Raw genomic sequence first — 56,822 nt, forward strand, 5'->3', positions numbered from 1 at the left:
CGGCCGCGAGGCCATCGTCGATCCGGAAATTACCAGGCGCGAGGTCATTTCCCGGGTCGCATCGGGTGAGTACAGGAATATCAGCTTCATTCATGAAATCGCTGATTGCTCGGTCGAGGATATCACTGCCGAGATTCTCAGCGAGGCGTCCCTGCCCGACATCGCTACGACCGGCGCCGATCTTCAAGCCAGCCATTTCGATCATCTCCGCGACTTGCGCAAGCATGAGCGCGCGTGAGCTTCGCTATTCCGTCAAAACATTGTGATCGATTGAGCCGCTTCAATCACCGACGGTTTGCTTAAATATTCTTCACGCAAAGTCTATTCCGACGGTGCGGACAGTCGCGCTATTGTCGTGATTCGATTCCTCCGACTTGCAAAGTTCTTGATTCACAATGTCTCCGTCAATGAAGACTGAGCTCGCTGCGCGCGACGGCGATCTCCGACTCTGTCTGCTGCTTGGTATCGCGGCCTGGTTTCTCTTTCTGGATCACGTTCCCCATAATGCGGTCAGCCTGCTGACCATGCGCAATTTCGGCTTCAGCGGCGCGACCGATCTATTCGTGTTCGTCGGCGGCTATACTGCCGCAGTTCTCTATGGAAGGATGATGCTGGAGCGCAGCTTCGTCGTGACGGCTACCCGCATCTTCAAGCGGCTGTGGCAGCTCTATGCCGCCTATATCGTCCTGTTCGTGATCTATATCGATCTGATCGGATATGTCGCGCGCAAGTCCCGGGCATCCGAGCTCATTGGCGATTTCAACGTCACGGGAATCGTCGACCATACGATCCGGACGCTGATTCACGGCCTGCTGCTTCAGGCCAAACCGCTCAACCTCGATGTGCTGCAACTGTTCATCGTGCTGATGGCGATCTTCCCGCTCGTTCTGTTCGGCATGGTCCGCCGGCCACACGTTACGATGGCGGGGTCGATCGGCCTCTACGTCGCAGCCCGCCAGTTCGACTGGAATCTGTCTTCGTTTCCGGATGGCAAGTGGTATCTTAACCCGTTCTGCTGGCAACTCCTGTTTGTGCTCGGCGCCTGGTTTGCCCTGAGCGGCGCGAATCAAATGCGCACCCTGCGTACGCTTCAGGAGCTTGCGATCCTGCGAACCGCTGCGTGGCTGTACCTGCTCTTTGCGTTAGTGGTAACGGTGACGGCCAAATTTCCCCAGGCCGGCATTGTCCCGGACCTGCTGCGCGAGGTCCTTTTATCGAAGGATAAGGAAACTCTCGCCCTGCACAGGGTGCTCCACTTCCTCGCGCTGGCTTTTCTCTTTGCCTACATCGTGCCGCGGGACTGGTCCGGATTCCGATATCCGGCGTTGCAGCCGATCATCACATGCGGCCAGGAATGGCTAGCGGTGTTTTGCGCCGGTGTGTTTCTTTCGTTTGCCGGGCACCTCGTCCTGATCACGGGCCCGGACTCGCTCGTCATGCACGTCCTGGTGAGCTTCGCCGGGATTTCGATCATGACGGGCGTGGCCTACTATGTGTCGTGGTCCAGACGACAGGACCAAAAGCCGGCATTTCGAGCTCAGGCAATGACGCGACTATCGGAGGAAGGCCGGTTCGCGAAGTAACTCGCGCCGGCTTGCTTCTGCCCTCCCGGCCCTCAATCCACCGGGAATGCCGCCTTCAACCGCGTCTCACTATCGCGCAGCATGGCTGCATCGAGCCTTCCCTCGGCCGACGCCGCCATGGCGCAGGTGAAGATACGATAGAACTGCGTCCCGTCGAATGCGACCAGCAAGAGATCGACACCCGCGTTAAGCGCCTCGACCACCGCCATGCAGACATTGCTTTGATAGATCGCTCCCATCACGAGGTCGTCGGTTATGACGACGCCTTGATGGTTCCATTTCTTGCGAATAATGCCGTCGACGACCCGCTTGGAATGCGACGCCGCACGGTCCGGATCGACTGAGGTCAGCCTGACATGCCCGATCATCAGTTGCGCTTTCGAGGTGGCCAGCACCCTCCTGAACGGGATCCAGTCCGAAGCCTCGAGTTCGTCGAGAGGCGTATCTAGGTCGGCGCTGAAATGATGGGTATCGGCTCGTACGCGGCCAAGCCCCGGAAAATGCTTGACCGTCGCTCCAACCCCGGACGCCTCGAGACCGCTCACATAGGCTTGCGCGATATTGGCGACGATCGCCGGATCGTCGGAAATCGCGCGTCGGCCGATCAGCGTGTTGAAGTCTAATCGGTTGCGCTTCGGTTCGGGCCGCAAATCCAGCACCGGTGCGAAGTTGAGGTTGACGCCGAGCGCCGCCAGCTCCTGCCCGTGAATACGCCCGAACGCCTCCGCCTTCTCCGCGCGAACTTCCGGCGTCAGGTCCGCAAGCGTCGATAGCGCCGGCAACCTGGTCAGGGGCGGCGCCAGATGCGATACGATGCCGCCTTCCTGGTCGGCCGCGACGATCAGGGGCGGCAGGCTGGCAGCACGCCGCTTCTCTTGCAGCGCCGAGATCTCTTCTTTCAGCCGCGCCGCCGTAGATCCCATGACGTTGCGCCTGCTGACGTAGACGCCGGCGATCAGCCCCTTCTCGGCAAGTAACGCCACCTCGGGAAATGACGAGTATCCAACGATAAAATGCCGCCCAAGGCTTCTCGTCTGCCCGGCATCGGATTGCAGAACGCGCTGCTTGCTCCATTCAAACGAAGCATGCGCGCCGAGCATCGACGGCGATGGAAGGCACCACAGCAGAATGAGCGCCTTCCCCGCGACGCCCCTCCTCCAGTAACCGCTGCGGATAAGGATGAGAGCAACCACGACACTCGCCGTGGCCAGAACGATATTTCCGGGTCCCCGCAGCGAAACCAGATAGGGATCGTTCTTGTTGGCTGCAGCGAAAACGACGACGGCTCCGGCGAACCAGAGCAGGATGAGGCCGATACGTTTGAGAATTTTCTTGAGAATGGATGGCAGCTTGCGCGAGAAGGTCGAAGGAGACCATTGCCCGTATCAAACTTGTCTCGCCGACGCGAGCGCATAACCGTGCCTGCACGGAAACTGCAAAAAAATCCTGAACTCTTGCAGAAGGCGCTCCAAGCAATTGCACAACAGCGCCGGATAGTTCGTCCTGCAAACGGGGGCGATCATCGAATGCCTGTTCCGACAAGACTAGCGAACGACGGCTGGTGGTTATGCGAGCGTCCCGCGCCCGCACCGGTTTGCAATTTTCCCATCCAGGCAGGTAGCGCAATAATGACTGATTTCACCACGCCGGCATCCAATGCTAGCTCGGTTCAGGAAGGCACCCTTCCCATCAAAGCAGCAATTGTTCTCGCGCTGGCTGCGCTGGCCGACTGGCTGTTCTACGGGCACGGCATTGGAATATCGGCCGCTATCTTTGCGGTCGCCGTAGCCTGCGGCTCGCTGCTCGCCAACCTCGCAACTCTGAACCGAAAGCAGGTGCTGCTGGCCGGCGCCCTCCTGCTGGCCGCCCTTGTCCCCGCCATCGAGGAATTCAATGTTGCGTCTCTGACGTTCATGGTACTGGCCCTCGGCATAGGCCTGCTGCTGACGACAAATCGCGACCGATCTCGTCTCGGCGAGCGAACAGCAGCGTTATGCGAGCTTTATCTGGTCGGCCCGTTCAGATTTTTCCGCGATGCCATCGCTGCGTTCAATCTGCCGGCACTGAAAACCGGCTTTGCCGTGTGGTTCATTCCCATAGTTTTCAGTGGCATCTTCGTGTTTCTGCTGGTGTCGGCCAATCCACTGCTCGAGAAGTGGATTAGCCTACTGAACCCCGGTAACACAGCTTCGTATCTGAGCCTCGGGCGCATACTGTTCTGGACTGCGGCGCTGTCGATCGTATGGCCCTTTATCCACGTCCGGTGGAGCGGCAAGCGGGAGATGCCGGCAGCTTTAGCTGAAGCGGCAGCCCTGGCGCAGGGGATACCATCGGGTCAAAGCGGCTTCTTCGGTATTGCGACGATCCTGCGCTCGCTGATCCTGTTCAACTTGCTGTTCGCCGTTCAGACTATCCTCGACGCGATCTATCTTTGGGGTCACGTGGCCCTACCTTCCGATATCAGCTACGCTTCATATGCGCATCGAGGCGCTTATCCGCTCATTGTCACGGCGCTTTTGGCGGCCGGCTTCGTCCTGGTCGCCATGAGGCCCGGTGGGCCGGCCGAGCAATCGAAAGTGATCCGGCCGCTGGTCTACCTTTGGGTGGCGCAAAACGTGCTGCTGGTGATGTCGTCGATCCTGCGCCTCGACCTCTACGTTCAAATCTATCTGCTGACCTGGTGGCGTGTCGCCGCTTTCATCTGGATGATCCTCGTCGCCATGGGCCTCGTCCTCATCGTCGCCCGCATCGTTTTGAACCGTTCGAATGATTGGCTGATCCGCGCCAATCTCATCACCTTGACGGCAACGCTCTACATCTGCTCCCTGATGAACTTTGCCGCTGTCATCGCTGACTACAATGTCAGCCATAGCCGCGAAGCCGGTGGCAAGGGAGTTTGGATCGATATGAACTATCTGTTGTCCCTCGGGCCGCAGGCGCTGCCGGCCGTCGACCGGGCCATTGCCCTTCGTGGCTTCGATCCGACCCTTGTTTCCCGTCGTGGTTGCCTTGTAGAACAGCACAAGAACGAAACGGCTTCCTGGCGTTCCTGGGGTCTTCGGAACTGGCGCCTCCAGCGCGCCCTGGATGCCCAACCAAAGAGTTTGACCACAGGCTAGTTCGACTGCAGGCCGATTGCGCCGGGAGAGACGTTTGACGCACCGCATTCTCATCGTTGACGACGACCTTCACATCCGCGAGGTCATCCGTGTCGCACTGAAGAAGGCAGGAATGGTCATCTTCGAGGCGCGCGACGGCAAGGAAGCGTTGACCCGCTTTGCCGCCGACAAGCCGGATCTGATCATTCTGGATATCGGCATGCCGGAATTCGACGGCCTGGACGTCTGCCGGGAAATTCGAAGATCCTCTGATGTGCCGATCCTGTTCCTCTCCGCACGCGACGACGAGATCGACCGCGTACTGGGCCTCGAGATCGGCGGCGACGATTATGTCACCAAGCCCTTCAGCCCGCGCGAGCTCGTCGCCCGCGTAAACGTCATCCTGCGCCGCATCGCTTCGCGCGGGCAGGATGCGAAAGCGTCTCAAGCCGCATTGTCGCAAGGCAGGCTGTCGGTCGATCCCGAACAGCATGTCGCCGAGTTTGCAGGCACCCCGCTTCGGCTGACTGCCATCGAATTCGGAATCTTGAGGGCATTCCTGACGCGGCCGACGCTCGTCTTCAGCCGCGAGCAGATCATGAGCGCGGCCTATCAGCTCAACATCCAGGTGTCGGATCGCACCATCGACAGCCACATCCGCAATATCCGCGCCAAGCTGTCGGCCGTGAATTGCGACAATGTCATCGAAACCATTCACGGCGTCGGCTTCAAGCTCGGACGATGCGAGCCGCAGGCATGACATCCCGCGCACGCGAGAAATGGCGACCGTCATTGGGACTGGTCATTTTCGCCATGCTCGCCTCCGTGGCGATGCTGCCGTTGGTCGGACTATTTTTCTTCCGCCTCTACGACAACCAGCTCATCCATCAAACCCAGGCCGAGCTGATCGCCCAAAGCCGCGTGCTGGCCGCCGTCTATGCGCGCGAGGTGGAAGCAAGGCTCGCGGCCGGAGCAACGCTCGGCGCTGAAATTCCGCCCGAGGCGCGCCCTGATCGGGAGGATCAGCTAACGCCGATCCGCCCCGCGCTCGACCTCGCCGCTGGCCGCGATCTGCTCCGGCGGCGGCCGAATGCCCTTCCGGCAAACGCACCCGCGTCGCCTGCCTATGTCGAGATCGGCACGCGGCTGATGCCGATCATCCTGGAAACGCAGAAGGTCACGCTGGCCGGCTTCCGCATCCTCGATCCCCGCGGTGTCGTGATAGCCGGCCGCGACGAGGTCGGCCAATCCCTCGCCCATATCGAGGAAGTAGCGACGGCGCTACGGGGACAATACCGGGCAGCCTTGCGAATTCGCAAACCCGACAAGCCTCCGCCTCCGATCTACTCGATCAGCCGCGGCGTCGGCGTGCATGTGTTTTCGGCGATGCCCGTCATCGTCAACAACCGCGTGGCAGGTGTCGTCTATACGTCGAGAACGCCGAGCAACATCTTCGACCACTTCTATCAGGAGCGCCGCAAGTTCATTCTGGCAGGCCTTACGGTCGTGCTGGCGACCATCGTCATCGGCCTGATTTTCTCCCGAACCATCACCCGCCCGATGCGCGAGCTCGTCGATCGCGCCAAGCGGATCGGCCGCGGCGATCGCGATGCATTCCAGCCGCTCGCCCATTACGGCACACGCGAGTTCGCCCAATTGTCCGACAGCTTTCTGGACATGGCCGAGCAATTGTCGCGGCGGTCGGACTACATCGCAACGTTTTCGTCGCACCTTACCCACGAGTTGAAGTCACCGCTGACGTCGATCAAGGGCGCCGCCGAACTCCTGCTCGATTCTCTGCAAAGCAAATCTGACACCCTGACACGGATGGAGCAGAAGAACTTCATATCGAACATTCTGGGTGACACCGGGCGTCTGGAAGCGATGACCCAACGCTTACGCGAACTGGCGCGCGCTGAGGCCGCGCCGCAGAACGAGCAAACCGAATTGTCGACGGTGGTCAGCGGGTTGAAGAGCCGGTTCCCGACGCGGGCGATCGAGGCAGCGGGCGACCTTGAGCGTTCGATCGGCATGTCCAGCGAAAAAGCTCTGATCGTGTTGTCGCACCTGACCGACAACGCGATCCGTCACAACGCGAAGAGCGTGCGGCTCGAAGCCGCTGCGGAAGAAGCCTCCATCAAGGTGACCGTCAGCAATGACGGCGACCCAATATCCGAGGCGAACCGGGAGAAGATCTTCGACGCCTTCTTCACCACGCGCCGCGACACCGGCGGCACGGGAATGGGGCTCTCGATCGTCCAGGCCATCATGACCAGCCACGGCGGATCGATCCGGCTTTTACCGTCCAACCACGGCGTTACGTTCGAGCTGCAGTTTCCGGCTGTCTAGCGCGCTGCTCAAACCCGCTCGATAATGATCGCCGGCGCCATGCCGCCGGCGGCGCACATCGTCACCAGCCCGCGCTTGAGATCGCGCCGCTCCAGTTCGTCGAGCACGGTACCGATCAGGATCGAGCCCGTCGCACCGATGGGATGGCCGAGCGCGATCGAGCCGCCATTGACGTTGACCTTCTCGCGGTCGAGCTTGAGGTGCCGAATGAACTTTTCGGCGACGACGGCAAAGGCTTCGTTGATCTCGAACAGGTCGATATCGTCGAGCGTGAGGCCTGCCTTGGCCAATACCTTGCGGGCGGCGGGCACCGGCGCGTTCAGCATCAGGGTCGGGGAATCTCCCATATTCGCCATCGCGACGACGCGGGCACGCGGCTTCAGGCCGTGAGCCTTTGCGTAGCTCGGCGACGCCAACAGGATGGCCGCCGAGCCGTCAACGACGCCGGAGGAATTGCCGGCATGATGCACAAAGTTGATGTCGAGATCGGGATATTTATCCAGGATAAGCTTGCGGTAGGTCGTGCCCTTGTCGTCGAGCGGATAGTCCGCCACCGCCGGAAAGGCAGGCTTCAACCCGGCCAGCCCCTCGAGCGTGGTTTGCGGCCGCGGATATTCTTCACGATCGAGCGCCAGGCTGCCGTCTTCGCGGTAGACCGGCACGAGGCTCTTGTCGAAATGACCGCCCTTGATCGCAGCAGCCGCCCGCTTCTGGCTTTCGAGACCTAGCTCATCGACGTCCTGTCGCGTGATACCCTCCAGCGTCGCCACCGCGTCTGCGCAGACGCCCTGATGCGACTGCGGATGCCGGGCGCGCAGACGAAGATTGCCGTTATCCATCATGAACGGGCCCTCGCCGCGGCGGCCTTCCATTGACATCATTTCGGTGCCGCCGGCGATCACGAGATCCTCCGAGCCCGACATGATCGAGTTCGCCGCCATGTTGACGCTGGTGATGCCGGAGCCGCAGAACCGGTCCAGGGTCACCGCGCTGGCGCGGACGTCATAGCCGGCATCAAGCGCCGACATCCGGCCGAGATCGCCGCTCTGCTGGCCGCGCTGCGAGCTGGTACCCCAGACGATGTCGTCGACATCGGCGGTATTGATCCCGGTGCGATCGGCTAGCGCGCGCAACACTGTGGCGCCAAGCTGCTGCGGATGAATGCCCGAGAGGGCGCCCTTGCCGGCTTTGCCAATGCCTCGCGGCGTCCTGCATGCGTCAATGATCAGCGCGTCAACCATGGTGTTTTCCTTTTTGTTGCTTTGCTGCATTTGCCGCCGATCAAACTGCAAAGTCAATGTGGTCAGCGAATTCGTAGCCGGGATGAGCGAAGCGATATCCGGGACCTATCTAACGTCCTCCCGGATGTCGCTGCACTCATCCGGGCTACATCCATCATTTCCGTTCTCGCAGCGCCAGAATTTTCTCCGCGGCACGCAGATGCGGCTTGTCGATCATCTTGCCGTCGATCTTCACAACGCCCGAGGTCGGGTTGTCGTTGAACGCTTTGACGACCTTCTCCGACCAGGCGATTTCCTCGTCCGTCGGCATGAAGGCGGCATTGACGACGTCGACATGCCTGGGATGGATCACCGCCTTGGCAAGGAACCCGTCCTGCCGCGCAGCGATCGACTCTTCCCGCAGCGCGTCGAGGTCGTTGATATCGGTCGCGATGGTGTCGATGGCAACAACGCCGGCCGCGGCCGCACTGATCAGGCAGAGGTCGCGCGCTAGCAGGAATGGTCCGTGAAAGCGGCCGGCGGTCCGGTTTCGCGACGCGCCGAGCGAGGCCGCAAGATCCTCGGCGCCCCACATCATGCCCCACAGCCGCGGGCTCATGTTTTCGAAATCGAGCAGCTTGAGGACTGCCCTCGCCGTTTCCGTCGCTACGGTGACGATTCGCGTCGTGCCATGTTCGATCCCGGCCGTCGCCTCGAAAGCGTCTAGATAGAGCGAAAGCCGATTGACGTCGGCAGCTCCAGCGCATTTCGGCAGCACGATGCCGTCAGGCCGGCCCGGCATGACGGCCGCGAGATCGCCAAGCGTCATCCCGGTATCGAGCGCGTTGACGCGGACGTACATCTTCTGGTCCGGCTTCCGCGCGTCGAGCATTTCGCGCACCGTCCGCCGCGCACCGACCTTCTCTTCCGGCGCAATCGAATCCTCGAGATCGAGGATCAGCCCGTCGGCTGCGGTCTTCTTCGCGCTTTCAAACTTGCGCTGACTGTCGCCGGGAACGAAAAGAAAAGAGCGCATGCGCTTATGCCTTTGGCTTGCAATGCATCAGACCGGTCCGGCGGCAGCTTGCCACCACCTCGCCGCGCTGATTGGTCATGGTGTGCTCGAACTCCACTATGCCCTGGTTCGGGCGCGACTTGCTCTCGCGTTTGGAAATGATCTTGGTGTGCGCCTTCAGCGTATCGCCGTGGAACACCGGCTTGGGAAACTTGACGTCGGTCATCCCGAGATTGCCGATCGTGGTGCCGAGCGTCGTGTCGTAGACGCTCATGCCGATCATGATGCCGAGCGTATAGATGCTGTTGAACAGTCGCTGGCCGAATTCGGTATTTTCGGCGAAATGCGCGTCGATATGCAGCGGCTGCGGGTTCATGGTCAACAGGCTGAACATCGTGTTGTCCATTTCGGTGACGGTGCGGCTGAACTCATGATGGAATTCACGGCCGACCTCGAACTCCTCAAAATACAAACCGGCCATCACCGCCCCCTGTAATTTGGCGTTCGCTTTTCGACGAACGCATTCAGCCCTTCCTGACAGTCCTCGGTCGTCGCGACAAGCGCAAAGCTCTCGGCAGCATTCTCGACCGAGCGGCGGAAATCGGCGTCGACCGCCCGCATGAAGGCATCACGCCCGATCTTCATCACGATCGGTGATTTGGCGGCGAGCTTTCGCGCGATTTCCCGCGCACGCTCAAGCGCCGTCCCCTTTGGCACGATTTCGCTCAAGAGACCCATGCGAAACGCCGTCGCAGCATCGAAAGGCTCGCCCAGAAACAGCGGACCGAACGCCTGATGCTTGCCGACCAGCCGCGGCAATTGGACGAAGTGAATGGCCGGGATCAGACCTACATCAATCTCGGGATAGCCAAAGGTACAGGCGCCGCCAGCAATGATCATGTCGCAGGAAATCGCAATCGTCATGCCCCCGGCGCGCACCGCGCCATCGACGGCGGCGATGGTCGGCTTGCCCATGCGATACTGCGTATCGTTGAGCGCGAAATACAGCCGCTCGAGGAACTTCTTGGTTTCGATCCCGGGTTTGCCACGGACGATATCCAGATCGAGCCCGGCGCAAAATACCTTGTGCGCGCTGCCGATGACGACGGCGCGCACCGCTTCGTCTTCTCTCGCTTTCGAAAGCGCCGCCAGCAGCGCATCGATCAGGTCCATGCTGAGCGCATTGACTGGCGGGCGGTCCAGCATGATCTCGGCAATATTGCTCGTGACGGAATAACGAACGAGATCGCTCATGCTTTGCCTCCCTTGGCCTGACGCACCGCGCCAGCCTTGACCAGATCGTCGATGGCGCCGCGCTCGAAACCGGCTTCGAGCAGCACCTCAACACTGTCATGGCCTATATCAGGTGCGGGGCACAAGTCATCCTCCGAGAAGCTTGCAATGCCCGGCGTCCGCGGTGAGTACACCGGCCCCACGCCCGGCGTATCCTGGCATACCGCAGCCCGCGTCGCCTCGACATGAACGTTGCGCAGCCATTCCCCGGGATCGAGAATCCGTTCAGCAATGAGATCGGCCGCATGCAGCCGCGATAGCCAGACATCCGTCGGCTGCGTCGCAAACACCTCCCGCAACTGCGGGATCAGCGCATCCACAGCATCCGCGCGCCGCGCAAAATCGGCAAACCGCGGATCGCTGGCGAGATCCTCGCGACCGATTGCCGAGCATAGCCGCTTGTATTGCGGCTCATTCACCAGCGTGACCATCATCCAGCCATCGGCCGTCTGATAGGCGCCCGCCGGAACGTTCAGCGCACGCGGCGCACCACCCTCCAGAATATGTTCGGCGACCTTGTGGCCGAGCAGTGCAGAGGTCGATTGGCAAAGATTGACGTCGATCCAGCGCCCGGTGCCGACGGTTGCGCGCGCGAACAACGTGGTCGCGATGGCCTGGAAGCCGTAGACGCCGGTGACGACGTCGGAGATCGTGGTGCCGGCCCGGTGTGGGGTGCCGTCGTTGCCGACATTGATCGATACAAAGCCGGAGAAGGCCTGTGCCACGGAATCAGAGCCGGGCCGTTTCGAATAAGGGCCACTCTGCCCAAACGCACTGACCGAGAGATAGATCAGCCCCGGATTGTCGCGCGACAATTCCTCGTAGCCAATGCCGAGCCGCGCGGCGACGCCCGGCCGAAAGCCTTCGATCAGCACGTCGCACTCGCTCGCTAGCCTTCGGGCGATGGCGACCCCGTCCTTGTGTTTCATGTCGAGGCAAAGGCTGCGTTTGCCGCGGTTATAGACCGCCGACAGCGTCGTATGGCTTCCATAGGTCGTGCCAAGAAACCGCGACCAGTCGCCCTCCGGCGGTTCGACCTTGATGACGTCGGCCCCGTACACGCCAAGCAGCATCGCGCAATAGGGCGAGGCGATGCCCTGCCCGAAATCCAGCACGCGCAGGCCGCGATACGGCGCCTCATGCGTCGGCGATAGCTTGCGTTCGATGGTCATCTCGTCCCCCCGGAGTCGGCCCGAAAGCTACAGCGCGAGATAGCGCTGACGAATGTTTTCGTTGGCTTTCAGCTCGTCGATCCCGGAGGTGTAGACGATCTGCCCCTTGTCGATAACCGTCGCGTGGCTCGCAAGGCCAAGGCAAAAATGCATGTTCTGTTCGGCGATCAGCACGGTAGCGCCGGTGCCGCGGAGTTGTCGCAGCAATTCGCCGATCCGCTGCACGATGATCGGCGCCAAGCCCTCGCTCGGCTCGTCCAGGAGCAGTAGAGCCGGATTGCCCATCAGCGTGCGCGCAATCGCCAGCATCTGCTGTTCGCCGCCGGACAGCCTTCCCGCGATCCGCTGACGCAGCGGCTCCAGCAGCGGAAATACGTCATAGATGCGCCGGATCGGCCATTCGTCCTCGCCGTTCGGTCCCTTCTTCGCTCCGATGACCAGATTGTCCTCAACGGTATGCTCCGGAAAGATCTGACGATCCTCGGGCACAAAACCGAGACCGGCTCGCGCGATGTGATGCGGCTTCAGCCCGGAAACAACTCGGCCTTGCAGGGTGACCGTACCGCGGCGGGCGGGAGCCAGACCCATGATCGCTTTCATCGTGGTCGACTTGCCCGCACCGTTGCGGCCGAGCAGCGCCATCGTCTCGCCCTGCCGCACAGACAGCCCGACGCCGAACAGGATCTGGCTGGTGCCGTAATAGACGTCGAGGTTCTCGACCTGCACCACCGGCTGCGCGCTCATACGGCGGTTCCGGCGTGATGTTCGGTGCCGAGATAGGCCTCGATCACGGCTTCGTTCCGCCGGATCGCATCCGGCGCGCCGGTTGCGAGAATGCGCCCGTAGCACAACACCACGATTTCGGGTGCGATCTTGAACACGATGTCCATGTCGTGCTCGATGAACACCACCGTGATCTTTTGCTTCTCCCAGAGCTCCCTCACCTTGTCGATCATCCGCCAGCGCTCTTCGGTGCCCATCCCGGCAGTGGGCTCGTCGAGCAGCAGCACCTTGGGATCGAGCACCAGCGCCAGCGCGATATCGAGGAGTTTTTGGTCGCCATGCGACAGCGTCGCCGCAGTTCGGTTTCGCTTGCTGGCCAGTCCCAACAGTTCCATCGCATGCTCTGCGCGGTCACGCGTCTCGGCCAAAGGAAAGCGACGGTGCAGGACGCCGGCTTTGCGCTGATCGGCGCCCACCGCTGCCAGCATCGTCTCCTGAACCGTCAGCGACGGAAAGATGCTCGCGACCTGGAACGCGCGGCCGATGCCGTGGCGCACGATCTCCGGCGGCGGACGCCCGGCCAGGTCGACGCCGTTGAGCAGGATCTGGCCAGCGTCAGGCGTCAGCGCGCCGGTGATCAGGTTGAAGAACGTGCTCTTGCCGGCGCCGTTGGGGCCGATCACGGCGGTGAGCGAACCGTCGGCAAAGTCGAGCGTGACATTGTCCGTCGCCTTGACGCCGCCAAACGATTTGGAAAGGGAGCGTATCTCCAGCATGGCTACTTCCCGCGACCATCGCGGCGTTGCGCGTACCATTCAACGACGAAATCCATCAGGCCCTTCCGCAAGCCAATCGCGAAGAACAGGATCACAATCCCCAGCACGAGCCCATGATATTCAGTCAGTCGGGTGACGGTGTCGTTGAGGATCAGGAGCAGCACGGTGCCGACCATCGGCCCAAGGAACGTGGTCACGCCGCCGAGCATGTTGATGAAGATGCCCTCGCCCGAAATGGTCCAATAGGCGAATTCCGGATAGGCCCCTGAGACGAACAGCGCCATGATGACCCCGCCGGTTGAGGCGAACAGCGCCGCGAGCACAAAGATCGTCAACTTGGCACGCCAGACATCGATGCCGATGAAGCTCGCACGCGTGGCGTTGTCGCGGATCATGCGCAACGTGTAGCCGAAGGGCGACTGCGCGATCTGATGCATCAGGAACAGTCCGATCACCAGCAACGCGCAGCTCGTGACGTAGAGATGCAGATGGTTCGATAGATCAATACCCCAAAACGGCGGCCGCGGGATGCCGCCGCGCAATCCCTGATCGCCGCCAGTCAGCGATACCCAGGACAGGATGGTCGAGTGGATCAGCATCTGGAACGCCAGCGTCACGAAGGCGAAATAGATTTCCTTCAGCCGCACACAGATGGCGCCAATGATGAGGGCTGTGACAAACGTGATCGCGAGCGTGGCAACGAAAGCCACCGGGACGGAAACGCCGGTCTTCTGCATCATCAAACCGAAGCCGTAGGCACCAAGGCCGAAGAACATGCCATGGCCAAACGAAGTCAGGCCGGTGTAACCGACCAGAAGATTGAGTGACGTCGCGAACAGCCCGTAGGCCGCGCAGCGGATCACGAAGTCGAGCAGAAATTTGCTGCTGAAGAGCATCGGCAACAGTGCAAGGATGACAAAGACCGCCAACGCAATCAGGACATCCCGATTGCGCCGCGTCTTTGCCTGGACGTGAGCGACTTCGAGTGCCTGCGCGCCCTGATCGGCCTGCAGCTCGGTCATGCGACCTCCTTGCCGAACAGCCCGGTCGGCCGCGATACAAGGACGATCACCATGAACAGGTACATCAGCCCTTCGGTAAACAGCGGGAAGCCGAGCGATCCGAAGGAACGGATCATGCCGATCAGCAGTGCCCCGATCAGCGCGCCCAGGATCGAGCCCATGCCGCCGATCACGGTAACGATGAAGGATTCGATCAGGACCGAAAATCCCATGCCCGGCGTCAGCGAACGCACTGGCGCGGCCAGCGCCCCGGCCAGGCCCGCCAGCATCCCGCCGAGCGCGAACACCCCGCCATAGATCAGGCCGGTGTTGATGCCGAGCGCGGACACCATGCCCGGATTATGCGCCGCCGCCCGGATCACCTTGCCAATTCTTGTGCGCGCCAATCCGAGCCCGAGCACCGCCGCAGCCGCCAGCGCGACACTGATCAGCAGCAGATAGTATGGCGGCACCACCCCGCCGGCGATGAATAGCGGTGCCACCTGGAACGCCACCGGCATGCCCATCGATTTGAATTCGGGGCCCCAGATCATCCGCACGACATCATCGAAGATCAGCACGAAGGCGTAGCAGACGAGAACCTGCATCAACACGTCGGCGCCATAGACGCGACTCATGAAACCGCGTTCGAATATCAGGCCAAGGATGGCCGTGCCGGCCGCGCCGCACAGCATCGCCAGCGCAAAGCTGCCGGTGAGCTGATAGGCCGTCATCGCGAAATAGGCGCCGAACATATAGAAGGCGCCGTGGCTAAAGTTGACGACCTTGAGCACACCGAAGATCAGCGTCAGCCCGACGGCGACGAGGAACAGCAACATGCCGATGATGAAGCCACTGGTGGTTTGCGTCACCAGACAGGCGGAACTGGCGAGACAGCCGGTAAGCGCATCGATATCCAAGGGAAGCATCCATTACGGCACGCCACAATGAACGGCGCGCGAGAAAAACTCCGCAACGAACGAAGGCGGCTCACGCCGCCTCCGTGATCGCCGATCGATCAGGTGTAACCCTTGCTCTTCTTCCACTCGGCTTCGAGTTCGAAGATCGTCTTCCAGTCGCCTGCCTGAACCTGCGGCACGTAGGGCTCCTGCGGGATCGTGGTCCCCCAGCCGATCGCATAGCCGACCAGCGTCTGGTCCTCGGCGCGCATGGTGACCGTGCCGTCGGCGCCGAAAGGAGACTTGATCTTCAGGCCGCGCAGTGCCTCTGCAATCTTCTTGCCGTCGGCCGAATTCGCCTTCTTCGAAGCTTCCGCTAACAGCATGATTGCAGTTGCGTTTTCCCACGACCAGTTGGTGGGATATTCGTTGTACTTCGCCTTGTAAGCGTCACCCCACGCGGCGTTCTCCGCGGTCGCGGGATAGGTCTTGATGTAGCGGTTACCGGAGTGAATGCCCTTCGGCAGGTTCTTCACCACGGTCAGCGCGGTGTAGTCGGCCATGTTGACGGCGAAAACTTCCATCTGGCTGAACAGCGCGTAGATGTTTGCCTGATCGATATAGGACGTCAGGTCGCCGCCCCAGAGGCAGGAGTACAGCGCCTGCGGCTTGGCCTGCAGGATTTTCGTCACCACCTCGGTGTAATCTGGCTGGAACAGCTTTGGCCAGGACTCGCTGATGATCTCGACATCAGGCGCAAAGCGCTTCAGATACGTCACGTATTCGCCGGTGGTGTCGCGGCCATAGGCATAATCGGGCGAGCAAGTGGCCCATTTCTTCAGGCCCTTGGCTTTCGCGATTGTCGCTGCGTAGCTGCCTCCGACGATCGAGTCGTGCACGCCCTGCCGCGCAGTGCGGAATGCGTTGGGGATGTGCTGTTTCGGATCGGCGGTGAGCGACGACGTTTCTGAATTGGTGTGAATGCAGAGCACGCCGAGATCGCGCGCCACTTCATGCACGGCGAACGCGCCCGACGACGCCTCCGCGTCGATCAGAATTTCGCATCCGTCGGTATTCACCAGTTCTCGCGCGACGCGGGCGGCTTCCTGCGGCTGCCCCTTGGAATCGCGGATCACCATTTCGATCTGTCGGCCGGCCAGACCGCCGGCAGCATTGACCTTCTCGACTTCCAGCGTCACGCCGTTGCGCGACGAGGTGCCAAGCTGCGCGACACGTCCGGAGAGAATGGTCGGCATGCCGACCTTGATGGTCTTGGATTGCGCGCGCGCCACCCAGGGCGCCGCGAATGTCACGGCACCGGCGCCCATCATCGCCAACGTCGCACGTCGGCTCACGCCCGGTTTGCGGGTTCTCGTCATTGCTTCCTCCCTTGTGGGTTTGCGTTCCCAAATCCCGGCCGGAGATCGTGTCGTCTCCGTATGACCCGAGAATTTCAGAGCAAAGGGGGTGACGTCAAGCCAAATATGAATTACGAGTCAGAATTCATATTTGGAGAAGCGCCCCCGGCAACCGGCCGTTCGAGCTGATAATGATCAATCTTTCGAGCTTCATCGCATTTCACGCCCGGCGGACGCCGGACCGCTGTGCGCTGAAATATCGCGGCGAGGATGTCTCCTATGCCGAATTCGACGACCGTATCCGCCGCGTCGGCGGATGGCTCGCGGCGCGCGGGATCAAGCCCGGCGACGTCGTTGCGGTGCTGATGAAGAACAGCACGGCGTTTCTCGAGCTGGTGTTCGCGACCAGCCATATCGGCGCGGTGTTTCTGCCGATCAATTATCGCCTGTCCGCCGACGAGGTCGGTTACATCGTGGGCAATTCCGGCGCGCGCATCCTGATTGCGGATGCGGAGCTTGCGGGCATCGCGGCCGGCGGCGTGCCGGTGATGCTGCTCGATGAAGCTGCGCAATCCAACGCAACGCATCTTGCGCCCGATATCGCCCCTGCCCCGATGCATGTGAAGCAGCCGCGCGACCTGATGCGGCTGATGTACACGTCAGGCACGACCGACCGCCCCAAGGGTGTGATGCTCACTTACGAAAATATGTACTGGAAGTCGGCCGACCAGACGCTCGTGCTGGGACTGAACGCGGACACGCGACTGCTGGTGGTCGGTCCGCTCTACCACGTCGGCGCGCTCGACCTGCCCGGCATTGCAGTGCTTTGGCATGGCGGCATGCTTTCCATCCACCGCAACTTCGAGCCCGAGCAGGCGCTCGCCGCCATCGACGCGGAGAAACTCAACGCCGCATGGTTTGCCCCGGTGATGACGACCGCGATCCTCACCTGCCCGACCCGCGACCGTTATAACGTCTCCAGCCTACGCTGGGCGATCGGCGGCGGCGAGAAGACACCAGAAGTTCGCATCCGCGCCTTCTCCGATTATTTCAAAAACGCCCGCTACATCGACGCCTATGGCCTGACGGAGACCTGCGGCGGCGACACCTTCATGGAAGCCGGCCGCGAGATCGAAAAGATCGGCTCGACCGGTCGCGCCATCGCCCATGTTGAGATCGAAATCCGCGACGATGCCGGCAACAGGCTGCCATCAGGCGCAAACGGCGAAATCTGCCTGCGCGGGCCGAAGGTCACGCAAGGCTACTGGAAAGATCCGGAGAAAACCGCCGCCGCCTTCTTCGGCGACTGGTTTCGTTCTGGCGACATTGGTTATCTCGACGAAGACGGCTTTCTTTATCTGACCGACCGCAAGAAGGACATGATCATCTCCGGCGGCGAGAACATCGCTTCGTCCGAAGTCGAGCGCGTCATCTATGAATTGCCGCAGGTGCGCGAAGTCGCCGTTGTCGGCATGCCGGACGATCGTTGGGGAGAAAAGCCGGTCGCAGTCGTCGTGCTCGGGGATGGCGCCATGCTGGAATTATCCGATCTCACAGATCATTGCCGGGCACGCCTCGCCGGCTTCAAGGTGCCGAAGCAACTCATCATCCGCGACAGCCTGCCGCGCAATCCTTCCGGCAAGGTTCTCAAGCGCGTACTGCGCGCCGAACTGGAATCCCACGCATGACGCAATCATCGCAAGCCACATCGGGCAAAGTGACAAAACTCAACCGTGTCGAGCGCAACGCCTGGACCAAGCGCAAGATATTCGACGCCGCCACCAAGATCGTCGGCAAGTATGGTTACGCCGAAGCTTCGGTCGCCCGCATCACAGAGGAAGCCGGCGTCGCGCAGGGCACGTTCTACAATCATTTCGAAAACCGTCAGGAACTGCTCGATCAATTGCTGCCGAAGATCGGCATCGACATGGTTCATTTCATTCGCGAGCGCACCGGCACTGCGCACGCCGCACGGCAGGAGATCGAGCGCTTCAGCGCCTTCTTCGACTTCATCCGCGAGGTGCCGGAGTTCTTGCGTATCCTCAACGAGGCCGAATATTTCGCACCGATCGGCTACCAGAAGCATCTCGACAATATCGCGACCGCCTATGTCCGCATTCTCCGGCGCGCCCGCCACGCCGGCGCGATCATCGACTACAGCGACGAGGAATTTGAAGCCATCGTTCACATGCTGATGGGTGCGCGCGGCTACTTGAGCCGCCGCTACTCCTATGTTGGCGGCAACGTCACGGCAGCGCCCGAGCACGTCCTCTCCGCCTATCAGAAACTGGTCACGCGCGGTCTGTTCGTACCAGAGAGGAAGAACGGCCATGACCGCTGAAGGCGTCGTCCTCGTTACCGGCGGCAGCCGTGGCATTGGCGCGGCAACCGCCACGCTCCTCGCCAAACAAGTCCAAAAGGTCGTTATTGTCGATATCGCGCCGGAGCCGTTGGCGGATACGCAAACGATCCTGTGGCCCGCGCCTTTCGATGTCGCAAGCGAAAGCGCCGTCGTCAGCGGCATCGCCGATATCGAGGCCGCGCACGGCCCGATCACCGGCCTCGTCAATGCCGCCGGCGTGTTCGGCAAGATGCACCGGATCGAACACGTGCGGATGGAGCAATGGGACCGCGAGGTCAATATCGACCTGCGCGGCACCTTTCTGGTCGCCCGCAGCGTCGGCGTGAAGATGGCCGAGCGCCGGCATGGCGCGATTGTCAATGTTGCCTCCGTTGCAGGCATGACGTCAGGCCCCATCCATGCCTATACCGCGGCGAAGGCCGGCGTCATCCAGATCACGCAGACGCTGGCCGCCGAATGGGGCCGCAGCGGCGTCCGCGTCAATGCGGTCTCGCCCGGCTTCACCCGCACCGTCGCGCTGGAAGCCGGCATCGCCTCGGGCGCGCTGAACAGGAAGTTACTCGAAAGCCCGACCGCGATGAACCGGCTGCTCGAGCCGATCGAGGTGGCACAGGCGATCGCGTGGCTGCTTTCGCCGATGAGCAGCGGCGTCACCGGAATCAACCTTCCCGTCGATGCCGGCTATATCGCCGGTACCACCTGGGCCGCCTATGGCGGCTTGCCGGAACCATCAGGCGCGTAAACGAGGACATCAGCATGAATATCGAGCTGCCGCGCAAGAAACTCGATCTGTCATCGGCCATCGCCGAGGGCGATATTCGTGTCCTGCTGATGGTCCTGGTGCACATGACCGGCGATGAACGGTGGCTTGAGCCGCCCTACAAGCCCAAGCGCGACGTCCGCCTGATTCCGGATCCGCATGCCGGCGTACCGGAGGAGATCCAGGCCGAGATTCGCGCGGCCGTGTTGAAGCTGTTCGCAAACGGCGAACCGAAGCCGGCCATCACCGACCCCGGCAATGAACTGATGCTGAAGATGATGCGCGCGACGCTGGGCGAGAACGTAACCCCGGAATACGCGCCATTGATGCGCGAGGAAATGGGATTCATTCCTCGGGAAGCGCGCTGGACCAAGCCGCCATCAAACGAGAAACTGGCCCAGCAGCATGTACTGATCGTCGGCGCCGGTGTCTGCGCGATTGCGCTCGGTGTCTCCCTGGGCCGACTCGGCATTCCCTACACCATCGTCGAGAAGAACGACGAACTCGGCGGCACCTGGTATGTCAATCGCTACCCCGGTTGCGGCGTCGATACGCCGAACCATTCCTATTCCTTTTCGTTCGGAAAAAGGAACCCATGGACGCGATATTTCGCCCAGCGCCAGGAATTGCTCGACTATCTCAAGAAAGTCGCACTCGAACACGATATCCGGAGCCATCTACGCCTCAACACCGAACTGACATCGTCGCGCTGGGACGAGAGCAAGCGACGCTGGATATCGACGCTGAAGAGCGCCAATGGCGAAGAGATATTTGAATCGGCCACGCTTGTCAGTGCCATCGGTCAGCTCAACGACCCCCACCCTGCCCACTTCAAGGGTGAGGAAGCTTTCAAGGGAGTGACGCTGCACTCCGCGCTGTGGTCCGACGACATCAATCTCGACGGCAAGCGCGTTGCCGTGATCGGCACCGGCGCCACCGCCATGCAATTGGTCCCGTCGATCGCGGACCGCGTCACCTCGGTCACCGTTTACCAGCGCACCGCGCAATGGGCGCGGCCGGTGGCGGGCTATTCCGATCCCATCACCGAGGGAGCGCGGTGGTTGCTCGCGCACCTGCCGTTTTATGTGCAGTGGTATCGCTTCAACATGTTCTGGCGCTATGGCGACGGCCTGTTGCCGTTCCTGCGCAAGGACCCGGAATGGCCGCATCCGGACCGCGCCGTCAACAAGGGCAACGACCGGCATCGCGAGGAACTGACCAATTTCATCCTCTCTGAATTGAAAGATCGTCCGGATCTGATCGAAAAATGCGTGCCGACCTATCCGCCCTACGGCAAGCGCATCCTGCTCGACAACAACTGGTTCAAGACGCTGACGAAGCCCAATGTCGAGCTGGTCACCGACACGATCGACCATTTCGCGACCGACGGCATTGTCGCTGCGGACGGCAAGCTGCGGCCCGCGGATATCATCGTCATCTCCACCGGCTTCAAGGTCACGGAGATGGCTGCTCGCCTCAACATCACAGGGCGCGATGGAAAAAATCTGAAGACGGCCTGGGCCAACGACAACCCGACCGCCTATCTCGGGCTCACCGTGCCGGACTTTCCAAATCTCTTCGTGATGCTCGGCCCCAATTCAGGTCCCGCACATGGCGGCAGCGTGATCTTCCAGTCGGAATGCCAGAGCCGCTACATCTCGGCCTGTCTCGTCGAAATGATCGAGCAAGACATCGCCGCAATCGACGTTCGGCAGGAAGCACACGATCGATACATCAGACAAGTAGATGCTGAGCATGAGCAATTGATTTGGACGCATCCCGGCATGACGACCTATTACCGCAACAAGCAGGGCCGGGTATTTTCGGCAATGCCATGGCGGTTCGTGGATTACTGGGCGATGACCCACGATCCCGATTTACGTGATTACCGCCACACAAAGGCCTGACATACCACGGGCGTGGGAACCCGGTGGACAGACAAACCTTGGTTTACTTGACACGTGCCTCTATCTGCCGCAGCATTTCCGCCACTGCACCTGCAGGAGTCACGGAGCGTGAGCTCCCCGCTTCGCAGGCATTGGCGCCCCGGTTACATGATCGAGACGACACGCAGAGAAAGCGGACACAGTCCGTTGGCCAACTCTTGGAGAGGAGCATGACGCCACCGGGTCAGCCGGTGACCTTGCTCAGCGCAAGGTCCAGGCGCGGTTGAGGTCATAAGCAGCTGCCAGCCTCATTGCGCCTTTCGACAAATCGAACATATCCGCAGGACTGGAGCGCCAAGGCCACGCGCTGCCGGATCCTGAGACAAATACTGGTGTCTACCAGAAATCCTTCGCCTATAACGAAGATGTAGGGCCCCGCGATGCTTGAATGCACCGGGGCCCATTCGTTTTTGCAGTCTCAACACCGCGTCGTGTAGTTCCATCCTCGACCCGGATCGGGAATACTGATTCGATCGAAGAGGGACACATCATGGGCAGGCCGCGCGTACGAATCTACACCGATTACAAAAGCCCCTACGCGTTCGTCGCCAACAAGCGGCTGTTCGAGCTCGAGGAAGCTTACGGCGTCGAATTGGAATGGCTGCCCTACACGCTGCGCATTCCTGAATTCATGGGAACAGTGGAAGAGCGCACGCCGCATTTCTGGCGCAAGGTACGCTACGCCTATATGGACGCGCGCCGTTACGCCAATGCGCAGGGCCTCGTCATGAAGGGGCCGCGGCGCATCTATGACGCCTTCTATTCCAGCGCCGGCATGTTGTTCGCGCAGCGCCACGGCCTGTTCCGGCCGTATCACGACACGGTATTCCGGCGGTTCTGGAGTCATGATCTCGAAATCGACGAGTTGTCGGCAATCTCGGGCGTGATCGCATCGATCGGCGGTTCGTCGGAACAATTCGAAGCTTACGTCCACGGCCCTGCGCGGGCCGAACACGACCGTATCATCGAAGAGGCAGAAGCGCTCGGCGTGTTCGGCGTGCCGACCATGGTCTTCAACAGTGAATTGTTCTGGGGCGGCGATCGCATCGACATGCTGATCGAGCGCATCCAAAATCCGGAATCGATCACAACGGCGCTGGGCAGTCGCCACCGGACGTGAAGCCACAAGCCTCGCATTCTTTTTGGCTAGTTTAGCCACCCACCAAATGCTGCCAGCACCCGGTGCGCTCCAGCACCGTCCGCAACGCGGTCCTGCTGTCCGCATCCAGCGCTGCAAACTTGTCGCGAAGCTGCTGCAGGCACTTCACCTGATATTTGAACGGCGCCAGCGCATAAGGCAGGCCCCAAACATTCATCTCCAGTCGCTCAACGCCTTTCGCGAAAGCCTCGGCGTTGGCGACCAGGAACGGCAGATAAAGTTCGCCAGCGATCTTCAGTAACGCCTCGGCCATGCCGGCAAGCGCCTGTTCACGCCGATACCACTCGCCCTCAACGCCCGAGGCATCGTCCAGGCGCCGCACCCAATGATCGGTGAACGGCGCCTTCGCGCGCATGATCCGCATCGGGGTCGGATCGGTCGCCATTTCGCTGAGCTGGCCGAACCAGGCGAAGTCGGCGAGCGAGGGCCTGCTGCCGAACAGATAATTAGTCATCCCGACATGGGGCTCGAACGCTGCCAGCATTCGCACGTAGCTCTCCTCAAGCAGCGGCTTGTTTTCCGCAGTCGCACCGAGAATGACCATGCGTGAAATCTGCCGCTGCCGGAACTGCTCGATTTCCTCCGCACTGCCGGTTTCGGCCTCCGAGACCGACCACTCCTCGCCCGCCCAGCGCGAGACATAGGCCTGGTCTTCCGGATCCCACCAGCGATAGAGAAACAGCGGCTTGACCGCCCATTCGTCGGCAAGGTCTTCCAGCAGATCGCATACAAAAGCGACCGCCTTGTCGTCGGGAATGATGGAGCGGTCCTTGTGACGGCTCTCGAGGTCATACGCCAGCGTCGTCGTCTCGCCGCGGTAGGTACCGTCTGGATATTGCAGCACCGGAATCAGATTGGGCCGCAAATGCTCGGTCGCCTTGCGCAGCGCCTTGGTCATGATGACCCAGTCGAAGGGAATTCGCCGGTAGCGCAGCAGCGCGCGCAGCTTGATGGCGTAGGGCGACGCGGTCGAGCCGATCAGCCGGTAGCGTCCCTTGGTCATGGCATTCCCTCATCTGCTGCCATAGCGCATTCGATTTTCACCCGCCAGACCCGCAATAACGCCTGCGATGCTCGCCTTGCCGAGCGGCAAAATGCAGCTATCCTGCCGAACAATGATCGGCCGCAGCGGGCCGGATAATTCCTCTCCGCGGAGAAACGCCATGAATCCTCCTGTCAGCTCACCCGCCGTCAAGGTCGTCAAATCGGTTCGCGAACAGGTGAGCGCGGAAGAATGGCAGGCGCGGGTCGACCTCGCGGCCTGCTACCGCCTCACCGCGATATACGGCATGACCGAGATGGTCGCCAACCACATCTCCTGCCGCGTGCCGGGGACGACCGACCAGTTCCTGATCAATCCCTACGGTATGCTCTACGAGGAAATCGACGCGTCCAGCCTGATCAAGGTCGACGTCGAGGGCAACACGCTGTTCAACGCCTCCGACTATGACGTCAACGTCGCGGGCTTCGTCATTCACAGCGCGATCCACATGGCCAAGCACGACATGGATTGCGTGGCGCATACGCACACGCCGGCCGGCATGGCGGTCTCGGCCATGGAATGCGGGCTATTACCGCTGGCGCAGACCTCGATGCGGTTTCTCCACATCGCCTATCACGACTTCGAAGGCATCGCCGATGATGTCGATGAGCGCGCGCGGCTGGTCAGGGATCTCGGTGACCACGAAGCCATGATCCTGCGCAACCACGGCCTGCTCGTCGTCGGCCGCACCGTGCCTGCGGCATTCAACGTGCTGTTCCGCCTCGAGCGCGCCTGCCAGGTGCAGGTCATGGCGTTGTCCTGCAACACCAAGCTGATCTACCCGCCGCAGAACGTGCTGGAAGAAACCTACGACAAGATGCGGCCTCGAACCGACCGGCCCGCGCGCAATGGCGAACTCGCCTGGCCGGCGCTGCTGCGCAAGCTCGACCGCACCGATCCGTCGTATCGGAACTGAGCCGCTGGGCACCCCGAAACGCCGCACGAACTTTGGGCGACGCCTGCCTGTAATTTGATCGCACCTGTCGCCGCTAAATCGCCGATGCTGTTATCAGGCGTGGCGACAGGTGCGTCCAGATGAAGACATTCATTCGCGTGGTTGAATTGTGGGTGCCCGACCGAACCCGCACCCGCCTGGAGTTCGGCGGCTGTCTTTGCAGCGACGAGTATTCGGAGTTCAAGGCCGTCAGCGAGAACGCGCTGTTCGCCTATGACGAAGGGCTGCCCGGCAAGGCATGGGCCGCCGGCCATCCGGTCATCCTCACGAAATTCGCAAACTCCTACTTCAAGCGCACGGACGAGGCGATCGAGGCCGGATTGACTTGTGGCGTTGCATTGCCGGTCTTTGCCGGTGAATTCCTGATGGCGGTGATGGTGCTGTTCTGTGGCGACGACCAAAAGCACGTCGGCGCCATCGAGCTCTGGCACAACGACCCCGAGAAGTCCCACGAGATGGGCCTGGTCGACGGCTACTACGGCACCGCCGACATGTTCGAGTTCAATTCGCGGCACACGAAATTCCCGCGCGGCTTCGGCCTTCCCGGCCGTGCCTGGAAGGCCGGCATGCCGCTGATCATCAAGGATCTACACAACGCCAAGAGCTTCCTGCGCTGGGAGGAAGCCAGCGAAATCGGAATCAATTGCGGCGTCGGCATTCCCTACGCCACGCCTCCGGACCAGACCTGGGTCATGACCTTCCTGTCCGCACAGGCAACGCCGATCGCCAGGCGTTTTGAGATCTGGGTGCCGGACCCGTCGCGAACGGTGCTGGTGTTTCAGTCCGGCGATTGCAGCAAGAATGCCGATCTCGCCTCGCTTTATGCGTCAAAGACGATACGCAAGGGCGAAGGCAGCATCGGCGGCGCCTGGGCGACGGGCATGCCCGCCATCAACGAGCATCTGAACGTCGACGAATCCGTTGCGGCGCAGCTAGCGCGCGCAGCCGGCATGAACCAGATCGTCGTTCTTCCCGTAATCGAAAACGCGCTGCTCAAGGCGGTGCTCGCCTGGTATCTCTAGACAGCGGGCGCGCGGGGCCCACTGATCAGGAAACAGGCGGCTTGCGCAGCGTTCTGAAGTAGTTTCGCACCTCCTGCACGAAAAGGTCCGGCTGCTCGAAAGCCGCGAAGTGACCGCCCTTCGGCATTTCGCTCCAGTGCCGGATGTTCGTGTAGCTCGCTTCCATCCACTTTCGCACCGGTGTGACGATTTCCTTGGGGAAGACGGCAACACCGGTCGGCACCGTCACCTTGTGAGCCGTCCGGCGCTTCGGCCCAAAACTTTCCCAGTACAGGCGCGCCGATGAAGCGGCCGTCGCCGTCACCCAATAAAGCATGACATTGTCGAGCAATTCATCCCGGCCGAGGATGTTTTCGGGATGTCCGTCGCAGTCGGTCCAGGCCCAGAACTTTTCCAGGATCCACGCCGCCTGCCCGCTCGGGGAATCCGTCAAGCCGTACCCAAGCGTTTGCGGCCGGGTGGACTGCTGTTTGGAATAACCGGAATCCCAATCGGCGTAATACTGGATGCCCTTCAAGGCCCGCGCCTCTTCCGGCGTCGGCTGTCCCTCCGCATTGGGACGCGCCGACATCGCTAAGGTGATGTGGATGCCGGCGCAATGTTCCGGGTCCTGCGCGCCGAGCGCGGTGGTGATTGCCGATCCCCAATCACCGCCCTGCGCGCCGTATCGCACATATTCGAGGCGATCCATCAGCACCGCCCAACTCGATGCAATGCGATCGATGCCCCAGCCGGTTGTCTTCGGCTTCTCTGAAAAGCCGAAGCCGGGCAGCGACGGGCAAACGACATGAAACGCGTCGGCAGCGTTGCCGCCGTGCGCGGTCGGATCGGTCAAGGGTTCGATCACCTTGTGAAACTCGACCACCGAGCCCGGCCAGCCATGCGTGATGACCAGCGGCATCGCGTCCGGATGCGGCGAACGAGCGTGCAGGAAGTGAATGTCGAGCCCGTCGATTTCGGTGGTGAACTGCGCAAAACGATTAAGCCGCGCCTCGCGCTGGCGCCAATGGTACTCCTCGGCCCAGTAGCGGCAAATATCCTTGATCCATTTCAGCGGCGCGCCCTGACTCCAGTCGTCGACCAGTTCGGCCTCCGGCCAGCGCGTCTTGCGCAGCCGCGATTTGAGATCTTCGAGAACATCGTCCCCGATCGAAATGCGATAGGGTTTGATTTCAGCGCTCATGAAAGGCCCCCCTTTCGTATCCAGGCGAAGCTGCCGGGACGGACTTTCCCAGCAGAAATCATCGTCGCACACGAGGCCGATATCAAGGGAGGCGCCGGGGCGCGCTGATTTTCGCTCCAGACTTCACACGAACGTCGAAGCCGTCAGATGCAGCAGGCGATCAATCCGCTCAGCGCCCTATTGCTTGCGCGATGCAGCCGTCCTCGCATCCTTAAAATTGAGGAAAAGCTTGAAGCCGCAAAAAACGCTTATCAGCGCCGGCGGAAACATGATCGCGACAAGCAGCAAAGGCGACATGTTCGATGAAGGGTCAATCCATCTTTCAAACAACCAAACCAAAGCAAGGTCGATGGAAACGACGAGCAGAGCGAGAGCCAGCAACGGCAGAAATAGCCCGGCGATTATTGAAAGCCAACCAGGAGCAGCAGCCGACCAATCGACGCCATCGAATGCCGGTTCGTGCCGTATGGGCTTGGAGATATCAGCCACGTCGGGCTTGTCGCTTAACCCGACGCTTCGAGGACGCTGGGTCCACGCAACCGCATCATTCATTTTAACAGCCATGACAATTAAACAGCGTGATTATCTTAAAACTGGGATCGCAAGGTTTGATTGGCCGCCAATATCGGCGGCATTGCGCAATCCTATAGCAGCGATTTGATACGGTTTATAGGGCGAAACCGGCTTTATTTGGGTTCCACGGCAATCCACATGTGGAGATATAATTGCAACGCGCGCAAAGATTCGCTCGCGACGGCCGCGACCATGGATGGCAGCCCACTTCATGCGAAAACAACTCCAGGGTGCGCTTCGCCTCGCTCAAGGGCCAAGCAAAGCGAGCCTTCACGCTCCGCGATGATGAACAAATTCGAATGTGGAGCGTTATGCCCGACCGATTAGCGATCTGCAGCCGGTCGAGAGCGCGGGGATGATTCGTATCCTGTTCGTTTCATGGGCGGTTCTCATGCTGGCGTCACAGCTCATTTGCGGCTGCGCCACATTCCTGCATTGGCTTTCGGCAGGCTGACGGCCGCCGCAGCTACGAAGTCTGGCCGATCCTCGTTTGGCAGATATTCGGCCCGCGATCAGTACCAGGGCCACCAGTTATAGCGATGGCGCGGATTGCCGTAGTAACCAGGTCCAGCGTACGGTCCATAGAAATTCTTGTCGCCATAAACCCACCGGGCGACCGGGCGGCGCCGATCCGGTCGGTAGCAATTGCCCGCCTCGTCGCAGATCACCTTCGCGGCCGTGATGAGCGAACCCGGAGCAGGCTGCATATGGCTCAGAAGCGGCGCGGCACTGGCATTGGAAGCAATCAAGAAACTGGCCGCCAGCACCGACGCACAGATCGTTCGCATATCTCGTCTCCCCCTCGCGAATTAACTAGCTGCTGCTCCGAAAATACGAAGCCCCACACCGACAAACAAAAACTAGTTCCGTCCGAGCCTATCCGCTTGACCGAAAGCTGACTAGGCCTCCTGCCCTGATTTTCCAGGGTAAAACCGGGATCGGCCTCGACGGGTTCAGTGGTTATGTCACCACAACCCGCATTCACATCAGGCGATCAAGTGCCCGATAAGCCGAGCCCCGTTCAGGACTGTGGGCGCATCGGACCCGTTGGCCGCCTGCGCTACACCGGATGCCGAATGCCCGCCTGAATTGACGTGTCGCGCAGCGACTGAAGCGTTCCTCTTGGAGAGCCGCACCGGCCGCATTTCAGAATGGAGCATGGATCCGGCAGGGCTTCGACCGGCAACGCAACCGTCAGGCTCCCGCATTGCTCGCAAACCAGCTTGAATGTTTGCCGGTTCATCGAGGCCGCGTTCGTCTCAATATCCATATTAAGATCCATCAACCCGGACTTTGACAAACTGAAACAATGAACGATTGAAAACACCTCAAATTGAGCGCCGGCCTGGACCGCCACCCTGAACCCACAAATTCAGATTCTTGCTGACCTCTGCAACGGGCGAACGCATTTAACCCTAATGGTCCCGAGCCTGGTGTGACGGGCGTTTACTATTCGGCGACGTCAAGAGACCGTACGGGGGTGCAGATCAACGCCCGCGATCTGCCGCTCGCTCACTACGACACAGCCAGCCGATACCGAGCGGTACGCATCGACGCGTCGATCAGGCTGCCGAAGTGTGCAGCCCCCTGCCTGCAGACGACAATGGCTTGGACATTGGATCAACGATCATCATCCTCGTTGCCAATTTCTTTTCACCGGACGGTGGCGCGAGATCGGTCCGGAGGCTAAGTCATCCGCGCCTGCAACGGCTCGCGCGGGATTGCTCGACAGCGACGGCAGGATCGAACGGCCCGGTCCCTTGAAGCGGAGCCCGGCAGCTAGCACCTTGGGCGGCCTGGATCCCTCAATTACCGGACTCCAGTTCGGTGAATTAATACGCCGTGCTTCAAATATGGACGGCCAGCCGCCATCGGAACGCGCGTGCTGCAGGGACTGCGCAACGGGAAAATCGTTAACGCGCGCCGTGGCTTATTTGGGCGGACATTTCGCAGCAAAAACATCACAGCCGCAGAAAAAGTGAGAAAAATGAATGACATCAAGGCGTGACAAGTCCGCCAAAGAGCAAATCCCGGTTCCGCTGAATCGCCGCCTCGATTACAGTTCTGCGTTAAAATTTAACGGGATTGGCGTAACGCTGGTTGCATGGGCAATTGGGGCGGAAATTACCTGAGCCAGACGGTTTTTCGGGGAGCGCTGGCTGCGCTTTTGCTCGTGGCGGTGCTGTGGTCCGGCGCCAGCGCTCAGGTCGCGGACAGCGGCCCCCCGCTTGAGGGAGACGCCTATACGGCCGCGGAGACCGCCTACAAGGCGTTCGGCCAGCGAGATTACAGGGCGTCCGCGGCAAGCGCCGCCGAGGCTGTGGCGCTCCGTCCTGATCTCCTCCGCCTGCATCTCCTCCTGATCGATTCGCTGATCGCCGCGGGCGACCTCACCCGAGCTGAACAGGCCACGAAGGCCGCGTCTGCAGCTTTTGCGGGCAACCAGGAGCTCGAAGGCCGGCAAGCAACCATTCGGCAGCGCCTCGCCCAGCAGCCGGCCAGCGATGGCTACAAGGCGCTTGAAAGGGGCGATGCCAAGGCGGCGATCCGAGCCGCCCGCAGCGCCGTCGAATACGCCCCGGATTCGATGTCCTACCGCTTGTTGCTACTGAGTGCCCAGATCGCGGACAATGATTTGCCGGCGGTATTGGCAACGGCCATTGAAGCGGTCGCACGCGACCGGGCGAACTATGTTCCTCTGGTATGGCGCGGCTATATCAACCAGCGACTGGGGAAGCGCGCTGACGCCATCTCCGACTTCAACGCGGCCCTGGCGATCCCGGGCCTGACCGCAGCCCAGCAGAAGAACGTCCGGTTGATCGCCGCCGATGCAGCTTTGGCGTCAGGCGATTTCAACGCCGCGATCGAATTGCTGGGCCGCTATTCGCGAACTGACCCCAAAGTCGTTACGAGGCTCACCGACGCCGAAGGTGCAAGCCAGCACAGGGGCACGCTTCCGAACAATGGCAGCATGCCGACGCCGGTGCAGGAGTGTTCAACCACCGTCAACGGTGTGGTTTGCGAACTCGAGGCGCCTGCCGTCCTGAGCATATTGATCCCTTCTGCATCGCCGGAAGAAAGGGCCGCAAAGGAAATCTTTGAAGCGAAGGAACGGGCCTATCGGGCGGAACGAGACAAGGACTACAACTTGGCCATCGTCGAGGCGCGCAAAGCTGTTCAGCTTGAACCAGAAGCCGCCACGAACCGCCTCCTGCTGGTCAATATCCTGATGTCCGCCGGCCGCCCTGCGGAAGCTGAGGTCGAAGCAACCAAGGCGATCGACGCGGGGCATTCGAGCGCGGAAATCTATGCGCAGCGCGGCTATGCGCGCAGCAAGCTCAAGAAATTCAGTGGCGCGATGTCAGACTGGGAAAACGCCCTGAAGCGGGGCCTCCCGCCCACTCAGGCCCACGACGTTCGGCTCGCCCTCGCCGATGCTGCCTTGGCTTCCAACGACCCGATGCGGGCATTGCGCGCGCTTCAGAAATTGGCCGTCAGCTATGAGACCGCGATCCGCAAGGCGTATGCACTGCAGGCGCTCGGGCGAAAGGAAGAATCGCTCGTCGAATTCAGAACGGCAGAACGGCTCGCCAAGACCGCTATTCAGCGGGACGGCGCGCTGCGTGCGCAGATCAACACGCTGGTGGAGCTGGACCGCAAACCGGAAGCCCGCATCCTGTTCGATCAGGCAATCGCCGAGGGCAGATTGCGTTCGATTCGGGACGCCGACCTCGGCTATCTCGCCGTCGCCGTAGGCAATGACGAGGAAGGTCTGGCTCGCTTCGATCGCGCGCATGCCCGTGGACAATTGCCAGCTCGGGCCACGATCGATGCGGGATATACCGCCATGCGTCGCTTCGAAAATTCAAAAGCCATCGCGTACCTGATGGAAGGGATCGACGCCAAGGCCGACGGGCGGATCGATATCAACGATCAAAAGCTGTTCGAGACGCGTCGGACCGTTTCGGACCTCGCCCGCGTTTGGGGCATCAACAGTTCGATTACATACGGTAAGGTTGGTTCGGCGCCCAATCCGTTCCAGACGATAACGGCGGCCAGCAGTTACACGTCGCAGTTGGGAACCGAGTTCTATTATCGTCCCGAAGGGATCGGATACAGGAACGGCGCGATATTCGAGCTGTTCGGCCGGCTGTTCGAAACTCTCTATGACCAGTCCGGCGGACCGACCGGCGCACGCACGACGCAGGGCATGGTGGGCGCCCGCTGGAAACCGTTCTCGAACGCCAATCTGGTTTTCGAAGTCGACAAGCTTTTCGCGCTCGGCGATGCGGCCCGCGATGACACGCTGTTGCGCGCCCTCTACTCCCACACAGTCGGAACCGATCTGCGTGTGTTGGATGCGAGCTGGCCGACCTGGTACGTCTATGCGGAAGTGGATCGCTTCCTCGAGAAGCGGCAGCTGGTCGCGATCATGGAAGGCCGTTTCGGACGAAGCTTCCGGCTCGATCCTATCAGCAGCAAGCTGGTCTTCTTCCCGCACGCCGTGCTGGCCGCCAACTACGACGACTCCTTCGCCAACCGTGAGGCCTACTCGGCCGGCGCCGGCGCTTCATTGCGCTACTGGTTTGGCGAGACAAAATATACAGCGCCCCCTTCGTATTGGGAATTGACGCTGCAGTACCGCTGGCGCCTTGCGGGAGATCAGCGGGCGCAGGGGATCTTCGCGCAGACGTCGATAAACTACTGATACGGCACGGTCTGCAAAGCACTCGCTCAATGGTACGCTCTCAGCAGGCAAAGCCCGAGGATTGATGCGTTTCCATCTTCTTGGGATGCAAGGCTCAACTAAAGCGGGACCATTCAAATCGGCTGGCGGCCAAACAAAAAGCCACCTCTCGGTGGCTTTCGTCGTTTTCTGTTTCTTGCGCAGAGGTCAGATCATGCCGCTGCTGGCATGCATCCAGCTTGGCGCCGATACATGCCAAAACCTAGCCCCGCAAAGCCGAGAAGCATCATGATCCAGGTCGAGGGTTCGGGCACTGCGGCAGTGAACTGCACCTCGCTCAGCAATATCCAAGGCTGCAGATTTGGAATGTAGGCGCTGTTCTTGAAGTCATTGACGTTATCGAGGAAGCAATTGGTGGCGGGGGCGTCGCACCCGTATCCGACGACATGATTGTTGTAATAATTGATGCCATCCAGCAGCAAAGACCCCCTGTTCAGGGTCAGGCTGAAAGTATCGCTGGAAAGGATGGGCGAGGCGAAGGCAAGCGTAATAACTTCAGTTCCGGTGTACGGGTTGTTCAGATAGTCGGTAAAGGTTGTCGTATAGGTCGGCGTAAAAGTCGTGTTGCCGGCGGTAGTGATCGATACACCTACCGAAGCGGGCTGGCCCACGAGGCCCCCAAAGCCGAGCGTACTAGCGTACGAACTCGCCACGTACAGTGTAATCGAGCTGACACTCTTGCCGGCCTCAAGATGAAAAATGATGGTGGGATCTTGATACTTCCAGCCGACGTAGTTTTGGGGCACGAACGAGTAATTCTGGCTTGGAATGGTATTGTCGGTCAGTTTGCCCGTTCCGCCTGTCAGCCACGCTTCCTTGGCGGCCCCATTTGACGGCACGACCAATGAAGAGCCGTTGGTATTTGCATTGGTTGGAACGGAATAGGTCGAATCGAAATAGTTGTAGTTGCCGTTTTGAATCAGCCCATTGCCATTGTTCATTTCGTAGCTGGTAACGGTGACCGGGACCGCCGATGCGGCCGTGGAACCTAGCAAGGTAATCGATAGAGCAATGAGCAACCCAGGCCGTAGCGACATATTAAACTCCTCAAGAGGTGAACAATTAAATCGAACACCATCGCTTATTGTTACTACTTTATTACCACGGACCTTGTCCGATGCAAGATGCGTCTTCCGTGGCAGCGTTTATCGTTAACAGGCTGAACGCGCAGGTTGTTGCGAATGGATCTCCACACGCGCAACCCGCCGGATTTGAAGCCCTTTTTGCCAAAGCGCAGCTCGATTCCCCTGGCTGACTCTCGCTCCAGATATGTCCCCTTAAAAGCGCCAAGGTTCAATGCTCAAAAAGCCCGTGATAACCGTCCGGTAAGCTTGACTGGCCTTTAATTCGGGGACCTAAATTAACCAATTCGATTTAAAATGATGGCCCGATTCGCCTCACCCCGAGCGATGGCCCCGGTGCGGACTAGTTCTGCCGCCGACTGTCCGAACGGTACTTTGCGGTGAGATTGCCCGGCTGACGTGCCTGCAGGGCCGGATCTGGCACCCTCGCGAACTCGTTGGTCACGCCGTCTGACGCCAGTCCACGAAAAAGAAAAAAGCCCCGGTCGGTGACGACGATATCCCCCTTTTGAAGCAGGGTGTCGTTCATGGCCATCTCCGAGGCGATACGCTCCGCTTCAGCCGGCGAGGGCGGCGGACGCTTGATACGGCCGTGGTCCTGCGCAAACGCTTCTGCGCCCAGGGTCAAGGCCAACAATGCGAGCAGGCACTTCCGCATGACGTCCCACGCAAAGATCGACGCCATTTCATATCACAGCCGCCGACAGAAGGGCGCTGGAAGGCTCAGACGTCCGCTCGAATCTTGGCCATCCCCGAGCATACCGTGGCGGCGAACCTGTTTTCCGGTGCCGTTTTCAGTTCGCTGCCCGGCTGATTATCGTCCCGGTCCGATTGACCGTGCAATGCCCTTTCGAGCTTCAGCCAGTCGCTCTCTTTGATTTCGGTCGATTCATTCAGCGCGGCAAGCAATGCGCTTGTCAGTTTATCCGACACGGCCACAGTCCCCTGCTCCATTGGCACCATCCCGGCTCTCACGCCGGAAGAACGGTGTCGCAACCACTCAAAGCCGCTGATCGAACTCAATGCTGTCTGAGCTAGAAATCCCAACTACGGGACGATTCGCAAGCGTGCCGCCGAATTCGCCTGCGTTTTTCCAACTCTAGATGAACGGCTCTTGAGCTCGTTTGATAGCCCACAAAGGGGGCCGTTGATATGAACGCTTGTTTGGCTTGGCTAATTCTTCTGCGCCGCGGCAGGAATGCAACAGCGCAATATCGCCGTGAGAAAATTCGACGGAAGCGGGAATATTCCCGGACGATAGGACCAACCCGCTGGGCAACCATGGTCCGGTTTGGGAGCATGTCTTGTGCGCACGCCAAGAAGCGGACTGCCTAGACCCCTAAGAGCCATTCCACACCGGTGAATATCGCCCACAGCCAACCAACCATGGCGATCCCGATTGCCGCCAAGTAGAGCGGCGGCGTCAGTCCTTGACGCAACTTTATCATTGTGAACTTCGCAAAGCTTCCGCCTCGGACAGACGTTCGCGAAGGCGTCGCAATTCGAGATATCGTTCCGCAATGGTCTCGGCCGGCTGCTTTTTCAAGGCCTTCGGCGGCTTCTTTGGTTTCGGCAGAATGGTCGTGCGGCTGTGCGCTTTCATGTGTGCCCCCTCCTCCTGCCTGAGAACTCAGGCAAACGGCATGCCAGTTAAATTCGGTGATGCAACTGGACTCCGTTTAACCTTTGTCGGCGCGTTTTTATGGGAGTTCGATAACGGTTGCGTGACCCATTTGGGGGACGTCGCGAAAAAAACCGCGGGCCAAACATAGCTAGTTAGGCGTTGATCGGTCGGTCCGTATCCAATGGGATGCTGTGCCGCCTAGCAACATCCGGCCGTAGAACCCGATCTTTTTAAATGCAAAAGAACCGAACGATAATACCACGTGCGCCGGAAAAACCTCGCGCCCGAATCTAAACCAGGCCAGAAGAACACATAGGATAAATCCAGCGAGATTGCCGCCCGCGATCAGGGTGGGCAACCACGGACCTCCAAGCAATGTGACCAATGAAGTCAGGCCCATCATGCCGACGATCATCAGCGCAAGCAGAGAGAGCGGCGGCACCAAAAGATCAAGCGCCAGCACAAGAACATTGGCGTCGCCGCGCTTCAAGCCGCCAGCCAGAAGCTGCGGAACGAATCTTCCGATCATAGCGAGATGACCCTGCACCCAGCGTTGACGCTGGCTGTCGGTGCCCTTGGCGCTGGTCGGGAATGTGCTGGTAACTTTCACGAACGGAAAGAAATACGGAGCCTTGCCCGCTTGCGCGAGATCGAGCCCCAGCTTCAAATCCTCAACCAGATGACCGCTGGCCAATGGTACGGAGCTGATCGCATTCCACGGAAACATCATTCCCGTTCCCATCAATTGAACGGGACAATGAAGGTTTCTCAGTCCAAGGGGACGGATCCAGTTTCTGAGAATCCAGGCGAACTCCGCGAAGCTGTGATTGATGGGTGAATTTTCAGCGCTTCGCATCATGAACAGCGCTTGTACCGGCCGCTGAACCTGCTGACAGACCCGCTTCAGCCCTTCGATCAGGTCGGCCTCGAGCCGGCAATCGGCGTCGACGAAGAGAACAAAATCAGGTGAGTCCTTGGCAAGATAGGTTATGCCCCACCCCATCGCGAATCCCTTGCCGATTCTTTCGCGGTCGTTGCGGACAACAACTTCCGCACCCGCTTCGGCCGCGACCGCCGCGGTATCATCAGTGCAATTATCGGCAATGACGACAAGGCGGTCTCCAGCGCGAAGCTGGGATTTGATATCCTGCAACGTCGGAACGAGGCCCAGGCTCTCATTGTGCGCGGGAACGATGACTGCGAGGCGCTTCTCGCTATTTAATTCCTGGACTTCGAAAGGCTCCAGCCTCGGCGCCTTGAGGGCCGCAATGACTTCAACCAGCAGGACAGCGACGGGAACGCTGAGCAATCCAGCCAGAGCGGCCAAGATCAACATCGCAAAAACCGATCTCGAAACGTTTGACTTAACGTTTTGTCAGGCAAAAAAGAGAATATGGAAGCGGGATATAAATATCCTGTTTCCAGCTCGATTACTACTATATTTCCCAATTAGATAAATAGGCGCGCGGAACAAAAATGGGCATCTTTAACGGGCCTACTTTGGGATAAAGTCAGGCAGAGCATCCTTCATGAAGATCGCCTATCTGGTTAACCATTATCCGGCTGTCAGCCACAGTTTCATTCGGCGCGAGATCCTGGCGCTCGAACGCCTGGGGCACGAGATCGTGCGCATATCGGTGCGGGGCTGGGACGATGCGCAGCGCGGTTCCGAAGATCAGCTGGAGCAGACTCGCACGCGTTACGTCCTGCGCGGCGGTGCGGGGCCGCTGCTGGTTTCATTTTTGCGGATCCTGGCAACCAACCCCGTCGGCCTGTTTCGCGCGCTCGTTCTGACGTTGAAGGTCGGCCTGCGGGCGGAGCGCCCCCTTCCCGTTCATCTGATTTATTTGCTCGAAGCATGTCAGGTAGCCCTTTGGTTACGCAGCGAAAACGTGCAGCACCTGCACGTTCATTTCGGAACCAATTCGGCCGAAGTCGCGATGCTTGTCGGCGAACTGGGCGGGCCGCCCTGGAGCTTCACCGCCCACGGACCTGAAGAATTCGACAAGCCGAAATTCATCTCGCTTCCCGAGAAAATCCAGCGGGCTCGCTTTGTCGTCGCGGTCAGTTCATTCGGACGCAGTCAGCTCTTTCGCAATGTCACCCACGCGTATTGGCCGAAGATAAAAGTGGTCCATTGCGGGCTTGAGCCAACTTTCCACGAAACCGACGTCACCGCGCCGGCAGGCAGTGAACGACGACTGGTTTGCGTGGGGCGCTTGTGTGAACAGAAGGGGCAGTTGCTCCTGATCGAGGCAGCACGGCTGCTGGCGGAGCGCGGGACAAAATTCGAACTGGTGCTCGCCGGCGACGGCGAAATGCGCGGCGAGATCGAGACGCTCATCGCAAAGTACAAGCTGGCTGGCATTGTGCGAGTAACGGGCTGGATCAGCAGTGACGAGGTGCGGGCCGAAATTCTCGCAGCCCGCGCGCTGGTGTTGCCGAGCTTCGCCGAAGGTCTGCCGGTCGTCATCATGGAAGCCATGGCGCTCCGCAGACCGGTCATCAGTACGTTCGTCGCCGGCATCCCCGAACTGATCGAGCATGGTGAGCACGGCTGGCTGGTTCCTGCCGGCGATCTCGAGAGCCTGGCTGCGGCAATGGGAGAATGTCTTGGCACGGCGCCGGAAGCGATCACGCAAATGGGAGAAAGTGCCCGCCAAAGGGTTTTGGAGCGCCATGATGTCGACAAGGAAGCGGCTAAGCTGATCGGGCTGATTGAAGCCTAGACCGGGCGGTTGGGCCGACAAATTGCCGGCACCCCCGTTGCGCCATACCTCATACTTCCAGGTAGTGAGATGAGGATATCGCTTTCCCTGTTGGCGGTCGTGACGATGATCGGCTCGGTGCAGCCGACCGTCGGTCAGGTCAATATGCAGTATAGCGGCCGCTATGGCGGACAGTACGCCGGCCAGTATGGCGGGCAATTTAGCGGCCAATACAGCGGACAATATTACGGACGAGGGAGCAGCGACCAGACTGCGTCGCCAAACGCGCTCGACAGAAAGCTTGATATAATTGGCGCTCCGGTCAATTCCGGTTCGTGCGGGCAACTCTACTATCCGTCGCCCGGAACGGATTATGTAATGCACGATCGTCAGGGGCGCCGCTGTTATTAGAGCGGCGCGTTTTCTCTGATCGGCTCCTGATCGAATTAGCGAACAGTAAAAGCCCGCCCGTGGGCGGTCCTGGCATTCGTGAACTTTTATCAGGCCCGCTCAGGCCGTAGCGCAACCGCTTCGGCGCTGGCGATAAGCGAATACGCCGATACCCGCAAAGCCCAAAATCATTACCGCCCAGGTCGAAGCCTCAGGTACAGCCGGGGTGGCTTGCGTGGCGTCGAAGCTCATCGACGAGAAGTTTCCCACGGCGCGCGGGCAGTCGGGCGCCAAAAACACCGATCCCGACGAAGCCTAGCAGCAGCATGACCCAGGTAGCCGGCTCCGGAATGGAGGATACCGCTGCGTCAAAATTCAGCGCATTGAGATTTAACACGGGGTCTGACGAGGTCAGCAAAATCGTCTTGAACGGCGTGTCGTCAGTTACGCCGAAAAAGCTCTTGAGATCGTAAGCACCTCCCAAGCTGGGCAACGTCAGCGTTTCGCCATTGGAAAGTGTGAACGTCACGTCGGATCCGAAGAAGGTATCGAAACTCAACGCGAATGCCTTTACCGGGGCGGCAAGCGTGATCAGGATATTTGCGACGCCAGTACTTTGTTGCTGCGAGGACAAGGCCGGAAAAAAACCGTTGGACCCACTGAACGTCGGTCCAATGTTGTAGAAACTTCCGTTGCCCAAGGCGGCATTCGTCGCAAACAGTACACCGCCATAGCTGACGGAGGCCGTGCCGCTTCCAAAATCGTCATATCCCTCAGAACCTGTCGGATCGGGAATTGCAAGGGAGGTGTAGCTGGGTACAGCCGAGTCCCACGAAGAGAAGTTGGAGTAAGTGACCAAGCCGGCGTTCGCATTGACCGTGCCTGCAAACAACATCAGTACCGCCCCTAGGGCAGCCGAGTTCATCTTCGTGAACATCAAAATTCCCGAAATTTTTGTGTGAAAACGAACGCGGCACTGATTCGCTTCTGAATATTAGCGGAAACGCGCGATCATCGAAAAGAAATTAAAATTTAATCCGGATTGGAGCACGTATTTATTTTCCTACCCGATCTGGGGTGCCCGCAAGTGGAGAAGCCGCAAAACATATGGAGACTGGTCGCCTGACGAAACTCCACCGGCGGGAGACGACCAGTTTCACATTTCCCGACCAAACACTTCCAGGTATTCGGAGGCGCCGCCGGGACGGTCATCTTCAAATACGCCGATGACCAGCCGGCCCGTCTTCCAGGCCAGTCCGTCGAGATTGGTCTTGTGCTTGCCTGCAATTGGCGCGCGCGCATCGGCGTGGTGACCGTGTACGACGTATCGGCTCCCGTGTCCGATGTCGGCATCGCGGGGATAACGCTTCCACAGCAACGTTTCCTCGTTCTGCTGGTCGAGCGGAGCTTTCGGATCGACCGCGGCATGAACGAATATCCTGTGTCGATCGACATGCATCAGCGGAAGATTGACCATCCAGTCAAGGTGATCGGCCGGGATCGCTCGCAAATCGGGAAGCGCCGGGCTTTGGCCATATGACGCCAGCGTCTCGCCTCCCCCGTTCCTGAGCCACCAGTCGAGTTCTGCCCTGTTCTCACGGACCGCACACATCATGGCTTCGTGGTTGCCCTTCAGATTGACGACCTTCGCTTCCTCCGGTCTCCAGTTCATGAGACGCTCGATGACCTGCCTGCTCTGCGGCCCACGGTCGACGTAATCGCCCAGGGTTATGATCGTGGAAGCCGTCCCCTCTGCATGCCGCATGACCGCGTCAATGGCGCGATCGAGGAGATCCAGTCGGCCATGAAGATCGGGTATGGCGTACGTTCGGCTCACGGCAACCTTGGTCAAGAGCTGGTCCTGAAGGGAAACGAGCTTAGCAAGTGTTGCACAAACCAGCCACCTCACGGAAAGCGCCTGCAAGAGCAAGCGCCCTGGTGGCTGATTTCACGAGGGGAAGTGCCGATGATCGAGCTTAAGCAGGCGTCGCCGGAGCGGCGCGGTTGCGGACACGGCGCGCGAGCGCAAAACAAAGGCCCAGAAAGGCATCGAACAGGAACAGCAGAAGAACCGCAACGACGAAAAGGCCGATGCCGGTGAGATCGTGCAGAATCCCCTCGAGCATGTCGGGCCCCAAGTAGTAAGCGATCAGTACCAACGCGAAAACCCGAAAGAAATTTGCAATGATGGTAATGGGTATGATCGCCGCGAGAAGGAACAGGCTGCGGATTTTCTCCTGCCAGCGAAATGCATAGGCGTAGAAAACGCCGATCGCGGATAGTGCAAAAATCGAATTCATTCCGGAACAGGCGTCCTTTACCAGGAGCTGATAGGTTCCGATCATGATCATGACGCCGTTCTGGGCAACCGGAAAACCCGTCGCATAAAGCACGTTGGTTACGACGTTCGAAATAAAGACCTTCAGCGGCACCGTGGCGGCATCGACCAGCCAGTCGGGCATCGGCACTGCAAAGATCAAGAAGCCGATCGGAAATGCGAGTACCCGCAACGCCGGCCATCCGGCCGAAATCAGGACGCACCCGATGATGACGGGGATCAAGGAAAAGGTTTCGAAGGTGACCAGTCCTTGCTGGATACGGGCCAGATAGAGGAGGATCAGGCCACCGAGAAGAGCAACCCACCCCATGACGGGAGCCGAAGAAATTTCCGCGGCCTTCAACTTCTCGCGCGATTGCCAGGTCAGCCAGAGTGAGGCCGCAATGATGAGCGGGCCATGGCCCTCCTGCTCCGTCTGCCAAGGCCCATCAATCAAACTGAGAATGGTCTGGGCATAGGCAGCGATCACAGAGACGCCAAGCAGCGCCGGCCACAAAAATGGGCCAAGAAAACCAGCCTTCGCCGATGGCATTACTTGAGAATATGTCATTCAAATACCAACAGGTTCCAAAACTGGTCTACTGATAGCATTAAAAGGAACAAGCCGCTTATCTCCGCACTATCAAAACCGCGTAACCAGCGCCAGCAAGAATCAGGATCAGCGCAAGATAGAACGAACCGGCATTTCCGACCTGGTTAGCGACGGCGAATACGATGCCGGCCAGCATGAAATGCAGCAACGTCCGATTGTCTCGCTCGGTGAACTGAAAGAACGCGATCACCAGCGCCACGAAACAAGTAACGGTCAACACATCAAAAAACGTTGTCATTTCACGTCGATATCGCCTTGAGGAACATTTTTACGACGGCGCGATTACATCCTGCGCTCAGTTCTTCTTGCCATCTCCCGGCTGCATGATCTTTGCGTATTCACCTTCATATTTCGCTTCGAGGTTCGCCGAGTAGGCCGCAATCCCCTGTTCGGCCTTGACCGCATCCGCGCGCATCAATTGCCGCGCCAGATTGGCCGCGGCCTCTCCTTCGAGCGGGCGCGGCTCCTCTCCCTTGACTTTGAAAAACATCCCGTTCTGGCCGGCGCGAACGAAAAGCACGTCATCCGCCTTCTTAGCCTCGATCAAACCGTAAAACTCCGGTGGGAGATCGCCGCTATTCAGCGCGCCCATTTGTCGGCCGTGGGGGATTCCGGCTGCGGTAAGCTTCTGGTCGATTTCGTCAAGCGATTTGGCATCCTTGTTCGCTTCGACGAAGGACTGGGAGGACGGCCCTAATGGAAATGCGATTTGTTCAACGCTGAGCAATTTTCTGCCGGCGAATTTCGCCGGGTTATTGGCGATGTACTTGTCGACATCTGCCTTGCCCGGGGCCTTGGCCGCCGCTGTTCGCTGCAGATACGCATTCTCGAGAATCTGTTCGCGCGACCTCAAGAGATCCAACAGCACGCCCGGCTCGCGATCAAGCTTCGCCGCTATGGCCTGGCGGAGCAGATATTTGCGCACGACCAGGTCACCCAGGACGCGCTTGACGAACGCGGGGTCCTTCTGCTTTTCCGGCGGCACGTTCGCCCAGCGGAACTCGGTCTCAAGATCCTGGACGGTCACGACTTCCTCGCCGACACGCGCAACGACCTGCCCTTTGGAAGCCGCGGGCTGATCGCTTTTCTTACCGCACCCGGCCAAGGCGACCGCGCTACAAGTAAGCAAAACGGCAAGCCGGGCGATCTTGATGGACATACCCTTCATCCAGAAACTCCGTGCATCCAATAGGCCGAGAAGTATATACAACGGGCTGGCCGTGCCCTAATCTTGGTATGACTAAACAGCCCGCTGCCCCGGGTCGAGCCGATAACGCTTTTTCACTGCGGTTTCCGTTATTTATGTTAATTTCGTTGAGGGCGCTGGTTATCTCTTTCTTGACTGCAAATAAGCCGGTTGGAGTATAACCTCGTCCAGAACGGCTGATCCAATTAACTCTTGAAGATTTTGCGTGGCCTCAATGAAATACCCTCGAATTCAGATCATATTGGCATGTATCGCAATCGTGGGCTGCGCTGTGCTTGCGACCGTGCTGGCGCCCCGCCAACTGATGGCCCGTACATCGGCCTCCCCCAGCCTTGAAACCGTCATTCCCCGTCAGTTTGGAACCTGGACGCTGGTTCCAGAAATCAGCCCGGTCCGGCCGGCAGATCCCGACGCGTACGTTCAGCCGGACCCGCTCGCCGGCAAGATCTACAGCCAGGAAGTTGGTCGAGGCTATACGGACGGACACGGCAATATCGTCATGCTGATGATCGCGTACGGCCCGGTGCAGAATTATAGGCTGAAGTCTCACCGCCCGGAGATTTGCTATACGGCCAATGGGTTCCGGATTTCGGAAAAAGCGGATGGCGCGGTCAGCTATCGCAACGGCGCCCAGCCCATCAAGATGACTCGACTGATTGCAGCTAGGGAGTCACGGTTCGAACCGGTCACTTACTGGTTGCGGGTCGGCAATGACATCGCCAACGGGGTCGTCGATCATCAGTTGAGCCGGTTGAAGTATGGCTTGCGCGGAATCATTCCCGATGGTGCCCTGATCAGGGTCTCCACGATCGGCCTGCCGAAAGATGTATCGTTTAAGCTCCAGGATCAATTTATCCGCGATCTTCTTGCCGCCATTCCGCCTCAAGAACTCAGATTCTTTACCGGCGCGAGCTGACGGTCGCGGCGCGCAACCCTGGCAGGTGATTTTTGGCGTTCGCTCGACTTACTGCGAAGCTGCTGCGCACACCATTATTCCATGGCGCACTTCTTCTGATGACGTTGTGGCAGCCGGCATGCGCACAAGGCGCTGACGATACGCTGTTGCCCTACGCGGTGAGCATTCATCAAACACCGATGCAGAGCTGGGGACCAGGGGCCGGCATCTATCTCGGAAAAGGCCTGTTCATTACGGCAGCGCATGTCGCGGGCCGGAGCTGGCTGACGCGACCCAAAATCGCAATTGCCGGGGCGGAATATCCCACCCGAGTCATCAAGGAAGGCAGTTTCGAAGCAACGGATCTCACGTTGCTGTCGGTCGAGGAAGAGCTTCTTCCGGCGCGGTTGCGACTTCGGCGAAACTCGATTTGCACCGATCCGCCCACCCCCGGACAACAGGTCGTGACGATTGTGCCGGGATCTGCCGTGCGCTCCCACATCCTCGCGCCCGATCGGCTGCCGATCGGAACCCGCGGCCGGTTCAGCACAGTCATCGCCGACGTGGCTCGCACCGGCAATTCGGGATCGGGGGTGTTCGATGTCAAACGCAAATGTCTGCTCGGCATAATGAGCCGGAAAATTTCGCAATCATATTCTCGACCTGGTACCAGAAAGACGGAAACACGTGATATTGCCAAATACTTTGTTCCGGCCTCAGAAATTGCGGCCTTCTTACCCGCCCATTTGCAGCTCTAGTCGCGCCTCTTTGGCTCTGTCGATCGATCGCTCGTGCATCGAGGCAATCACAGCATTCGCGTTGGCGCGTTGGAAGAAGGGTTGAGGCTGGCAATGACGAATGAGCAATCAAAGCGGCGCGTGGCGCTGATCACCGGCGTTACCGGACAGGACGGCGCCTATCTGGCCGAATATCTGCTTGGCCTCGGCTATGAAGTCCACGGCATTAAGCGGCGGTCGTCCTCGTTCAATACCGCGCGCATCGATCACCTCTACCAGGACCCGCATTCGCGCAACGTGCCGTTCCTGCTGCATTATGGCGACATGACCGACTCGACCAACCTGATCCGGCTGATGCAGCAGATCAGGCCGACCGAGATCTACAACCTCGCCGCCCAGAGCCATGTCGGCGTCAGCTTTGAAAGCCCGGAATACACCGCCAACGCCGACGCGATCGGCGTGCTGCGGCTCTTGGAGGCGATCCGCATTCTCGGCATGGAAAAGGAGACGCGGTTCTATCAGGCCTCGACCTCCGAGCTCTACGGTCTGGTCCAGGAAGTGCCGCAGAAGGAGACCACGCCGTTCTACCCGCGCTCGCCCTACGGCGTCGCCAAGCTGTACGGCTACTGGATCACGGTGAATTACCGCGAGGCCTACGGCATGTTTGCCTCGAACGGCATCCTGTTCAACCATGAGAGCCCGATCCGCGGCGAGACCTTTGTGACGCGCAAGATCACGCGCAGCGTCGCCCGCATCGAGACCGGGCTGGAAGACACGCTCTATCTCGGCAATCTCGAAGCCAAGCGCGACTGGGGCCATGCGCGGGATTATATCGAGGGCATGCACAGAATCCTGCAGGCGGACGCGCCTGACGATTTCGTGCTGGCGACCGGCGAGACCCGTTCGGTGCGCGAGTTCGTCGAGGTGGCGTTTGCCGAAGTGGGCCGCCGCATCGAATGGCGCGGCCAGGGCGTCGAAGAGACCGGCGTCGACAAGAAAACCGGCAAGACCATCCTGCGCATCGACCCCGTCTATTTCCGGCCGACCGAGGTCGATCTGCTGGTCGGCGATGCCAGCAAGGCGCGGGACAAGCTCGGCTGGAAGCCCAGGACGCCGTTTGCCCAGTTGGTCAAGGAAATGGTCGCGAGCGATCTCGCAGAAGCGCAGCGGGAGGTAGCCAATGGCAAGCCTGCCGTTTGAACTGAGGGGCAAGACGGTCTACGTCGCCGGCCATCGCGGCATGGTCGGCTCGGCGCTGGTGCGCCGGTTGGCGGCGGAAAACGTCGAACTGCTGACGGCGACCCGCAGCGAAGTCGATCTGCGCGATCAGGCGGCGGTCAACCAGTGGTTCGCCGCGAAGCGTCCGCAGGTGGTGTTTCTCGCAGCCGCCAAGGTCGGCGGCATCGTCGCCAACAACACGCTGCGCGCCGAATTCCTCTACGACAATCTGGCAATCGCGACCAATGTGATCCATGCGGCGCACGTCAATGGCGCCGAGAAGCTGATGTTCCTCGGCTCGTCCTGCATCTACCCCAAGCTGGCGCCGCAGCCGCTGCGCGAGGATTGCATGCTGACGGGGCCGCTGGAGCCGACCAACGAGCCCTACGCGATTGCCAAGATCGCCGGCATCAAGATGGTGGAGGCCTATCGCAGCCAGTACGGCGCCGACTTCATCAACGTGATGCCGACCAATCTCTATGGAAGCGGCGACAATTATCATCCCGAATACAGCCATGTCGTCGCCGCGCTGATCCGCCGCTTCCACGAAGCCAAGGTTTCGGGCGCGAAGGAGGTCGTGGTCTGGGGCACCGGCACGCCGCGGCGCGAATTCCTCTATGTCGACGATCTCGCGGATGCCTGCATCCACTTGATGAAGACCTATTCGGATAGCGAACTGGTCAATATCGGCACTGGCGAGGACATCACCATCGCCGAGTTCGCCCGCGTGGTCGCCGCGACCGTGGGCTACACTGGCGAGATCGGCTTCGACACCTCACGCCCGGACGGCACGCCGCGCAAGCTGCTCGATGTCAGCCGGCTGGCAAAACTCGGTTGGCGCGCCAGCACCGGGCTCGAGGAAGGCATCCGGCTCGCCTATCAGGTGTTCCTGAACGAAAGACAACAATAGTCATTCCGAAAGACGCATAATCGAACCATGCCGTTTTTGGAATCGCGGCCGGATTTGAAATCAATAGTAGCCGTAGTACGAACCGGCTGTCTCGGTCGACTTGTTCACAACGACACGGATAACAGGTGTTCGTTGTAAATGCCGCTGGCATTCCTTGATGTCAGAAACCGTCGTACTTCCAATCCCCGCAACGAGCAGCGCCGCATCTATTCTGGGTAGAATAGAAATCACATCATCGCCAAGCAGCATCGGCGGAAGATCGAAGATGACGATCCGCGACCGGAAGTCTCGCTTGATGGTCTGGAGCAGCGCCCCCATCGTCTGCGAGGCCATCCATTCCGAAGAGTTCGACGAGACCGATCCGGGCAGCACAAGCATGCTATTCGGACCGATGCTTGCTTGCAGAACTGCTAACGAAAGTGGCGCGCGTCCTTCGAGCACATTGAGAACGCCACCGTTGCCGCCGCCGATACCCAGATAATTTCCAACCGCTGGCCGGCGCAAATCAAGATCGACCAGCAGTACCGACCGCTCTGGCAGCCGGGAAATACTCAGCGCAAGATTGCAGGCCGTTACCGTTTTTCCGCACCCGGCGGTCGGAGAAGTCACGGCCAGAAACTGCCAGCTCTTCTTGTCCATCTCCTGCAGCACCTGCGTGCGCAGCATGTCGTAGTAGCGGCCGTTCTGACCGGAAGTGCCGTAGGCCACTATTCGATTGGCTTCGAGATGATCGGCGCTGAGGCGCACTTCCTTGAACGGTGATTCGCCAGAGCGCTGCGACGGCCCTTCGGCAGCGAGGGGGGATCCGCCCAACGCCGTAGGACGGTGTATCGTCTCCGCAGCTCGCGCGAGTTCGACAGCCTGTTTTATTGAATCCACTGCGTGACTCCGCGAATTATCGAAACAGCCCGACCCTGGCCTTGGCAATCATGAGGTCAAGGGGTGGAAGGAACAGGTAGGCAACGACCAACAGTCCGATCACAACCAGCACGAACGCTCCCAGAAGGGCAAACATCCGTCGCCGCCCGGCGCGCTGTTCGGCTGCTGTCGTGATGTAGGGAATTGAAACGATCAACCGACCATCGACCACGGACAGGAGGTCATTACTCCTTCGGATTCCCTTGTCCAGGATCTCCATAAGGAACGTCAGTCCTGCTCCGCCAAACAGCGCGGCCGCGAAGGCCATCGCAAGGACTTTCAGCCGATTAGGCCTGACCGGCACTTGCGGAGCAGTCGGCTGCTCGATGATTTCGAGCTTCTCGGACTGCTGGTCCCTTTCAAGGTTCTCGCCGAGCCGCGCGGCGGCCAATTTTGCCGAGGCGGCATCGAGGTTTTTCTGCAGACTCTCCTGCTGGGCGACCATGATCTCGAGACTGGCCGAAGTCGCAGGGTCGTTCGAAGGCGCCGGCGCCGAAGCCACCTTTTCGAGGGCTTCGATCTGTTTCTTCAGGGACTGAATCGCAGGGTGTCGCTCTGAATAGAGGGCGCCCTTTTGGATCAATTCAGCCTTCAGTTGGCTAAGCGTGGTCGGCTGGTCGGAGCCGGTTGACGACGCGGGCTTGCCTTGCGTGAGGCGCAACTGAGCGATCTTGACATCAAGCGCCGAGTTCTCGGCCTGAAGTCTCTGCACCTCTCGCGCCAGGAACTTCGTCGTGTCCGTAGCGCGGCTGGTTCGATCTCGAAGATCCTCGTTCAGGATCCGCGTCATCAACTCGTTGGCCACCTGGGCCGCCACCGCAGCATCGCCATATTCGAATCCGACCGAGAAAACGATGGTGGGATTCTCCATCGAGGCGCGCGTCCGCTGCTTGAAGTCTAGTTGAAGGTCGACCGGCGCGATTTTCGTATGCTTCTTGACTTCCGCGACGAGCTCGGTCGGCGACATCAGCGTGCGCTTGTCCGGGAACAGTTTGAATTTGTCGGCGATCGCGATGAGATTATCTCGCGTCATCGTCCGCTGCTGAATGGCCTGGATTCGCTCCTGCGCGGCGCTGGTAACCGTAGGCCGGACCAGTTCGGACGGAATCTGCTGCGACTGAACGAGGATCCGTCCTTCGGAGAGATAGGTGGCTGGCCAGAGCAAAGCCGCCGCGGCGCCCACAGCTAGGATCGTGACGAATGGCAGTACTAAATAGGCCCAGCGGCGCTTGAACAGTTCCCAGTAGAAGGCAGGCTGCACCAGATGACTGCGGTCCTCTTGCAGCGGCTGGAAATCGTCCTCAAATTCAACTTTCTGCAGCATGTCTCGTCCGAGCGTCTGTTTGCGAGCCTGCAAGGTTAACAGTGCCGCGGAATGATCGGCGGATCGCTCCGACGCGTGACCTTAGCATCGATCTTGCAGGGATTTAATGAATAGTTGTTCAGCAAAGGGACTTTTAAAATTCAATCTTAATGGTTCCAACGGCTCCCACGTCGGCGAGTTTACGTAGATCGGAGAAATGGGTCGAGAGTAGCAGGGGGAATTCTGCAAATTGCGCTATAAGAGGTCTGTGGCCGGGCTAAGGAAGTTCAATGTACGAGGCATTTTATCAGCTGCGGGAGAAACCTTTTTCAATTCTTCCCGACCCCGACCTGATTTACTGGGGCAAGATGCATTCCATGGCGTTCACGATGCTGGAGTTCGGCGTCATGAACAACGCCGGCTTCACTGTCATTACAGGTGAGATCGGTTCCGGCAAGACTACCTTGGTCAGGCATCTGCTCAAGAAGGTCAGCCCGGCGATCACCATCGGCCTGATCTCCAATTCCCCTCAGGGCCGCCAAGAATTGCTGCAATGGATCCTGATGTCGCTCGGGCAATCGTTCGAAGGAGATTATCCAAATCTTTTCAAGAAGTTACAAGATTTTCTTTATGGCCAATTCGCCAACGGAAGACGGACCATATTGATCATCGACGAGGCGCAGAATCTGGAGCCGGAAGCACTCGAACATTTGCGCATGATTTCCAATATCAACGCGGACAAGTTCCAGATTTTGCAGCTGATTTTGGTTGGCCAGCCCCAGCTGCGCGACCTGCTGCTGGCGCCGAAGCTGCATCAATTCGCACAGCGGATTTCTTCCGATTTCCATCTGCGCCCGCTCGATGAACGGGAGGTCGCCAATTATATCGCATTTCGGCTGCAGGCGGTGGGCGCTCGCCGTCCGCTGTTCACTCAGGAGGCTTGTTCACAGATCGCTTCCGCGAGCGGCGGCATACCCCGGATGATCAACGTTTTGTGCGACACGGCGCTGGTTTATGGCTTTGCCAATGATCAGCGGGTGATTTCGGATCACATTGTGCGGGACGTTATTGCAGACAAGCAACAGTATAGCATTTTTCCGGTAAAAAAGTTCTCGCGGGTTCCCTAAGTCCTTGTATCCTATTAGTTTCCCCCGTGGCTAAATAATGGCCGCGTGTTCGGGAATAATCCCCTCACGACGGCCTAAATGTCTTTGTTTACGGGCTTTTTTGCCGATGGTTAGGGGGAATAACATGCGAATCCTGCTGGCACTGGTTTTTGTTGCCTTCCTGACCCCGGGGGCAAACGCGCAGACCCTGAAATCAGGCGACAGCCTGAGCATTTCGGTCCTGCAGGACCCGAAGCTCGACCGGACGGTCGTCGTCGACCCCTCCGGTGAAATCGCATTTCCCCTCGCCGGCCATATCCGGGCGCGCGGGCTGACGCCATTGGCGCTGGAAAACATTCTCAAGAACAAGCTGAAGAACAACTACAAGGACGACAATCTCGACGTCACGGTCGCCGTCATAGCCGCGCCCAAGGAGATCCCCGAAGACGACCTCAAGCCGAAAGTTTTCATCACCGGCGAGATCATCAAGCCGGGCTCCTATGTCGTCAGACAGAAGACGACCCTGATGCAGGCCATTGCGCTAGCCGGCGGCATCGGGCCGTTCGCCGCGAAGAATCGCATCCAGGTAAGACGCAAGGGCCCCGGCGGCGACGAAACAATTTTCATGTTTAACTATAGAGCTTACGAAGCTGGTGACGATCTGGAAGGCAATATCACCTTGCGGGCCGGCGACGTCATCATGGTTCCGGAACGACGCTTGTTTGAGTGACCTGACGTTCGGCGGGGGCGAGAAGCAACGTGAAGAGAGCTGCCATAGCAGTCTCGGTGTGCTTTGGCATGGCGCCGTCCGTGGCATTTGCGTTCGATTGGTCGATAAAGGCCAGCGAGACCGAAACGGTCGAACTGAATAGCAATCAGTTCTTGCGCAGCTCGCCGGCGGGATCGCTGGGGTCCTACACAACGCTGAACGCCGACGCGGAGGCGCGTACTCCGACATCCAAGTTCAATTTCGCAGGCGACGGCACCTACAAGAAGTATTGGGGTCCGGGCGCCGCTGGCACCGCATCGGAATTCCTCAACTATGGATTCCGGGCGCGCTACGAGCAGAGGGAAAAGACCAGATTCGACCGGGAGTATGTCGAGGCAAGCTGGCGACAACAAAGCACGGCGCTCGCGATCCTGAACGATCTCGGCGTTTCCGTGCCGACTTCAGGCTTCCTCGATCGACTCACGGCGACCGGCGGTATCGATCGTTCGATTACTGCAATTGACACGGTGTCGCTGCTCGCGACGTCCACCCGCACGAGCTACGAACCGTCGAGCGGCGGCACGCCGTTTACGGACACACTTGCACGCGGCAATTGGCGCCGATCGCTAAGCTCGGTCACAGCGATCAACCTATCCTCCGAATATGAACTGCTTGAATACGGCAATGCGTTCAACACCCAGGTCCAGATTTTTCGTGAGCAGGTCGGGTTCGACACCACTTTGTCGGCGGTGCTTTCCTTTCGCGCCAATGTAGGCGCTGCCTATCTGGTGACCGATCGAGGGGTTTCGAGTACGGCATTCGGCGGCACGACGTCTGCCACCCCCGTATCGAGTTCAGTGGCCGACTGGATCGGTGACGCTGTCCTGACCTATCGAATGCTGAAGAGCACGACTTTGGCCGTCATCGCCAGCCAGTCGGTGGGACCGAGCGTTGTCGGATCGCTTTTCAAGCGGGACTCAATCACGGCATCGCTGACTCACAGCATCAACGCGCGATCCACCCTGTCGTTCTCAGCGAGCGGTAACCGGCAGATATCGACCACAACGACGGATTACGCTTCGGCGTCGGCGACCTACAGCTACAATCTGACACGGGAATGGCTGGCGTCGGCCACCTACCGGTACCTGCACCGGTTCGCAAGCACCGGCACCACCATTTTCGATCCGATTACCGGCACGCCAACGGTCTCCGGCACGGGCCCTGCGGACTCCCACAGCCTGATGTTCGTCGTGACGCACAACTGGACTGTGCTGCCTTCCGGCAATTAGCGCGTACGACCTTTACTCGTGTCGTCATCCCGTTCCATCTTTTTTGGTTGAGTACCATCTCCGGGCAGACGCGGTGCGCTTGCCCGGAAGGAAATTGCTGTCAACGTTTCCGGATCATACTCCGACGAGCGTTCACTTCATCGCTGCGCGGATGCTGTCCTTGAGCGGTGTCCCGTCCGGCTCCAGGGAAAACGCAGTCTTGAACTTCTCGGCCGCCTTTTCATTTTGTCCTGCGGCCGCGTAGCTCATCCCTAGGTGATAATGGATCGCCGCAAGATTCGGCATTGCCACCGCAGCCGCCTCAAGCGTGGCGATCGCCCCCTTGAAATCGCCACGCTTGTACTGGGCCCATCCCCACGTATCTTGGAACTGCGGCGCGTTGGCGTTTTTCAGCTTTTCCGACAGCTCAAACGCGCGTTCGAGACTTGGCTTGTCGCTCCGATTGTCCAGCAGCAGGCTGGCGAGGTTATTGATCGCCACCGCTGAATTAGGCTGATCTTGCAGAAGCGTTTCGTACTGGGATATTGCGGCGTCGTTGTCTCCCCGCAGGATCTGCAAGCCTGCCAGGGACAGGCGCAAAGCTGCATTGCCAGGCAACTCGGCGAGCCCGGCCTTGAGCGCCTTGTCCGCTGCATCATAGTCCTTGCTTTGAACGTAGAACTCGGTCAACGCGGTGTATCCTGCCGGCTCTTTCGGCTGCTGCTCGACTGCCTTCTTGAAGCTTTGCAGCGCCTCATCGTTTTTCTTTTCCGCCAGTTTGGCCTGCCCCAGAAACACCAGAAGCTGGGCATTGGTCGGGAACTTGCTGCTCAACGCCTGCAGGAGCGCCGCAGCCTTGTCCGGCTTACTCTGTTTCACATAAGCCGAGGCAAGTGCAAGCGCCGGCTGAGGCGCGTCCGGCGCGGCCTTGTGCGCAGCCTCCAGCGCGGCGATGCTTTCCTCGATCTTGTTCTGGCCCGCGAGCGCCGCCGCGCGGATCTGCTCGGCCACCACGCGGCCTTCATCGACGCGTCCGATGGCATCCGCGATCGCCAAGGCTCCCGCCCAATTCTGCCGGCTCAATCTGACCTGCCCGAGCGCCGACCAAATCTGGAGATTGCCCGAATTGCGACTGGCAGCTTCCGTCAGAATCTCTTCGGCGCGAGCCGCATCGCCCTTGCGCTGCAAGAACGCAACGTATCGGAGCACGACATCGGGATTTGAGTTGGATGACTTGAGCGCGTCGGCATACTGACGATCGGCCAACTCGGCCTTCCCGCTGCGTTCGTACGCCACTGCCATCAACGACAGCAGCTCAACCGACTTCGGCTGATCGTTAAGTGCCTCGCGCAAATCGGAAATGGCACTATCGAACTGGCCTTTATCTATGCTCATGGCCGCCCGCAACCGCAACGCACCGGCGTTCCGGCGATCCTTCGAGAGAATGTCCGCGATCAAGGGCTCCGCTACCGTCTTGTTACCCTTGGCGACATGGATCTCCGCAAGTTTGACCCGGGCAGCGAGCTTCTTGTCGGAGGCCGCTGCCGTGTCAGCCAGCTTCTGCAAAGCCTGCACGGCGGCGTCCGTCCGATTTTGCGCAACATTCAGGTCGGCCAATGCGATCTGGTAATCAAAGTCATCGCCCCCTACCTTGATCCGCGCTTCCAACTCGGCTCTGCCGGCATCCGCGCCTTTCGTAGCGATCAAGAAGCGAACAAGGTCCAGCCCGAGCTTGCTGTCGGTCGGATTGGCCTCGGCCCTCGCGCGGAACTCCTTTTCCGCCTCGACAAATTTTCGCTGCGCAATGAGAAATTGCAGAAGCTGGGCCTGGTAAGTCGCCTCTTGAGGATTCTGCGCGATCAGTTTGCGCAGCAGCTCTTCGGCCTTCGCCAAATCCTTCTTGCGTGCATACGTATCGATCTTCTGCAGCGTAACGCGCGTTTCGTCCTTGCCGGCGGGAACCGAATCCAGAAGCTTCAGTGCACCATCCAGATCGCCATCTGCGACCTTTTTCGACGCAAGCAAAGAGATCGCATCGACGTTTGCAGGGTCGATCTCAAAGGCGCGCTGGGCTTCACGGATCGCACCGGGATTGTCGTTGGTGCGCAGGAGAATGATCGCCCGCAAAGCATGGAGTTCCGCATTCGGCTTATCGCCCTCGTTCGCGGCATCGACGACCCGAAGCGCGGCATCGGCGGCCCCACCGCCCACCATAATCCGCGCAAGCCTCAATCTCGCATTCAGATCGTTCGGGTCCAGTTCGACGATACGGCGCAGATCCAGGAACAGCGAGGACGCCTTTGTGCGTTCGTCGATGCCTGCGAGCGCCCGCCAGACTTCGACCTTGTCGCTCTTGTATTTGACGGCTTTCAGGAGTTCCTTCCGCGCCTCGAGGTCGTCCTTCTTTTCGATAAGAGCCATTCCGCTTTCGTAATAGCTCTGCGCGCGTTCTTCGGGCGATCCGCAACCCGCCACAAACATCACGAGCAGGAGCGCAAGTCCGCGGCGAACTTGAAAAGTCTGACCAACTGGCTGCTTCATCTCTGGCCCTGAATGAGTGTCACACGGCCGAAAGGCGGCCGGATAATCTTCTGTTCCCTCCGCTATCACACTTCCTGTGACAGCAGGAATTCGAATCTGTTCAGGCGGAATATTCGTCGCAGGCCGGCGGACGCGCCCGTAAACAGCAATGCCTGTCCCCGGCTGGCCAGTTGCTTTCGGACCATCAGGAACAACCCGAAGAATCTTGCGTCAATGTATTGCGTATTCGAAACGTCGACGATCAACCGTTTGCCGCAGTCGAGCGCGTCGCGGAGCTGTTCGATCGCGCCGTCAATGTGTATGGCTACCGCCGCCCCCGACAGAGCAAGGGTCACGGAACCGTGATCTTCGCTCCTTGCGATCGACAGCCTGTTCAAGTTTCGCGTCCGCCGCTCAGTCAGCATCAGGGGCAGGACGCACGTGACCAGCATTGCCAGCAGGGCCTTCCCGTCGCTCCAGTAACGCCGCCAGAGATGCGGTTCCTCCTTGATGCGCCACAGCCACTCGAACCCGGTGCTGCGAAGCATCGGCGGCGCCCGCCGAACGGTTCCGGCTTCGAAATTGATGGTGGCACCGAATTGGGCGCGAACGGGCGGGCGCAGCCGCCAGTGGTTATGCAGCAGCCAGGCCTGGGCCTTCTCCGCGCCGAAGAATACCGCAATTAAATCCGCGTCACTGGCATTTATTTCATCGATTATTTTCGGCGAGCTCATCTCTTCGATCGTGCCGAAACCGGGGTTGAGCACGCCGACGCATTCCAGCCCGCCCCGCTCGGCGTTCAGCCGGGCGCCGACCGCAGCCGCCAGCCCCTCGGCTCCGCCCAGCAGGAAGACCCGCAGGCGCCGGCCTGCCTCATTGGCCGATTTGAGCCGGCCGAACAGGTCGCTGCCGGCAACTCGCTCTTGGATCGGAATGCGCAGCAGTTTGGCGATCCAGATCAGCGGCATGCCGTCCGCAAGACACAGATCGCTCAGCAGCATGGACTCGCGGAAGGTGCCGTTGATCTGGCTCTTGACGAGGAAATTGACGTTGGGCGTCGAAATCAGAAATGGCGAGCCGGCATTCGTTGCGAGCTCCATCGCGCGCAGCAGCGAAGGAAAATGGAGCGCGTCCACGGGAATGCCGAGGAGGCCAAATATATTGCGGGAAAGGTCGTCCGGAGAGGCGCACGCCGATTGCGGATCCGCAGGCCGATCGGCAAAGTCGGACGAGGCCGGCAGGGTGCGCAACGTATTTAACATAAAAGCTCCACGAACTTCAAATCTTTGCCCGGCGCACCGCGGGCGGACCATCATATAATTAACGAATCGCAAGCGATCTACTACGAAAATCTTGCTTAGTGAAATCGATTTAATGTACGTGATTAATACCGCGCCCTGAATGACATGCCAATTCCAAGGAAATGGATGGGGCGGGTGCTCCCCAGGAATCACGGGGCCATCGACGGCCGATGGAGATGGTTGCGCGCATTGAGAACCGGGCGCTTCCAACGCGGCGAGCCGTCCGCTATTTGGTTTAATTCCAGGACAGGTGGCACACAGGTGGATCAGGCGACCAAAGAGATCAGCGCCGATGTTCCCGACTGGACGCGGGAGCACCCCCGGCAGTTTTGGGACCCCGGCCGCAAGCTGCTGCGGACGATCCGGCGCTACCAGTGCTGGCGGGCACACGGCGGGCTTTTCGGCAGGCTGTGCTGCAAGTTCATCGCGCTACGCCACCGCTTCTGGAGTGTGGTGACGGGGGCCGAGATACCACTCACCTGCCAGATCGGCGGCGGGCTGCTGCTCCCCCACCCGAACGGCATTGTCATTCATCCGGACGCCAAAATCGGAGTGAATTGCCTAATTTTCCACCAGGTCACACTTGGCAGCCGCGGCCGCGGCGGGGTTCCCGAAATTGCCGGCCATGTCGACATCGGAGCCGGCGCCAAGATCCTCGGGCCGGTCAAGATCGGGGCGCATGCGCGGATCGGGGCGAACGCGGTGGTGATTGCCGACGTCGAGGCACACGGGGTGGCGACGGGTTATCCAGGAGGAAATTGACCACGCGCTGGGATAGGGGCATCGCTTCGGGTGGTTCGTGATACCTAGACGCTTCGAAAAGGGTGGCGGCGGCCAAGCTGTTCGGCGGATTGGCGAAATGGCAATTTTTTAGCTCGTTTTTGGAAATTAAATTTGCTCTCTATGATTGTGATATATATATATATATATATATGAAATACACATATAAGACGACCGAAGGCGTCAGGCTCGCGGCCGGCGCGGGGCCCGCAACATTCGGCGTGGTCGTGATCGGGCGCAATGAGGGGCCGCGGTTGATCGCGTGCCTGCGCGGCGGCGGACGCGGTGGTGTACGTCGATTCCGGCTCGACCGACGGATCGGTGGCGGCGGCGCGCGGGCTCGGCGCGGGATGTGGTCGAACTCGATCTCGGCATTCTCTTCACCGCGGCGCGCGCAACGCCGGCTTTGCCCGCCTTGTGGCGACCGCGCCCGACTTGGCGTACGTCCAGTTCGTGGACGGCGACTGCGAGCTGGCGCCGCGATGGCCCGAGGCCGCGATCGGCTTTCTCGACGCCCACGCTTATGCCGCCGCCGCCTGCGGCCGGCTGCGCGAGCGGCATCCCGATCGATCGGTCTACAACTGGCTGTGCGACAAAGAGTGGGACCGCCCACCGGCGAGGTCCGCGCCTTTGCCGGCAACGTGATGATCCGCGCCGCGGCGCTGCAGGCGGTGGGCTTCTATCGGGAGGACGTGATTACCGCCGAGGAGGACGAGCTGTGTGTCCGGCTGCGCCAGGCGAACTGGCGGATCTGGCGGCTTGGCGACGAGATGGCGCTGCACCAACACAAAGCGATTCCAGCGAGCCGAACGCATGACCGATGATCCAAGTACACGACGTGCGGGCGTAGGCGCGGCGCCTCCCATTCAGGCCGACTCGCCGTTTTATCTCACCGTAGGGGGCAGCGCTTGATCATGGCTAAAACGATCTTTGAGGCCTTTAGTCGCGTTGAGATAATTCACTTGCGAGAACGCCGCGAC

General features: G+C 59.9%; 58 protein-coding genes and 1 pseudogene (2 of these 59 cut by a window edge). 27 read left to right on the top strand and 32 right to left on the bottom strand.

Annotated elements, in window-relative coordinates; genetic code table 11:
• Window positions 1-238, top strand: the 3' portion of a protein-coding gene (locus tag ACH79_RS42175; protein ID WP_161856024.1) for a hypothetical protein. It extends 38 nt beyond the left edge of the window; 238 of the gene's 276 nt are visible here — the last part of the coding sequence; its start codon lies beyond the left edge, outside the window; its stop codon occupies window positions 236-238.
• A gap of 157 nt (window positions 239-395) precedes the next feature.
• Window positions 396-1,583, top strand: coding sequence for an OpgC domain-containing protein (locus ACH79_RS42180; protein ID WP_161856025.1), 1,188 nt, complete (start codon window positions 396-398; stop codon window positions 1,581-1,583).
• A gap of 32 nt (window positions 1,584-1,615) precedes the next feature.
• Here ACH79_RS42180 and ACH79_RS42185 read toward each other — a convergent pair whose 3' ends face one another.
• Window positions 1,616-2,923, bottom strand: a complete 1,308-nt coding sequence (locus ACH79_RS42185; protein WP_161856847.1) for a glycoside hydrolase family 3 protein — start codon at window positions 2,921-2,923, stop codon at window positions 1,616-1,618.
• Window positions 2,924-3,211: 288 nt separating this feature from the next.
• Between ACH79_RS42185 and ACH79_RS42190 the strand changes: the two genes are divergently transcribed.
• From ACH79_RS42190 to ACH79_RS42200, 3 genes are read left to right on the top strand one after another with little or no spacing between them, the layout of a single operon-like run.
• A complete protein-coding gene (locus ACH79_RS42190) occupies window positions 3,212-4,702 on the top strand; it encodes a DUF4173 domain-containing protein (protein WP_161856026.1) in 1,491 nt (496 codons plus the stop codon).
• A 34-nt stretch (window positions 4,703-4,736) separates the two neighbouring features.
• On the top strand, window positions 4,737-5,441 hold the full coding sequence (locus tag ACH79_RS42195) for a response regulator transcription factor (RefSeq protein ID WP_161856027.1): 705 nt from the start codon (window positions 4,737-4,739) through the stop codon (window positions 5,439-5,441).
• The gene (locus ACH79_RS42200) at window positions 5,438-7,030 is read left to right on the top strand and encodes an ATP-binding protein (protein WP_161856028.1); all 1,593 of its coding nucleotides are present in this window, start codon (window positions 5,438-5,440) and stop codon (window positions 7,028-7,030) included. The genes ACH79_RS42195 and ACH79_RS42200 overlap by 4 nt, the downstream gene beginning before the upstream one ends.
• Before the next feature lie 8 nt (window positions 7,031-7,038).
• On the opposite strand, the gene ACH79_RS42205 is transcribed toward ACH79_RS42200, so the two are convergent.
• The 10 genes from ACH79_RS42205 to ACH79_RS42250 all read right to left on the bottom strand — a co-directional run bounded on the left by ACH79_RS42205 (window position 7,039) and on the right by ACH79_RS42250 (window position 16,508).
• Window positions 7,039-8,271, bottom strand: coding sequence for an acetyl-CoA C-acetyltransferase (locus ACH79_RS42205; protein ID WP_161856029.1), 1,233 nt, complete (start codon window positions 8,269-8,271; stop codon window positions 7,039-7,041).
• Between the two features lie 154 nt (window positions 8,272-8,425).
• On the bottom strand, window positions 8,426-9,286 hold the full coding sequence (locus ACH79_RS42210; protein ID WP_161856030.1) for a CoA ester lyase: 861 nt from the start codon (window positions 9,284-9,286) through the stop codon (window positions 8,426-8,428).
• A gap of 4 nt (window positions 9,287-9,290) precedes the next feature.
• Complete coding sequence (locus tag ACH79_RS42215; protein WP_161856031.1) at window positions 9,291-9,746, bottom strand: MaoC family dehydratase; 456 nt, start codon at window positions 9,744-9,746, stop codon at window positions 9,291-9,293.
• Window positions 9,746-10,519 carry an enoyl-CoA hydratase/isomerase family protein gene (locus tag ACH79_RS42220; RefSeq protein ID WP_161856032.1) on the bottom strand — a complete coding sequence of 258 codons (774 nt, stop codon included), beginning with the start codon at window positions 10,517-10,519 and terminating at the stop codon, window positions 9,746-9,748. Before ACH79_RS42220 ends, ACH79_RS42215 begins: the two co-directional genes overlap by 1 nt.
• On the bottom strand, window positions 10,516-11,730 hold the full coding sequence (locus tag ACH79_RS42225) for a CaiB/BaiF CoA-transferase family protein (protein WP_161856033.1): 1,215 nt from the start codon (window positions 11,728-11,730) through the stop codon (window positions 10,516-10,518). The genes ACH79_RS42220 and ACH79_RS42225 overlap by 4 nt, the downstream gene beginning before the upstream one ends.
• Before the next feature lie 27 nt (window positions 11,731-11,757).
• Window positions 11,758-12,474, bottom strand: coding sequence for an ABC transporter ATP-binding protein (locus ACH79_RS42230; protein WP_161856034.1), 717 nt, complete (start codon window positions 12,472-12,474; stop codon window positions 11,758-11,760).
• Entirely contained in the window at window positions 12,471-13,229 is a 759-nt protein-coding gene (locus ACH79_RS42235; protein WP_161856035.1) for an ABC transporter ATP-binding protein, read from the bottom strand. The genes ACH79_RS42230 and ACH79_RS42235 overlap by 4 nt, the downstream gene beginning before the upstream one ends.
• Before the next feature lie 2 nt (window positions 13,230-13,231).
• Window positions 13,232-14,251 (bottom strand): branched-chain amino acid ABC transporter permease, encoded by a 1,020-nt coding sequence (locus ACH79_RS42240; RefSeq protein WP_161856036.1) that lies wholly within the window; start codon window positions 14,249-14,251, stop codon window positions 13,232-13,234.
• On the bottom strand, window positions 14,248-15,150 hold the full coding sequence (locus ACH79_RS42245; RefSeq protein WP_161856037.1) for a branched-chain amino acid ABC transporter permease: 903 nt from the start codon (window positions 15,148-15,150) through the stop codon (window positions 14,248-14,250). Before ACH79_RS42245 ends, ACH79_RS42240 begins: the two co-directional genes overlap by 4 nt.
• 98 nt (window positions 15,151-15,248) lie before the next feature.
• Entirely contained in the window at window positions 15,249-16,508 is a 1,260-nt protein-coding gene (locus ACH79_RS42250) for an ABC transporter substrate-binding protein (RefSeq protein ID WP_161856038.1), read from the bottom strand.
• Window positions 16,509-16,678: 170 nt separating this feature from the next.
• Between ACH79_RS42250 and ACH79_RS42255 the strand changes: the two genes are divergently transcribed.
• The 5 genes from ACH79_RS42255 to ACH79_RS42275 all read left to right on the top strand — a co-directional run bounded on the left by ACH79_RS42255 (window position 16,679) and on the right by ACH79_RS42275 (window position 22,675).
• Window positions 16,679-18,175: an AMP-binding protein gene (locus ACH79_RS42255; RefSeq protein WP_161856039.1), complete on the top strand. Its 1,497-nt coding sequence runs from the start codon at window positions 16,679-16,681 to the stop codon at window positions 18,173-18,175.
• The gene (locus ACH79_RS42260) at window positions 18,172-18,828 is read left to right on the top strand and encodes a TetR/AcrR family transcriptional regulator (RefSeq protein WP_161856040.1); all 657 of its coding nucleotides are present in this window, start codon (window positions 18,172-18,174) and stop codon (window positions 18,826-18,828) included. Before ACH79_RS42255 ends, ACH79_RS42260 begins: the two co-directional genes overlap by 4 nt.
• Window positions 18,818-19,591, top strand: coding sequence for an SDR family NAD(P)-dependent oxidoreductase (locus ACH79_RS42265; protein WP_161856041.1), 774 nt, complete (start codon window positions 18,818-18,820; stop codon window positions 19,589-19,591). Before ACH79_RS42260 ends, ACH79_RS42265 begins: the two co-directional genes overlap by 11 nt.
• A 14-nt stretch (window positions 19,592-19,605) precedes the next feature.
• Entirely contained in the window at window positions 19,606-21,516 is a 1,911-nt protein-coding gene (locus tag ACH79_RS42270) for an NAD(P)/FAD-dependent oxidoreductase (RefSeq protein ID WP_161856042.1), read from the top strand.
• 529 nt (window positions 21,517-22,045) lie between these two features.
• Window positions 22,046-22,675, top strand: a complete 630-nt coding sequence (locus ACH79_RS42275) for a 2-hydroxychromene-2-carboxylate isomerase (RefSeq protein ID WP_161856043.1) — start codon at window positions 22,046-22,048, stop codon at window positions 22,673-22,675.
• A gap of 31 nt (window positions 22,676-22,706) precedes the next feature.
• On the opposite strand, the gene ACH79_RS42280 is transcribed toward ACH79_RS42275, so the two are convergent.
• Together ACH79_RS42280 and ACH79_RS42285 are read right to left on the bottom strand one after the other, a co-directional pair.
• Window positions 22,707-23,717, bottom strand: a complete 1,011-nt coding sequence (locus ACH79_RS42280; RefSeq protein ID WP_161856044.1) for a glutathione S-transferase N-terminal domain-containing protein — start codon at window positions 23,715-23,717, stop codon at window positions 22,707-22,709.
• A gap of 9 nt (window positions 23,718-23,726) precedes the next feature.
• A complete protein-coding gene (locus ACH79_RS42285) occupies window positions 23,727-23,879 on the bottom strand; it encodes a hypothetical protein (RefSeq protein ID WP_161856045.1) in 153 nt (50 codons plus the stop codon).
• On the opposite strand from ACH79_RS42285, the gene ACH79_RS42290 reads away from it, so the two are divergent.
• Window positions 23,878-24,672: a class II aldolase/adducin family protein gene (locus ACH79_RS42290; protein ID WP_161856046.1), complete on the top strand. Its 795-nt coding sequence runs from the start codon at window positions 23,878-23,880 to the stop codon at window positions 24,670-24,672. The two genes, ACH79_RS42285 and ACH79_RS42290, sit on opposite strands and share 2 nt — an antisense overlap.
• Before the next feature lie 119 nt (window positions 24,673-24,791).
• A complete protein-coding gene (locus ACH79_RS42295) occupies window positions 24,792-25,733 on the top strand; it encodes a GAF domain-containing protein (protein ID WP_161856047.1) in 942 nt (313 codons plus the stop codon).
• Window positions 25,734-25,758: 25 nt separating this feature from the next.
• Here ACH79_RS42295 and ACH79_RS42300 read toward each other — a convergent pair whose 3' ends face one another.
• The 4 genes from ACH79_RS42300 to ACH79_RS42315 form a co-directional block, all read right to left on the bottom strand.
• A complete protein-coding gene (locus ACH79_RS42300) occupies window positions 25,759-26,916 on the bottom strand; it encodes an epoxide hydrolase family protein (RefSeq protein WP_161856048.1) in 1,158 nt (385 codons plus the stop codon).
• 177 nt (window positions 26,917-27,093) lie between these two features.
• Window positions 27,094-27,468, bottom strand: a complete 375-nt coding sequence (locus ACH79_RS42305) for a hypothetical protein (protein WP_161856049.1) — start codon at window positions 27,466-27,468, stop codon at window positions 27,094-27,096.
• A gap of 533 nt (window positions 27,469-28,001) precedes the next feature.
• The gene (locus ACH79_RS42310) at window positions 28,002-28,277 is read right to left on the bottom strand and encodes a hypothetical protein (RefSeq protein WP_161856050.1); all 276 of its coding nucleotides are present in this window, start codon (window positions 28,275-28,277) and stop codon (window positions 28,002-28,004) included.
• 272 nt (window positions 28,278-28,549) lie between these two features.
• Window positions 28,550-28,846, bottom strand: coding sequence for a hypothetical protein (locus ACH79_RS42315; protein WP_161856051.1), 297 nt, complete (start codon window positions 28,844-28,846; stop codon window positions 28,550-28,552).
• Window positions 28,847-29,371: 525 nt separating this feature from the next.
• Here ACH79_RS42315 and ACH79_RS44935 point away from each other — a divergent pair.
• Window positions 29,372-29,497: a hypothetical protein gene (locus ACH79_RS44935; RefSeq protein WP_256380297.1), complete on the top strand. Its 126-nt coding sequence runs from the start codon at window positions 29,372-29,374 to the stop codon at window positions 29,495-29,497.
• Window positions 29,498-29,593: 96 nt separating this feature from the next.
• Window positions 29,594-32,197 carry a bacteriophage N4 adsorption protein A gene (locus ACH79_RS42320; protein WP_161856052.1) on the top strand — a complete coding sequence of 868 codons (2,604 nt, stop codon included), beginning with the start codon at window positions 29,594-29,596 and terminating at the stop codon, window positions 32,195-32,197.
• Window positions 32,198-32,388: 191 nt separating this feature from the next.
• On the opposite strand, the gene ACH79_RS42325 is transcribed toward ACH79_RS42320, so the two are convergent.
• From ACH79_RS42325 to ACH79_RS42345, 5 genes are all read right to left on the bottom strand, one after another.
• Window positions 32,389-33,273: a PEP-CTERM sorting domain-containing protein gene (locus ACH79_RS42325; RefSeq protein WP_161856053.1), complete on the bottom strand. Its 885-nt coding sequence runs from the start codon at window positions 33,271-33,273 to the stop codon at window positions 32,389-32,391.
• A gap of 388 nt (window positions 33,274-33,661) precedes the next feature.
• On the bottom strand, window positions 33,662-34,003 hold the full coding sequence (locus ACH79_RS42330) for a hypothetical protein (protein WP_161856054.1): 342 nt from the start codon (window positions 34,001-34,003) through the stop codon (window positions 33,662-33,664).
• A gap of 38 nt (window positions 34,004-34,041) precedes the next feature.
• The gene (locus ACH79_RS42335) at window positions 34,042-34,272 is read right to left on the bottom strand and encodes a hypothetical protein (protein WP_161856055.1); all 231 of its coding nucleotides are present in this window, start codon (window positions 34,270-34,272) and stop codon (window positions 34,042-34,044) included.
• Window positions 34,273-34,762: 490 nt separating this feature from the next.
• Window positions 34,763-34,921, bottom strand: coding sequence for a hypothetical protein (locus ACH79_RS42340; protein WP_161856056.1), 159 nt, complete (start codon window positions 34,919-34,921; stop codon window positions 34,763-34,765).
• Window positions 34,922-35,090: 169 nt separating this feature from the next.
• A complete protein-coding gene (locus ACH79_RS42345) occupies window positions 35,091-36,278 on the bottom strand; it encodes a glycosyltransferase family 2 protein (RefSeq protein ID WP_161856057.1) in 1,188 nt (395 codons plus the stop codon).
• 193 nt (window positions 36,279-36,471) lie between these two features.
• Here ACH79_RS42345 and ACH79_RS42350 point away from each other — a divergent pair, with 193 nt between their 5' ends.
• Window positions 36,472-37,671, top strand: coding sequence for a glycosyltransferase (locus ACH79_RS42350; protein ID WP_161856058.1), 1,200 nt, complete (start codon window positions 36,472-36,474; stop codon window positions 37,669-37,671).
• A 90-nt stretch (window positions 37,672-37,761) separates the two neighbouring features.
• Window positions 37,762-38,061 (top strand): hypothetical protein, encoded by a 300-nt coding sequence (locus ACH79_RS42355; RefSeq protein WP_161856059.1) that lies wholly within the window; start codon window positions 37,762-37,764, stop codon window positions 38,059-38,061.
• A gap of 99 nt (window positions 38,062-38,160) precedes the next feature.
• On the opposite strand, the pseudogene ACH79_RS45425 reads toward ACH79_RS42355, so the two are convergent.
• From ACH79_RS45425 to ACH79_RS42380, 6 genes and pseudogenes are all read right to left on the bottom strand, one after another.
• Window positions 38,161-38,271 (bottom strand): annotated as a pseudogene (locus ACH79_RS45425) (PEP-CTERM sorting domain-containing protein); the annotation flags it as partial.
• Window positions 38,252-38,977 (bottom strand): PEP-CTERM sorting domain-containing protein, encoded by a 726-nt coding sequence (locus ACH79_RS42360; protein WP_161856060.1) that lies wholly within the window; start codon window positions 38,975-38,977, stop codon window positions 38,252-38,254. The pseudogene ACH79_RS45425 and the gene ACH79_RS42360, both read right to left, overlap by 20 nt.
• Window positions 38,978-39,196: 219 nt before the next feature.
• Window positions 39,197-39,964 (bottom strand): metallophosphoesterase, encoded by a 768-nt coding sequence (locus tag ACH79_RS42365; RefSeq protein WP_161856061.1) that lies wholly within the window; start codon window positions 39,962-39,964, stop codon window positions 39,197-39,199.
• 52 nt (window positions 39,965-40,016) lie between these two features.
• Window positions 40,017-40,910, bottom strand: coding sequence for an exosortase V (gene xrtV, locus ACH79_RS42370; protein ID WP_161856062.1), 894 nt, complete (start codon window positions 40,908-40,910; stop codon window positions 40,017-40,019).
• 76 nt (window positions 40,911-40,986) lie between these two features.
• Window positions 40,987-41,208, bottom strand: a complete 222-nt coding sequence (locus ACH79_RS42375; protein ID WP_161856063.1) for an XrtV sorting system accessory protein — start codon at window positions 41,206-41,208, stop codon at window positions 40,987-40,989.
• A gap of 57 nt (window positions 41,209-41,265) precedes the next feature.
• Window positions 41,266-42,138 (bottom strand): hypothetical protein, encoded by an 873-nt coding sequence (locus ACH79_RS42380; protein ID WP_161856064.1) that lies wholly within the window; start codon window positions 42,136-42,138, stop codon window positions 41,266-41,268.
• Between the two features lie 253 nt (window positions 42,139-42,391).
• Here ACH79_RS42380 and epsI point away from each other — a divergent pair, with 253 nt between their 5' ends.
• From epsI to ACH79_RS42400, 4 genes are all read left to right on the top strand, one after another.
• Window positions 42,392-43,093: an exosortase-associated protein EpsI, V-type gene (gene epsI / locus ACH79_RS42385; RefSeq protein WP_161856848.1), complete on the top strand. Its 702-nt coding sequence runs from the start codon at window positions 42,392-42,394 to the stop codon at window positions 43,091-43,093.
• Between the two features lie 32 nt (window positions 43,094-43,125).
• Entirely contained in the window at window positions 43,126-43,830 is a 705-nt protein-coding gene (locus tag ACH79_RS42390; RefSeq protein ID WP_246738350.1) for a serine protease, read from the top strand.
• 93 nt (window positions 43,831-43,923) lie between these two features.
• Window positions 43,924-45,009 (top strand): GDP-mannose 4,6-dehydratase, encoded by a 1,086-nt coding sequence (gene gmd, locus ACH79_RS42395; RefSeq protein ID WP_161856065.1) that lies wholly within the window; start codon window positions 43,924-43,926, stop codon window positions 45,007-45,009.
• Window positions 44,990-45,937: a GDP-L-fucose synthase gene (locus ACH79_RS42400; RefSeq protein ID WP_161856066.1), complete on the top strand. Its 948-nt coding sequence runs from the start codon at window positions 44,990-44,992 to the stop codon at window positions 45,935-45,937. The genes gmd and ACH79_RS42400 overlap by 20 nt, the downstream gene beginning before the upstream one ends.
• Before the next feature lie 60 nt (window positions 45,938-45,997).
• On the opposite strand, the gene ACH79_RS42405 is transcribed toward ACH79_RS42400, so the two are convergent.
• The gene (locus tag ACH79_RS42405; protein ID WP_161856067.1) at window positions 45,998-46,816 is read right to left on the bottom strand and encodes a CpsD/CapB family tyrosine-protein kinase; all 819 of its coding nucleotides are present in this window, start codon (window positions 46,814-46,816) and stop codon (window positions 45,998-46,000) included.
• A 16-nt stretch (window positions 46,817-46,832) separates the two neighbouring features.
• Window positions 46,833-48,179 carry a sugar transporter gene (locus ACH79_RS42410; RefSeq protein WP_161856068.1) on the bottom strand — a complete coding sequence of 449 codons (1,347 nt, stop codon included), beginning with the start codon at window positions 48,177-48,179 and terminating at the stop codon, window positions 46,833-46,835.
• Between the two features lie 269 nt (window positions 48,180-48,448).
• Between ACH79_RS42410 and ACH79_RS42415 the strand changes: the two genes are divergently transcribed.
• From ACH79_RS42415 to ACH79_RS42425, 3 genes are all read left to right on the top strand, one after another.
• Window positions 48,449-49,285, top strand: coding sequence for an ExeA family protein (locus ACH79_RS42415; protein WP_161856069.1), 837 nt, complete (start codon window positions 48,449-48,451; stop codon window positions 49,283-49,285).
• A gap of 124 nt (window positions 49,286-49,409) precedes the next feature.
• Window positions 49,410-49,994, top strand: a complete 585-nt coding sequence (locus ACH79_RS42420; RefSeq protein ID WP_161856070.1) for a polysaccharide biosynthesis/export family protein — start codon at window positions 49,410-49,412, stop codon at window positions 49,992-49,994.
• A gap of 29 nt (window positions 49,995-50,023) precedes the next feature.
• Window positions 50,024-51,262, top strand: a complete 1,239-nt coding sequence (locus ACH79_RS42425) for a hypothetical protein (protein ID WP_161856071.1) — start codon at window positions 50,024-50,026, stop codon at window positions 51,260-51,262.
• A gap of 132 nt (window positions 51,263-51,394) precedes the next feature.
• Here ACH79_RS42425 and ACH79_RS42430 read toward each other — a convergent pair whose 3' ends face one another.
• Complete coding sequence (locus ACH79_RS42430; RefSeq protein ID WP_161856072.1) at window positions 51,395-53,851, bottom strand: tetratricopeptide repeat protein; 2,457 nt, start codon at window positions 53,849-53,851, stop codon at window positions 51,395-51,397.
• Window positions 53,848-55,215 carry a WecB/TagA/CpsF family glycosyltransferase gene (locus ACH79_RS42435; RefSeq protein WP_161856073.1) on the bottom strand — a complete coding sequence of 456 codons (1,368 nt, stop codon included), beginning with the start codon at window positions 55,213-55,215 and terminating at the stop codon, window positions 53,848-53,850. The genes ACH79_RS42430 and ACH79_RS42435 overlap by 4 nt, the downstream gene beginning before the upstream one ends.
• Window positions 55,216-55,323: 108 nt before the next feature.
• Here ACH79_RS42435 and ACH79_RS42440 point away from each other — a divergent pair, with 108 nt between their 5' ends.
• The 4 genes from ACH79_RS42440 to ACH79_RS42455 form a co-directional block, all read left to right on the top strand.
• Window positions 55,324-55,824: a serine acetyltransferase gene (locus ACH79_RS42440; protein WP_246738351.1), complete on the top strand. Its 501-nt coding sequence runs from the start codon at window positions 55,324-55,326 to the stop codon at window positions 55,822-55,824.
• Window positions 55,825-56,130: 306 nt separating this feature from the next.
• The gene (locus tag ACH79_RS42445) at window positions 56,131-56,487 is read left to right on the top strand and encodes a glycosyltransferase (RefSeq protein ID WP_161856075.1); all 357 of its coding nucleotides are present in this window, start codon (window positions 56,131-56,133) and stop codon (window positions 56,485-56,487) included.
• The gene (locus ACH79_RS42450; RefSeq protein ID WP_161856076.1) at window positions 56,487-56,666 is read left to right on the top strand and encodes a glycosyltransferase family 2 protein; all 180 of its coding nucleotides are present in this window, start codon (window positions 56,487-56,489) and stop codon (window positions 56,664-56,666) included. Before ACH79_RS42445 ends, ACH79_RS42450 begins: the two co-directional genes overlap by 1 nt.
• Before the next feature lie 90 nt (window positions 56,667-56,756).
• Window positions 56,757-56,822, top strand: partial view of a hypothetical protein gene (locus tag ACH79_RS42455; protein WP_161856077.1) — the start only. Its footprint extends 660 nt past the window's final position; the window shows 66 of its 726 coding nt (coding positions 1-66); it begins with the start codon at window positions 56,757-56,759; the stop codon falls past the right edge of the window.

This window comes from Bradyrhizobium sp. CCBAU 051011 (genome assembly GCF_009930815.1).
Classification (GTDB): domain Bacteria; phylum Pseudomonadota; class Alphaproteobacteria; order Rhizobiales; family Xanthobacteraceae; genus Bradyrhizobium.

Bases quoted from the DNA above. Each gene is read 5' to 3' on its own strand.
- ACH79_RS42220 (WP_161856032.1), bottom strand. From the start codon at position 10,519: ATGAGCGATCTCGTTCGTTATTCCGTCACGAGCAATATTGCCGAGATC.
- ACH79_RS42335 (WP_161856055.1), bottom strand. From the start codon at position 34,272: ATGGAGCAGGGGACTGTGGCCGTGTCGGATAAACTGACAAGCGCATTG.
- ACH79_RS42215 (WP_161856031.1), bottom strand. From the start codon at position 9,746: ATGGCCGGTTTGTATTTTGAGGAGTTCGAGGTCGGCCGTGAATTCCAT.
- ACH79_RS42230 (WP_161856034.1), bottom strand. From the start codon at position 12,474: ATGAGCGCGCAGCCGGTGGTGCAGGTCGAGAACCTCGACGTCTATTAC.
- ACH79_RS42235 (WP_161856035.1), bottom strand. From the start codon at position 13,229: ATGCTGGAGATACGCTCCCTTTCCAAATCGTTTGGCGGCGTCAAGGCG.
- ACH79_RS42345 (WP_161856057.1), bottom strand. From the start codon at position 36,278: ATGTTGATCTTGGCCGCTCTGGCTGGATTGCTCAGCGTTCCCGTCGCT.
- ACH79_RS42400 (WP_161856066.1), top strand. From the start codon at position 44,990: ATGGCAAGCCTGCCGTTTGAACTGAGGGGCAAGACGGTCTACGTCGCC.
- ACH79_RS42325 (WP_161856053.1), bottom strand. From the start codon at position 33,273: ATGTCGCTACGGCCTGGGTTGCTCATTGCTCTATCGATTACCTTGCTA.
- ACH79_RS42260 (WP_161856040.1), top strand. From the start codon at position 18,172: ATGACGCAATCATCGCAAGCCACATCGGGCAAAGTGACAAAACTCAAC.
- ACH79_RS42450 (WP_161856076.1), top strand. From the start codon at position 56,487: ATGATCCGCGCCGCGGCGCTGCAGGCGGTGGGCTTCTATCGGGAGGAC.
- ACH79_RS42375 (WP_161856063.1), bottom strand. From the start codon at position 41,208: ATGACAACGTTTTTTGATGTGTTGACCGTTACTTGTTTCGTGGCGCTG.
- ACH79_RS42270 (WP_161856042.1), top strand. From the start codon at position 19,606: ATGAATATCGAGCTGCCGCGCAAGAAACTCGATCTGTCATCGGCCATC.
- ACH79_RS42180 (WP_161856025.1), top strand. From the start codon at position 396: ATGTCTCCGTCAATGAAGACTGAGCTCGCTGCGCGCGACGGCGATCTC.
- ACH79_RS42200 (WP_161856028.1), top strand. From the start codon at position 5,438: ATGACATCCCGCGCACGCGAGAAATGGCGACCGTCATTGGGACTGGTC.
- ACH79_RS42205 (WP_161856029.1), bottom strand. From the start codon at position 8,271: ATGGTTGACGCGCTGATCATTGACGCATGCAGGACGCCGCGAGGCATT.
- ACH79_RS42360 (WP_161856060.1), bottom strand. From the start codon at position 38,977: ATGTTCACGAAGATGAACTCGGCTGCCCTAGGGGCGGTACTGATGTTG.
- ACH79_RS42290 (WP_161856046.1), top strand. From the start codon at position 23,878: ATGAATCCTCCTGTCAGCTCACCCGCCGTCAAGGTCGTCAAATCGGTT.
- ACH79_RS42250 (WP_161856038.1), bottom strand. From the start codon at position 16,508: ATGACGAGAACCCGCAAACCGGGCGTGAGCCGACGTGCGACGTTGGCG.
- ACH79_RS42210 (WP_161856030.1), bottom strand. From the start codon at position 9,286: ATGCGCTCTTTTCTTTTCGTTCCCGGCGACAGTCAGCGCAAGTTTGAA.
- ACH79_RS42300 (WP_161856048.1), bottom strand. From the start codon at position 26,916: ATGAGCGCTGAAATCAAACCCTATCGCATTTCGATCGGGGACGATGTT.
- ACH79_RS42280 (WP_161856044.1), bottom strand. From the start codon at position 23,717: ATGACCAAGGGACGCTACCGGCTGATCGGCTCGACCGCGTCGCCCTAC.
- ACH79_RS42265 (WP_161856041.1), top strand. From the start codon at position 18,818: ATGACCGCTGAAGGCGTCGTCCTCGTTACCGGCGGCAGCCGTGGCATT.
- ACH79_RS42305 (WP_161856049.1), bottom strand. From the start codon at position 27,468: ATGAATGATGCGGTTGCGTGGACCCAGCGTCCTCGAAGCGTCGGGTTA.
- ACH79_RS42285 (WP_161856045.1), bottom strand. From the start codon at position 23,879: ATGGCGTTTCTCCGCGGAGAGGAATTATCCGGCCCGCTGCGGCCGATC.
- gmd (WP_161856065.1), top strand. From the start codon at position 43,924: ATGACGAATGAGCAATCAAAGCGGCGCGTGGCGCTGATCACCGGCGTT.
- xrtV (WP_161856062.1), bottom strand. From the start codon at position 40,910: ATGCCATCGGCGAAGGCTGGTTTTCTTGGCCCATTTTTGTGGCCGGCG.
- ACH79_RS42190 (WP_161856026.1), top strand. From the start codon at position 3,212: ATGACTGATTTCACCACGCCGGCATCCAATGCTAGCTCGGTTCAGGAA.
- ACH79_RS42410 (WP_161856068.1), bottom strand. From the start codon at position 48,179: ATGCTGCAGAAAGTTGAATTTGAGGACGATTTCCAGCCGCTGCAAGAG.
- ACH79_RS42310 (WP_161856050.1), bottom strand. From the start codon at position 28,277: ATGCGAACGATCTGTGCGTCGGTGCTGGCGGCCAGTTTCTTGATTGCT.
- ACH79_RS42330 (WP_161856054.1), bottom strand. From the start codon at position 34,003: ATGGCGTCGATCTTTGCGTGGGACGTCATGCGGAAGTGCCTGCTCGCA.
- ACH79_RS42295 (WP_161856047.1), top strand. From the start codon at position 24,792: ATGAAGACATTCATTCGCGTGGTTGAATTGTGGGTGCCCGACCGAACC.
- ACH79_RS42320 (WP_161856052.1), top strand. From the start codon at position 29,594: ATGGGCAATTGGGGCGGAAATTACCTGAGCCAGACGGTTTTTCGGGGA.
- ACH79_RS42340 (WP_161856056.1), bottom strand. From the start codon at position 34,921: ATGAAAGCGCACAGCCGCACGACCATTCTGCCGAAACCAAAGAAGCCG.
- ACH79_RS42350 (WP_161856058.1), top strand. From the start codon at position 36,472: ATGAAGATCGCCTATCTGGTTAACCATTATCCGGCTGTCAGCCACAGT.
- ACH79_RS42225 (WP_161856033.1), bottom strand. From the start codon at position 11,730: ATGACCATCGAACGCAAGCTATCGCCGACGCATGAGGCGCCGTATCGC.
- ACH79_RS42415 (WP_161856069.1), top strand. From the start codon at position 48,449: ATGTACGAGGCATTTTATCAGCTGCGGGAGAAACCTTTTTCAATTCTT.
- ACH79_RS42380 (WP_161856064.1), bottom strand. From the start codon at position 42,138: ATGAAGGGTATGTCCATCAAGATCGCCCGGCTTGCCGTTTTGCTTACT.
- ACH79_RS42275 (WP_161856043.1), top strand. From the start codon at position 22,046: ATGGGCAGGCCGCGCGTACGAATCTACACCGATTACAAAAGCCCCTAC.
- ACH79_RS42240 (WP_161856036.1), bottom strand. From the start codon at position 14,251: ATGACCGAGCTGCAGGCCGATCAGGGCGCGCAGGCACTCGAAGTCGCT.
- ACH79_RS42420 (WP_161856070.1), top strand. From the start codon at position 49,410: ATGCGAATCCTGCTGGCACTGGTTTTTGTTGCCTTCCTGACCCCGGGG.
- epsI (WP_161856848.1), top strand. From the start codon at position 42,392: ATGAAATACCCTCGAATTCAGATCATATTGGCATGTATCGCAATCGTG.
- ACH79_RS42255 (WP_161856039.1), top strand. From the start codon at position 16,679: ATGATCAATCTTTCGAGCTTCATCGCATTTCACGCCCGGCGGACGCCG.